The organism is Cohnella rhizoplanae (genome assembly GCF_948329515.1).
GTDB lineage: Bacteria > Bacillota > Bacilli > Paenibacillales > Paenibacillaceae > Cohnella > Cohnella rhizoplanae.
Genome location: NZ_CAOJCN010000007.1, coordinates 1 through 57,671, shown reverse-complemented (window position 1 = coordinate 57,671; position 57,671 = coordinate 1). Strand labels below are relative to the sequence as shown.

The window sequence follows — 57,671 nt, the reverse complement described above, 5'->3', positions numbered from 1 at the left end:
CTACATGGACCAAGAGGAGGTCATGAAGCTCGCCAGGAATTTCCGCAGCAAGAACATTCCGTGCGACGTGATTTACTTGGATATTCACTATATGGATGAATACCGCGTGTTCACCTTCGATCCGGTTCGGTTCCCGAATCCGAAGCAGATGATCGACGAGCTGGGCGAGATGGGAATCAAGATTGTGCCGATCGTGGATCCCGGCGTCAAGAAGGACCCGGAGTACGCGCCTTACCGGGAAGGCACGAAAAACGATTACTTCTGCCGCAAACTGGAAGGCGAGGTCTTCATCGGCAACGTGTGGCCGGGAGCGAGCGCGTTCCCCGACTTCACCGAAGCGCAAGTGCGCGACTGGTGGGGCGAGCAGCATCGTTATTATACGGATCTCGGCATTCACGGCATCTGGAATGACATGAACGAGCCTGCCGTATTCAACGCTTCGAAAACGATGGATCTCGATGTCGTTCACGGCAACGACGGCGACATGAAGACGCACCGCGAGCTTCATAATCTATACGGAATGCTGATGTCGATGGCGACCCAGCAGGGCTTGAAGAAGCAGCTGGACGGGGAGCGGCCCTTCGTATTGACGCGCGCCGGCTATGCGGGCGTACAGAAATATGCGGCCACCTGGACCGGGGATAACCGCAGCTTCTGGGAGCACCTGGCGATGGCGATTCCGATGGTGCTTAACCTTGGCTTATCCGGACAGCCCTTCTCGGGACCGGATATCGGCGGCTTTGCCCACAACGCCTCGCCGGAGCTGCTGGCGCGTTGGACGCAAGCGGGCGTGTTCTTCCCTTACTGCCGCAACCATAGCGTACTGGAGTCGATCCGCCAGGAGCCGTGGTCGTTCGGTCCGCAGATCGAAGACATCTGCCGTAAATTCATTCGTTTGCGCTACAAGCTTCTTCCTTATCTGTATACGCAGTTCCATGAAGCGCATAAGACCGGTCTGCCGATCATGCGCCCGCTCATACTGGAGTACCCGGACGACCGCAGCGCATTCAATCTATGCGATCAGTTCCTGGTCGGCACGAGCCTGCTCGTAGCGCCGATTCTTCGTCCCGGTACGGAATTCCGCTCGGTTTATTTGCCGGCTGGAGAATGGATCGATTATTGGACGGGCGAGCGCCACGCAGGCGGGCGCACGATATTGGCTCATGCGCCTATGGACGTATTGCCGCTGTACGCCAAGGCGGGAAGCCTCCTGCCGGAGCTTGCGGAGGAGGAGTGGAAGCCGGTAATGAACGAGCAGGCCGACGTGACGCTGAGCGTGTATGCCGGAGCGCCGGGGACCGGGTCAGACGGTCAATGGTATGAGGACGATGCGCGTACCTACGACTATGAGAAGGGCGTCTACAACCTATTACAGTCGACGGCCGTATTCCATGAAGATAAGGTCTCCTTAAAGCTTGCTTACCTGACCAAAGGGATGAACGGCGAGCGCAAGCGGCTTCAAATTCAGCTGAAAGCGATGAACTTCGCGCCTAAATCAATTAGCGCGGGATCTGTAGGACTGGAGGAAGCCGGCGGCAGCTGGTCTTATGATGAAGCGCTGCAGGTGCTCAGCTTACAAGTGCCAAATACATTTGAAGAGATGGAATTCGTTATACAAGGATAATTATAATAGGATTCATTGAGCATTGAACGGTTCATACAAAAACGTTCTCATCAGGCGTTGTACAACTCATATATCGCCCTGAGCACAACTGATAAACAGCGGCAGGTATAAGACTTTATTTTCTGGTCTTCGCCCGCCGCTAATTGTCTTACGATAAGGCCTCCAGTTCGTCAACGAGGCCGCCGACGAATGACGCAGCGTCGTGAACGGGACGCGCGTCCGAGAAGTCGATGCCGGCCGATCGGAGCAATTCAAACGGCTTCATGGATCCTCCCGCCTTCAGTACGCGAAGCCAGCGCTCCACAGCGTCGCTCCCCTCATCCCGAATTTGAGCCATCATGGCAGTCGATACGGTCAAGCCGGCCCCGTATGTATATGGATATAAGCCCATGTAATAATGAGGCTGCCGCATCCATGTCAAACGGGCGCCTGCATCGATCTCCACCGCGTCTCCCCAAAATTCGGACAACACGCTGCCTTTCATCGCGGATAACGACGCCGCCGTAAGCGTCGCGCCTTCGTCGGCCGCCGCATATACGCGTCTTTGCATTTCGGCTTCGAGCAGATGCGTCACGAAATTGTGGTAATAAGTGTGGTTCAACTGATTCATCAAGACCGAGCGCTTCGTCTCCCGACTGTCGGACTGATAACGTAGATATTCCGCAAGAAGAAGCTCGCTTAGCGTAGACGGAGCCTCGATGAAGAATAGCGATGGGCGGTAGTTCACGAAGCGCTGATGCCGCGCGGCCAGCATGAAGTGACCCGCATGGCCGAGCTCGTGTGCCAGAAGGAAAGCATTGCTCATATGGCCGGCCCAAGTCAGTAGGATTCGCGCGTGTTTTCCGTACGGCGTGTTGCAAAAAGCCCCGGTGGATTTGCCTTTGTTGTCAGCGTAATCGATCCACCGTCGGGAAACCCCCTGCTTCATCAGCTCCGTATACGCCGGTCCCATCACTCGGGTGGCTTCTACGATGATTTGACCGGCTTCTTTAAAGGATATCGTCTCCGTGCCGGAGGAGTCGTCGAACGGAACCTTCAAGTCGCAGTACGAAAGCTTCTCCAATCCAAGTATTCTCTGCTTGAGACGGACGAAACGGCGCATATGCGGCGCCAATTCACTGAAGAGGGTTCCGATGATGCGATGGTATATATCCACGCCGACTTGCTGAGAATGAAGCAGCATATGTGTCGCGGATGCATACCCTCTGAGCCGGGCGATAACCGTCTGCCGCTGTACTTCCCCGGCATAGGCGGAGGCGATGCCATGCTTGTAGGCCTCGAGCGTGTCCGTAAACGATTGATAAGCTGCCCGCCTCAGAACCGGATCGGGGTTCAACTCGTAATCGTTTTCGAATAACGAAAACGAAACCGGGCGAACGGCGCCCTCACCGTCGCGTACGGAGGAGAAGGTCATATCGGAAAGCTTGCTGCGCTGATAAAAGGTATACGGTAAATGCAGCACTTCCTGCAGCGAAGCCAGCACGAATTCGCTCTCTTCCGACAGGCGGTAGGGCTTTGCCTCCCGCATATCGCGCAGATACTTGCGGAAAGGCGCCAGCGCCTCTTCCTCCTGTATCGCTTGCTCGATGCTGCCGTCCTCCATCCGGAGAACTTTGGATTTTAGATCGGATGAATTGGCCTGAAACTTTGCTGTAACTTCTCCGATCTTCCCGGCCATATTTTGCGATTCGGCGTCGCTGCTGTCTTCTGAGAGCCGAAGCCGGGAATACGCCGTCAAGTGATTGACCCGCAGGCTCAACGCCTCGAATGACGTCAGGGCAGCCAGAAGCGCTTGCGCATCCAAGGTTCCCTGCTTTTTCCACAGAGGCGACTCGTCCAGTAGGTTCAATATCTCGATCCGCTCCTGCTCCCATGCTTCAGGATTCGGATACAAGTCGCTCAGATCCCATGTGCTCGACGCCGGAACTTCGTTTCGTCTCATTCGTTCCCGCATAACAGACCTCCGATGTCCAAGTATCGCTGAAAGTGCAGTCTTTACACAGTGTATTAGAAATATCCCGTTTGGGAAATATGTCTTCCTTTAAGTATTACGGGACATTCCAGTCCATAAGCGACCGTCGTGCAATGAAGGACGATAAGTCGTTCCGATAAAGCGAATAGAAATACAAAACAATGAAGAACCTAATCTCGAGGTGATTTTCATGGGAAGCAAAAAAAATGAAAAGAAATTCTTATACGGGATCCTTATGATTACGCTTGGAGTATTGCTCTTCATTATGAAACGTCAACCTAGAAAGGACTGGTTCTTCGCATATGGTTTTAACGCCATTACCAATATTGCAATTGATAAATGGGTTACGGGAAAATATATTTCCTATCCTACACGACTATTTTCGAAAATATTTAAAATTCACGTTCTATATGATACAGTCCTTTATCCAACGGCGACCGTTATATACAATCAAATGACAAGCAAAGATAGACTACCGGCTATCGTGTACAAAGTATTCTTATTTACGGTTCCACTTACCCTTTTTGAATTTTGGGCTGAACGAAAAACCGGATTAATCAAATGGCTTAACGGTTGGACATGGTATCATACGTTTCTAAGCGTGAGTCTGAAATCCCTCATCACAAGAGGTTCAGTTACGATTTATAGAAAAATCATTTAAGAAGACGCCAGGCGCACGAATTCCAAACCCAATATGTCCTTGAGGTGATCCTCACAGATGGCTTTATTCGACAGTCAAGGCGAGAAACTTCTGACCGAGTTCTGGGCCAAAGTATATAATCTTCCGCAGGACCTCGACGCGATCGACCGTCTTTGCACCGATGATTTCATCCTTTCGAACCCGGACGGCGACGTCGTGGGGCGCGCCGTCTTCAAGGAATGGGTTCGCGCCTTCACCTCGAGGATCCGCGACATGAGGCTGAAGAGCCTCGACATGTTCAGCAGCGCCGACGGTACGCGCGTCGTCTCGCGCTGGGTCGTCACGGGGTACAACCAGGGCGTACTGGGTTCTCCGCCCGACGATCGCCCTATTCAGCTCTCCGGCATCGCAGTCATGCAGGTTCGCGACGGCAAGCTCGCCCACAACTGGGTAGAGCGAAGCGCATATGAGCTCTCACAGCAGCTCGCGAACCGTTTAGTATAGTTTTCCGCCGATTATCATAATCCTGCATCATTTATTTAAGAAATCCCGCATTGTACGATGTTCATATGAACAGATGTACAATTGAGAGGGAGGACAGAATCATGTTTAAGGCAGTAAAGTGGTTGCTAGCCTTTATCGTTACAGTGAGTATATTTCCTGTAATGCCTGTACCGGCTGCCGATGCTTCGACGCCGGTGACGATTGCCAATCCAGGTTTTGAAAGCGGTCTCACGAGCTGGCAGCAGCTCTGGCCCACGAATCCGGCACAGATTAACTCATCGACGGTCCATTCGGGAGCCAATAGTCTTTTGCTCGACGATACGAAGGCCGACGGGTATTTTGGCGTAAATTCGGCGGCCATCCCAGCGGTGGCGGGAGAGGTATACAAAGCCACCGTTAGCGCGTTTTATGAAACGAATGCATACGGCGTTCTCGTGCTTGCTTTTGACAATTCGCTAGGTCAGTCGATCAAGGATACGCGAATAGCGGTAGCCGGAGGCGCGGGCAAATGGAGCGAGATGACCGTCTCCATGCAGGCGCCCGCAAATACGGCTTCCATCCGGATACGCCTCATCACCGGTTTAACGCAAACGGGAAAAGTATATTTCGATGATGTCAGGCTGAAAAAACTGACGATGTTGAAGGGAACGGTAACGCAACAAGGCACGGGAACCCCCGTACCTTCGGTAAAATTGAACCTGCACCTTGCATCGGATACGGCATTCGCCCATCCGATCGCAAGCGCGACCAGCGGGGATGACGGCTCGTACGTCTTGTCGAATATGGATCCGGGCGCATACGTCATTCGAGCCGTGCGGTCCGGGTTCGTCACGCAAGTCGCCCAGGTTCAAGTGACCGAGGGATCGAATACGTCCAACATTCAGATGGTTCAGGACCCTGCATATATCCCGCATCCGATCTCCGGCACGGTCACGGAGCTAGCGGACGGTGGGCCGCTCCCAGGCGCGACGGTCCGCTTGTTTAAGGAGACCGATCACGCCGCAAGCACGGCGGTAACGAGCAGTGTCACGACCGACATGAATGGAAGCTATTCATTCCCTGCGGTCGCGCTGCCCGATCGTTATTTTGTCATGGTAGAAAAACCCGGTTATGTAAAGACGCGTGAGCCGGTCTATGTCTACAATGATGCGGTCGTAGACGCCGATGTACAGGTTCCGGTCGAGCCTCCTGTATATACGGCTGCCACCATACCCGCGCCAAGCAGCGGGCATCCCAGACTTTTTGTCCGGAGCGAGGATATTCCAGGGATTCTGGCCAAGCAGACGATGCCGTTCTTTCAACCTATTTTTGCCAACCTGGAAGAGCAGCGAAGCGCGAAAGGCTACACGTCTCGAAGCAATCTAACGTCGACGGCGAACGAAATGCAAACGTTCACATTTCCTGCCGTAGAGGACGCCCGCTATGTACGCCTTGTTAGCCGCGGAAGCACAGGCTCGAACGCGTTGGCCATCAGAGAACTGGAAGTCTTCAAGAACGGTGCAGGGGGAGGCCGGGAAGAGGTTCCCGTACAAGGCGCGACCAGCAGCGCCGTATGCTCGAATTCAAGCGAATTTGCACCGGAAAAGGCGATTGATAAAGACGTAAATACGTTATACTGCAACTTTGACCTGATGGGGACGATTACCTTTGACCTGGGATCGAATACGCCCGTTCAATCGCTGGACATCATCTTTAACTATGACACGAGCCGCGTCTATTTGTTCGATATTCTCGTATCCGAGGACAATACGAATTGGGAGCTCGTCGATCTGGGCATGAACACGGGAGGGGCGCTGCCGCCTGCCGCTCCAGGCCAGAGCAATATTATACTCAGCTTGCTGTCGCAGGTGAACGCCAACGCTTTTGCCTACATGCTGGATCCGGAGCAAAGTCTCGCGAAAGGCCAGAAGGCCGTGGAAACGGCGATTAACATTGTGGATACCGTCCAATATAAAGTACGTGATTACAACAATAATACCGGACAGCTCCTGGAGATGGTCGCGCTTGTCTACGACTGGTGTTATCCTTTGCTCACGGCTGAGCAGAAGACTAAGTTTAAGGATGCCATCGTGCGATTCGCGGGGGATATGGAGATGCGTTATTACGACTCCGGCACAAAAGTGTTTGAATACCCGCTCGGTACGGGGCACGGCGCCGAAGACCAGCTGTTCCGTCATCTGCTCAGCGCGGCGATCGCCGTTTACGATGAATACCCGAATATCTATAATCGCGTCGTTCCCGAGTTTCTGAACAAGGCCGTACCGGTGCGCGATTACTTCTACGGTTCTGATTCCCATCATCAGGGCGCAGCTTATGGAGCGGCCCGCTACGCCACAGAGCTGTGGGCGACGACGATTTTCACCAAGATGGGACTGCCGAGCCCGTTCTCCATCGAGCAGAGCAAGGTCCTTTACAAGCAGATGTACACGCGCAGACCGGATGGACAACTGTTGCGGGACGGCGATGAATTCAATTCCGTATATACCCCGCTGAACGTGGAGTGGCGCACCCCGGCGCTCGCGATGCTTGCCGCCTCGCAATTCGACGATCCCTATATTAAGAATGAATTCATGGAGACGTATAAGCCGAATGAGATGCCGATCTATGAAATTCTACTGCTGGACGAAGACACGGCTGCCGAGGCGCAGCCGCCGAACGCGCTTCCGCTCACGCACTATTTTAACGATCCCGAAGCATCCATGGTCGCGCGGACGGGCTGGGACGACGTGTCCACGACGACGCACCAATCGCCAAGCGTGATCGCCGAGATGAAGATCGGCAACCGCCGCTTCGGCAATCATGAGCATATGGACTTCGGCAGCTTCCAGATTTATTACAAGGGAGGCCTGGCGATCGACTCGGGCATTTATTCCGGCAAGACGCCAAGCGGCGGCGCGAGCGACTACTATAGTCCGCACGATCAATATTACAACAAGCGTACGATCGCGCATAATTCGATGCTCGTGTACGACCCGAGCGAAGGCACGACGGGGAACGACGGCGGGCAGCGCTGGCGGGATACCGGTCCGGACCGCACCGGGAGCGATGCGCAGACGCTGCAGGATTTATTCGGCAGCAACTACGAATTCGGAGAGGTGCAGGGACACGAGTTCGGACCCGATCCGCTCACGCCGGACTACAGTTACATCAAGGGCGATCTGACAGCCGGTTACACGGCCAAGATGGAACAGTACCAGCGTTCGATGATGTTCCTCAACCTGAAGGATTCCGACAATCCGGCAGCGATGATCGTCTTTGACCGGGTGGTCTCCTCGGATCCCAACTTCAAGAAATATTGGCTGCTGCACAGCATGGAGGAGCCCGTCATCGACCAAGCGACGAAAACGTCGACGATAACCCGTACGGAGAACGGCGACAGCGGAAAGCTTGTCCATCAAACGTTGCTGCCCGAAGCCTCCAACGCCGTCATCGAAAAAGTCGGCGGTCCCGGGCACGACTTCGACGTGTTCGGAACGAACTATCCGGTCGTCCCTTCCAATCCGGCGACCAACACCGAGGAACCGGGCGCTTGGCGCATTCAGCTCTCGCCGGGTACGCCGGCGAAGGAAGATTTGTTCCTGAACGTGCTGCAGGTCATGGACGGCGACAAACAGCCGTTGCCCGTGCAGAAGCTGGATGCCCCTGCGCTTGTCGGCGTACAGCTTGCCGATAAAGCGGTCCTGTTCAGTAAGACTGGCAAGCGGCTGTCGGGATCGGTCACATTCGCCGTCTATGGCGGCTCCAACGACACGCAATTCATCGTGACCGATCTGGCGCCGGGCAAGTGGAGAATCGAACATGGCGACGAGGTACAATTTGGAACCGTCACGAAGGAAGGCAACGTACTTGTCTTTGGCGGTTCTGCAGGAACGACTTACACGCTGACTTCCGTCGCGAGCGATTCGGGGCCGGCGGATGCGACCCTTTCCGCCGATATCACGGAGCCGACGAACGCGGATGTCACGGTAACGATCGACTACCCGAGCGAAGCGGTGGTAAAGGAATATAAATTGGGCGCTAGCGGCACCTGGACCACATATACGGCACCGATTGTCGTTGCCGACAATAACACCGTGTACGCAAGAGGAAAAAATGCCGAAGGAAATGCGTCCCATGTGACAAGCTATACGGTAAGCAACATCGATAGAGTCGCGCCGGTAAGTACGGGAACTTTAAGTCCGGCGTCGCCCGACGGGGACGACGGATGGTATGAATCGGAAGTGACGGTAAGCTTGGCCGCGACCGATAACGCATCCGGCGTCGCCAAAACGGAGTATCGCGTAAACGACGGACCATGGGCTCCTTATACGGGTTCCATTCCGGCCTATGGCGAAGGAAGCTATGATTTTGCGTATCGCAGCATCGATAACGCCGGGAATATCGAGTCGACCAAGTCATTGAACTTTAAGGTGGCCGCCGCAGCATCGATAACGAGCACGTTGACCGGGACCTCAAGCGTCGTCGCGGGTCAGCCGTTCGATGTCACTTACGGCTTAAGCAGCGTGACGCAAGCGGTTTATGCGCAGGAGCAGACTTTTAACTACGACGCTACGAAGGTTGAATTTCTTTCCGCAGCGTCTTTAAAGAGCGGGCTCTCGATCTTGGCGCTAACGGAATCGCCGGGTCAGGTACGAATCATTACGGCAAGCACCGGCGCGGGAAATGAAGTGATGGGAACGACGCCGCTGTTGATCCTGCACTTCAAGGCGAAAGCGACTGCTTCAACGGGATTAAGCACCCTTTCGATGAGCGACGTCGTTATCGCCGACGAGAACGGGGTTGAAACGACGTTGAGCGACGAAACCGTCTACAGCATTCAAATTATGGCGATTGCGGGCGACGTGAACGGAGATGGTAAAGTCAGCGTCGGCGATCTGGCCATGGCGGCCGCTTCCTATGGAAGAACATCCGCCGATACGAATTGGAGCGTCTATCGAATGGCGGATCTGAGCGGCGACAATAAGATAGACGTCGTTGATTTAGCGGCAATTGCCAGATTCATCATTGGCTAAATACTTGTTTGGGGGCGGGTGCAAGACACCCTCCCCCTATCTCTTTCCGAAAGGATGAACCTAGGTGCAACGTAAACGGCTTGTATTTAACTTGTCTTTGTTCCTATGTCTGTTCAGCGTCTGGAGCTTGTCTCCCATAGCTGCGTTCGCCGATAGCGCGCCCGGCTTTTCCCTGTCTCTTACCAACGCTTCCCCAGCCGTGGACGATACTTTTCAAGTCAAAGTCAATGGCGCGAATCTGATCGATTTGTATGCTTACGAAGTCAATTTAACTTACGACGCCAGCCGTTTGCAGTTTGTGCGCGCGGACAGCGGCAATACCGGATTCGCAATAGCCCCTATACTCAAAGACAACGCCATTCAAGTCGCGCATACCCAAATAGGCGGAACGGCGGGGCGGAACGGCAGCGCGACATTGGCTACCCTCACCTTTAAGGCGATTGGAGGCGGAAATGCCGAAGTTAAACTTTCGAGCCTAAAGCTCGTGAATTCGCAGTTAGCCGCTACCGTCGTTTCGAGCAGCGCTTACGTGATCGCCGCTGTAGGGAGCGGTCAACAGAGTCCGACGCCAGAAGCTACGCCGACGACAATACCTACGCCGACGGCAACATCTACACCAACTCCAACACCGACGCCTACGGCTGCGCCGGCATCAACGCCTGCGGCAACGCCGGCATCCACGCCTGCGGCATCTCCGGGAACAACGCCTACAGCTACGCCGTCAGCCCCGCCGTTTTTCAATGGAAAAATAAGTTTGGATGCGATTAAGGCGATCGCCCAAAAATCGGATTCGGTGCAGGCGGTCGCGTTTAAGGATGTGCCTGACCATTCGAGGTATGCCAAAAGCATTGCGCTGGCAACCAAGTTTGGCATCGTCAAGGGTTACGCGGACGGTTTATTCCGTGCGGATGCTTCTGTTACTCGAGCGGAATTTGCCAGTATGTTCGTGAAGGCGCTTGGTTTAGAGCCCACGGGAAGTTCTAATTTTAAGGATGTCGGCGGACACTGGGCCGAGAAGGATATCAAGGCATTAAAATCAAACGGGATTATTAACGGATACCTGGACGGGTCCTTCAAGCCCAATCAGATCATCACAAGAGCTGAGATTGCATCTATGCTCTCCAGTATTATCAACGCGACTTCAAGCTCCACTCCGATCAAGTTCAACGACGTTTCAGGCGGTTGGGCGGAGCGTGCGATCGGTGCTTTAGCCGATTCGGGGATCATCAAAGGCAATGGGGACGGGGCATTCAGGCCGCAAGCCCATGCGACCAGATTAGAATCGCTGCTCATGATCATGCGGATGCTTAACATGAGTTTGGGTCTAACGCTGGACATCGATGTGTAAGGGTGGACACCCTCCGGACCAAGCCAGACCGCTTTTACAACATCAAGGTCTAGGCTGACGCGCTGCGAATTAAGGCGGCCTCATTAAAAGGAGCCAAATAAAAGGGAGCCCTTCGCATGGGGATGACAGATCATCCGCAGCGGGTCGGGCTCCTTTTCTATCCGTTACGGCGCGACTCGAATGGAGTCCAGCAGCATGTAAGCGCCGGACTTCTTGACGGCCTTGAGCGTATGGCTTCCGCCGGTCAAGCCCGTCGCCTGATAGACGACTTGATTGACTTGCCGCGCGGCGCTCGAGGTGTTGACCGTCGTCTGGAATACGTTGTCGATGTAGATGTCGACATTGCCCTGGGACGCGTCCTTCTCCGTGATGAGCTCGACGCCCGTTCCCGTGAAGGCGAACTGGAAGGCATCGTTGTTCGTCTGGGTGAAATGCACGTCGTTGTTGTAATCGCCGTAGCCGCGGTTGGCGTTGAGCGACCAGGAGCCCGTGTAGACGATGCCGGAGTCGGTGTCGTTGTACTGGATGCGCGAGCTTTTCATTTTTAACTGGTCGATGAGCATGTAAGTACCGGATTTTTTGACGGCTTTAATCGTATGCGCGCCGCTCGGCAGTCCGCCTATGCTGTATACGGTTTGCTGGGCGAGGCGCGAAGGGCTGTACGTATTCACGGTTTTCTTGAAGACGTTGTCGATGTAAATGTCGATGTCGCCTTGAGACGCGTCCTTCTCCGTGACGAGGTCGACGCCTGTTCCGTTGAACGTATATTGCGCGTAATCGTTGTTCGTCTGCGTGTAGTGGACGTCGTCCTGATAGTCGCCGGAGCCTCTGGCGCTGCTGAGCGACCAGGCGCCCGAATACGAGATACCCGAATCCGTATCGTTCGCCGCGAGCGGCGACGCCACGAAGAAACGCAGCTTGTCAAGCAGCATGTAGGCGCCGGATTTCTTGACGACCTTCAGCGTATGCGAGCCGTTCGTCAGTCCGCTGGCGCTGTACACGGTCTGCTGCGTCTGCCGCGTGGCGTTATACGTACTGACCGTTCCTTTGAAGACGTTATCGAGATAGACGTCGACATTGCCTTGGTCGGCGGATTTCTCCGTAATCAGATCGATGCCGGTGCCCTGGAAGGTATATTCGAAGGCATCGTTGTTCGTCTGGGTGAAATGCACGTCGTCCTGATAATCGCCGAGTCCGCGGTTGAAGCTGCGCTGCCAGGCGCCCGTATACTTAATGCCGGTATCGTCGTCGTTGGCGGTCACGGCGCCTCCGGCGGCCGTCACCTTGAGCAGCCTCGAACCGTGCGCCGGCAAATTGACGGAGCTGTAACCCGCGTTGAACGACCCGAGGTCGCTGCGGCTCCACAGATCGCGGACCGACGCGGCGCCGTTCAGGCCGATATCGTTCCAATTCACCGTCACCGTCGCGGCGGAGGCGCCGAGGTTGAACAGACCGACGGTATAACTGCCGTCCCCGTTGTTGGCGTACCAAACCTGTTGGTTGGTCGAGGTCGATACGGGATGGGCGGGCCGACCCGCTTGGTTGACGGCGATCACTTCATCGTTCGTTAACAGCGACAGGCCATAAGCGTCCAGGTTGGTCAAGTCATTGCCCGTATATAGCTGGGCCGAGGACATCGCCCATAGCGACATCGCCGTCTGCCGCTCGTCCTGCGTCAGGCCGTCCATGGCGCCGTTGCCTACGTCGAGTGAGTCGAAGTCGTTCCAGCCGCCCGGACCGGCGTCCCGCCACCAGACGGCGGCATCCGGGAACAGCCGGGCGATGTTCGGCCAGCTCGTCAGCGCCGTATTGACGCAATAGCATTCGACGTCCCAGTCCACGCGCCAGCCGTTGGCGTACTGCTTCCACGTGTCGACGTAGTTGTGGTCGAGCGCCCACGAGATCTCGAACCAGATGCCGCGGGCGCTCAGCGCCTGGGACCATGCGGCCACGTCGCCGCGGGCGTCGATCGACGTATCGTTATGTCCGGAGCCCGGGGTGACGCTGTCGAACTTCACGAAGTCGACGCCCCAGGAATCGAGCAGATCCGCGATTGAATTAATGTAGCTTTGTGCGCATGGGTTCGCAAAATTAATCTTATAATCCAACCCCCAATAATCCGCGGTAGTAAGCGGTTGGACGGCGATGTCCTGCATGGAGCAGCCCGGCGCGCCGTAGATCGGCAGATCGGCGTCGTAGGCTTGCGGGGAGAGGCCCGGGATCAGATACAAGCCGAACTTCTGCCCGTTGGCATGCACGTAATTAATGACGTCCGTCAGTCCATTCGGATAAAGCGTCGCGCTCGGCACGGGCCGTCCATAGCCGTCCAGGCCGCCGTTCCAGCCCGCGTCCACGTTAATGTACTCGTACCCGTGCGACTGCAGCTTCAGGTGCATCGCGTCCGACTGCGCTTTGATCTGCGCCGCCGTGATCCATGCGCCGCTGCCGGAATACACCTGCATGCTGTAGCTGCTCCAGCCCATAAGCGGCTTCAAGGCCAATCCGTTGTTCGCGGCCTCCGCGACGCGGGGCGGCGGGAAGCCGAAGCCGCCGAATACGGCGGTCAGCAGCAGGGCGAGTCCCAGGACGACCGCGCCTGCCGGTTTGATCGATGCTTGCAATTTTACAGCAATCCTTGCTTTGGACCATACCTTCATGAATTCCTCTCCTTTACACGATTAGAGTGTCGTCAAGAACGCGCTGCCTGCGGATTGGATGAACGCCAATCAAGACAGCGCTTTCTTCGCTCTGATCATAGTGTTAGGGAGGAGAGACGAACAAGGTACAGTTAAGCGCTTTCAGGTACAATTTTCCTGAAGCGCCGGAGGGGCCATCGGATCGACTAAGATTAGGGGGACCGAGAGGTTAAAAATCGATCGGAAGCAGCTAAAGGCTGCGGGGACGTTAAAGCTGAATGGCTTGATCATTTAAGGGTTCATTAATTTATCAATCGCCATCAGCGTATTGGCTAGATACTTTTCGTATTGCTTTAATCGATAGTCTTCATGCGTTTTTTGATAAAACGAAATCCATTTGCGCAAATCCTCGGCATGCGTTTGTAATTGTTGGAGCATCGCGCCGTCGTCTGGGTGCAAGGAAATTCTCCCCTCAAAAAAATGACTATGCTTATTGTTGATACCCACATTTGGCCGGGGTGCTTCGGCTCTCCACTACGACAAGGAAGCGCCATCCTGAAAACTATCTATTTTCCTATTCGTATAATACAATATATTTATAACAAAAACATCGGGGGAACTTATACGCATACAACCATTAGCCAATTGACGTCCGCCATGAACGATGCCCGCAAGCGATCGGAAGAGATTAACGATCGAGCATTCCAAGCCAGGCAGCATGCGACGCGATTGCAATATACTGCGAATAGCGCATCTGAAATGGCGGCTTTGGCTGCTGAAATGCTTACTTCCAACGGCGATCTGTTAATGAACAGGAACTTAACGCAAGCCAGCCGTGAAGCGATTAAGCAGGCGATCGATAGCGCGGATATCGCATCTAAGGCTGTACTGGAAGCGAACGAGCTCGATTTCCAAGTCACGCAAGCCTTCAATAGCTGCAACGAAGTCGCGACTCAATTGGCAGAAGCGATTAATAGGGTCGAAGCGACGCTGTAAATAGATGATTGGCGGCCCGGGAGCCTAGCCTCCCGGGCCTTTATATTATAGCTGGCAGCTAAAGGAGCGTATATGAAATTGAATATTAAAGTAAATGAATGGCCTGCCGCCGTCTTCGTGGAGACCGAGCGGGGCTGGCAGAGCTTGCAGAATAACGGCAACGGCATATGGGCCGCAGAGCAAATGGAAGCGCGCACGTCGATACAAACGATATCGCGCGAAGGGCGGTCCGGCGGTCGGCTTGCGAGCAATCAGCCTCAGGTTAAGATTACTTTATCCGCCCCCAATCAAGCGGTTCTTAATGTGCGCCTTCGTTGGAATCATGCCTTTAATCAGCCGGTGCAGATCCTGGGCGACCATTGGGAGCGCGGATATGGCGATCTGGGCTGGCAGGGGCTTCAACCGGACCGCGCGCTTCCTTGGTACGCCGTCGTTCATGACGGTCATGAGACGACCGGATTTGGCGTAAAAACAGGCCCTGCTGCCATGTGTTACTGGCTGGTGGATGCCGAAGGCATCTCGCTGAACGCCGACGTCTGCAGCGGTAATGTCGGCGTCGAGCTGGGCGATCGGGTATTGGACGTTGCCGTCGTCGTACAGGTCAACAGTACCGGCGGGCAGTCGGCCTATGAGACGACGCGAGAATTGTGCCGGGAGATGTGCGATGCGCCCGTGATGCCGTCTTTCCCCGTGTATGGAGGCAACAACTGGTATTACGCATACGGGAAAAGCTCGCACGAGCAAATTCTGGAGGATTCGCGGTTTATCAGCCAATTGGCTGGGAATCAACCGAACCGTCCGTTTATGGTCATTGACGATTGCTGGCAGCTCGGAGCGGGCGTTACCGGGAACGGCGGTCCCTGGATCGGCAATCGGGCATTCCCGGATATGCGCAAGCTTGCGGGCCAAATGAAGGAAGAAGGCGTCCGGCCCGGCATTTGGTGCCGTCCGCTGCTCACGCATGAGTATGTGCCGGCGTCTTGGATCCTGCATACGAAGCAAGGGCATTTCCTCGATCCCAGCCATCCGGAAGTGCTCGCGTATGTTAAAGAATTTATCGGGCGCATCCATGACTGGGGCTACGAGCTGATCAAGCATGATTTCTCGACCTACGATCTGTTCGGCCAGTGGGGGATGAGCATGCGCAGCCGCCCTCAAGCGCTGCCATACGCCTTCTCGGATCGGTCGAGAACGAGCGCGGAGATCGTGCTCGACCTGTACCGGACCATTGCGGAAGCGGCCGGCGACAGCCTGGTGATCGGATGCAATACGATCGGGCATTTGGCGGCAGGCATTTTTGCCATTCAGCGGACGGGCGACGATACCAGCGGCAGGTCGTGGGAGCGAACCCGGCGCATGGGCATCAACACGCTGGCATTCCGGATGCCTCAGCATGGCACCTTTTTCAGCCATGATGCGGATTGCGTAGGGATCACCTCCGAGGTGCCGTGGGAGCTTAACAGCCGTTGGCTGGACATCCTGGCGAATAGCGGTACGCCGTTATTCGTGTCCGTAGCCCCCGGGGAAGCGACGCCCGAGCAGATCGAAGCGCTGACGACAGCTTTTGCCGTAGCGTCCCGGCCGAACCCGACTGCCGAACCGCTGGACTGGCTGTACAATGCCTGTCCGGCCCATTGGCGGATCGGCGGGGATCGGGAAGTGCGTTATGACTGGAACGGCCGTTCTGCGCTGCCGCTTACGGATAACGAAACGGACAATTGGTGGGTCTGAGGGCGACTGTGCGAATCGACGGTAAATGAATCGCAGCGTGAGAGACCTGTCATCAAATAACGCAACCGGCCTGCGACCATCGTCCAGCCGGTTTTTTGCTTGTTCATTTTTAAAACGTAAAGAAGAGGCGGAAACAAGACCTTCAAAAAATAATTCTTTACCGATCGTTCTCAAATGTGATATGATTCGAACTGCAACAAGAATACTGACAGTTGGAATCGATACTCACATTCGAAGGAGAGATCATGCATGTCTACGCTATATAAAGGCAAGGTCGCGTTTATCACCGGAGGCAACGGGGGAATAGGGCTGCAAACCGCGCTTGATCTGGGCAAGCTCGGCCTTCGGGTCGTCATTGGCTCGCGCGATGCGGAGCGGGGACAGGCGGCGCTCGATAAGCTGCTCGCAGCGAAGGTGGAAGCCGAGGTTCTGACGTTTGACGTCAATCAAGCGGCGGATCATCAGGCTGCTTATGATTACTTCGAGCAACGCTACGGCAAGCTCGACGTTCTCGTCAACAATGCAGGGGTTCAGCTCGAAGTAGAAGACCTCGTCCCGATGAACAACAGCTCGACCGTTACGCCGGACGTCCTGCGCGAGACGTTCGACGCCAACTTTTTTGGTCCGATCGCGTTGACGCAGCGCTTGCTGCCGCTGCTCCTCGAATCGCCTGAAGGCCGCATCGTCAACGTATCGAGCGTCCTCGGCTCGCTGACCGTGCATGCCAACCCGGAGTCGTCGATATACGACGTGAAGCTGCTGGCGTACGATGCATCCAAGACAGCCATCAATACGTTCACCAATCACCTGGCGCATGAGCTGAGACATACCCGCGTTAAGGTCAATTCCGCGCATCCAGGCTGGGTCAAGACCAAATTGGGCGGAAAATATGCCGATATGGAAATTGAAGAAAGCAGTAAAACAAGCGTAATGCTCGCAACGCTGCCGGCCGACGGACCGTCGGGCAAGTTCTTCTTCCAAGAGAGCGAACTGCCGTGGTAATCGTACAGGCCTAAGAGAACTTTGGGGAAGTCGCCTCGATCCATTGGGATCGGGGCTTTTTTGTCTTCCTCATGTATTCTTCTATTGCCGTTAAGCCGCGTGCAGGCTGTTAGCGCTTATCCCTAACATGAACTAGCCAATACAGGAGCACACTAGATGAACGCGTTTTTAAGCAAATGGCAGAGGCTGTCCACTGCGGCATGAGGGGCAGCGATGAGCTCGGCCCGGTTCGGCATAGTCGGCGGCGGATGGCGACTTAGAAGCCGATGTTATCCAGCAGATGAATCGTGCCGTTCTTGAACGTCGTGTTGGCGCCCTTGTCGTTGATCAGCGTATTGCCGGTAAAGTAGATGTCCTTGATCTGGCCGTCGCCCCATACTCCGATTCCGCGGTGCGCGGCGTTCTTGATCGTGTTGCCCGTAAAGGCGACGTTGTCGATCATGCCCGTCGAGGCGTAGACGAGCACGTTCGGATGGTTCTGAGGTTCTTGGATGCCCGTATGGTCGATCGTATTGCCTTTTACCGTCACATTGCTGACATTTGCCGTGTTGTACGAGCCTTCGCAAGCGATATAGATGCCCGCCATCATCGTCTCCTTGACGGAGTTGGCTTCGATCAGCACGTCAGTGCCGCCGACGACGGAGATGCCGCGCGCCAGGGAGCCGTATCCGACATCGTTGTTGCGAATGGTGACATGGTTGACGGCGGGCCGGTCCTGTCCGTAGCTGACGACCGCGATCGTATCGTCGCCTACGCCCTTCACGAGGTTGCCTTCGATCGTAATATCGCTGCTGCCGTTCGTGATATGAATGCCGTCCGCGCCCGTCGAGTCGACCACGTTGTTGGTGATCCGGCCGCCCTTGGCGTCATAGGTTACCAGAATGCCTGCCGTGCTGGATTTGTAGACGTAGACGCGGTCGATGACGAAGTTCGTCGCGCTGCGGACGGTGATGCTGTTCTTCTCGTTGGCGCCGTTGCCGCGCGGGACGGTCGTCGCGTACGCATGCTTGATGCCGCTGAGCGTGACGCCGTTGCCTTTGATGTCGATGGAGCCGTTCAGCGGGTCCGTGGAGGTTAGCGTGGTCTTGTCCATGCCCGCTCCGCTCAGGCTTACGCCGTCAAGCGTCAATATTTTGCCGAGGGTGAAGTTGCCGGCCGGTACGGTCACCGGCTTGCCCTGCGTCTTGGCCTTGCTCAGGCAGGAGACGAAGGCGGCATAGTCGTCCTTGCCGTCGTCAGCCGTCGCGCCGCAGCTCGTCACGTCGATGCCTGCGGCAGCCGGCGTAGCCGTGGGAGCCGGCGTTGCAGCCGGAGCCGCGGTCGGAGCGGGAGTTGCGGATGGAGCAGGCGTGGCAATAGGGGCGGGAGTTGCCGATGGAGCCGAAGTGATAATAGGAGCTGGAGTGGCAGTGGGAGAAGGCGTAGCCGAAGGAGCAGGCGTAGGCGTAGCTGTAGCCGTCGGGGCGGCCGTTTGTACCGGCGCGTCGGACTTGAGTTCGATGGTCGGGCTCCACAGCGCTTCATCGCTGACGGCAGTTTTATTGCGGCTTACGATAAAGTAGATTGCCGTTCCCTTCTCGACCGGGACGCTTCCGACGCTTTTCGGCGCGTACCCCTTAACGAACGTCAGCGTGTTTTTCCACAGCATCTTGCTGTCCTTCAAGACCGTAACCACGATGCCGTCACCTTCGCTGAAGGCTCTGGTTACTTCTCCGGTGATCGCGATCGTGCCTTTGGCAGGCGATACCCACTTGAGGACGGAATCGGCATTCCCGTCCGGATGCTGCTTGTCCTTCGATACCCACGGATAATCGCTGTTCGCCGGCTGCCAGCGCTTGTTCGCTGCACTGTAGGCGAGGTCCGTGTATGCGGTGCCTACGAGCTTCTGATAGAACCATTGATGCTCGCCTTGCACGGTTCCGAAGTCGGCGGCGGCGGAGAAGACTTGCGTGGTCGTGCTGCTCGCCGCGTATGCCGGCTTGTCCGTCAAGGAAGAGTAACCGTAAACGACACCAAGAGCCAAAACAAGCGCCGAAGCCATCGAACTAAACTTTTTCAAGAAAAAACCTCCATCAGATGTTTGAATGTGTGATTGTGCGGGTAAAGACGGAGTGACGGGTAGATAGAAGAGAATATCGGTCCGGCCAATCAAGGCATGAATACTTTGGCAGCATTCAGCGTGTTGCCAAAATATGACTGCTCTTTTTTGGGTTGAACGTCGCCGGCGATTGAAGCGCGGGGCGAACAACCTTTCTGCATAAATGAATATACCATCGCTTCCATCATCAGGAATATCCCCTGTCCTTCTCATCCTTGCATAGGGACCTCAATCCCCCGTTCTTCCTATTGGTCAAAGTTACTCCTACTTAAGTGGGAGCGTTAAAAGCGAAGGTTCATCCGGCAAAAGGGATACCTTCGCTTCTTTCATATGTAGAGAGAGGCATGGCGGAATCTAACTGGCGGTGACTGCGCCAAAACGTAAACATCGGATAACGAAGTAAAGACTTGCGCATTGTACTCGGCTCCGCAATTCTTAATAATTAAATGTAAGCGCAACCAACAACATTCCGGAAGGCGGCATGATCCATGATCGAAGGCTCGGGCTCGGACGGCGAGAGGCTCTGGTACGCGCAGCCCGCCAAGGATTGGAACGAAGCGCTGCCGATCGGCAACGGTCGCCTGGGCGCCATGGTGTTCGGTGCCGTGAGCGACGAGCGTCTTCAACTGAACGAGGATTCGCTGTGGCACGGCGGCCCGCGGGATCGCAACAATCCTGACGCGCTGCCGAATTTGCCCCGGATCAGGGAGCTGATCTTGGCCGGGAGGCTCCGCGAGGCGGAGGATCTGGCCTTAATGGCGCTGACCGGGGTCCCGGAATCCCAGCGGCATTATGTGTCATTAGCAGATCTGGAGCTTCGATTCGCGCCTTCCGGCGGCGCCGCCGGGGAGTATAGGCGCGTACTGGATCTGAGACGCGGCGTGACGACAGTATCTTACGTTCAGGACGGGGTTCAGTATAACCGCGAGGCCTTCGCCAGCTATCCGGATCAAGTCATCGCGGTTCGTGTTACGGCCGACCGGCCTGGGCGGCTGAGCTTCCGGGTGCGATGGAACCGCGGGCAGCAGAGATATATGGACGTCGTCCGTACATGGGGAACGGACGGTCTGGCGATGGCCGGCCATGCCGGCGGCGAAGACGGAGTCGCCTACAGCGCGGCGGTGAAGGCCGTCGTCAAAGGAGGCACAAGCCGTACGATCGGGGAATATCTGCTGGTCGAACAAGCGGACGAGGCGATCTTGTACGTCGCGGCCGCTACGACGTTCCGCTCGGCGGATCCGGAGCTAGCGTGCAAAGAGGCGGCAGGCGAGGCTGCCAGACGTTCGTACGAGGAGCTGCTCAAGCGTCATGTGACGGACTACAGCGCACTCTTCGATCGCGTGCGGCTGGAGATCGCATGCCCGGCCGGCGGAAAAGAAGAACGTCCTACGGACGAGAGACTGGCAGCCGTCGAACAAGGCGAAGACGATCCGGGACTTGTATCCTTATACTTCCACTACGGCCGTTACTTGCTGATCTCCTCCAGCCGTCCGGGCTCGCTGCCGGCGAATCTGCAGGGGATCTGGAATCCGCACTTTCTGCCGCCCTGGGACAGCAAGTATACGATCAACATCAACGCCCAGATGAATTACTGGCCGGCGGAGAATTGTAACCTGGCGGAGTGTCACTTGCCTCTATTCGAGCTGATCGAGCGGATGCGGGAGCCGGGACGGCGGACAGCGGAGACGATGTACGGATGCCGCGGGTTTGCCGCGCATCACAATACGGACATCTGGGCGGATACGGCGCCGCAGGACGGATGGCCCCCCTCGACCTTCTGGCCGCTCGGCGCGGCTTGGCTCTGCCTCCATCTCTGGGAGCATTATGCGTTCGGCGGGGATGAGGCTTTTTTGGCCCGAGCGTATCCGACCATGCAGGAAGCGGCTCAATTTGTGCTCGACTACTTGATCGAAGGGGAAGACGGGCGGCTCGTCACATGCCCTTCGATCTCCCCGGAGAATACGTACATCCTGCCCGGCGGCGAATCCGGCGTGCTCTGCGCCGGCGCTTCGATGGACTTCCAGATCATTCGCGCGTTGTTCGACGCGTGTCTGAAGAGCGCCCGCATCCTCGGCCTCGACGACCGGTTCGGCCGGGAGCTGTCCGACGCGCTGCTCCGGCTGCCCGAGACGAAGATCGGCAAGCATGGCCAGATCCAGGAGTGGATGGAGGACTACGAAGAAGCGGAGCCCGGCCACAGGCACATCTCGCATCTGTTCGGGTTATATCCCGGAGAGCAGTTCACCCCGGAAGCGACGCCGGCGTTGGCCGGCGCAGCGCGCGTCACCCTGGAGCGGCGTCTCGCGCACGGCGGCGGGCATACCGGCTGGAGCCGCGCGTGGATCATTAACTTCTGGGCGCGACTGAGGGATGCGGACAAGGCCCGCGAGAACGTGCTGGCGCTGCTCGGCCACTCCACGCTGCCGAACCTGCTGGATAACCACCCGCCATTCCAGATCGACGGAAACTTCGGCGGGACGGCAGGCATCGCCGAGATGCTGCTGCAGAGTCACCAGGGCACGCTGCATCTGCTGCCTGCCTGGCCGGCGGCCTGGGGCGACGGGTGCGTGCGCGGACTTCGGGCTCGGGGAGGATATACGGTGGACATGGAGTGGTCGCAAGGTCTGCTAAGACGGGTCGTGATCGCAGCTGCCCGAGCCGGCGTATGTCGCATTCGCGGTCTCGGGCCGGACATCGTCGAACTGAACGTCGAGGCTGGACGGAGCTATGCGTTTGCGGCGCCTTTCGAGCGAGAGTTCGAAGCCAGTCTTTGATCATCGCATCGACCAATCTCAAGGGGGAGGAATACGTCCGTGAAAGGATTGAAGGGGAAAAGCGTCCTCGTGCGCGATGAGGATATCAATCGCAGGGAAGCGGCGAATCGTGCGTATTTAATGAAGCTGACCAGCGACAATCTGCTCTTTAATTACCGGCTGGAGGCGGGCCGATTCACGGGCCGGGAAATACCGCAAGACGCTCACGGAGGCTGGGAGTCTCCGGTCTGTCAACTGCGGGGACACTTCCTGGGCCATTGGCTGTCGGCGGCGGCACTGCAATTCGACGGGACGGGGGATCCGGAGCTCAAGGCGAAAATGGATCTCATCATCGATGAATTGGCGGAGTGCCAGAAGGACAACGGAGGGCGCTGGATCGGTCCCATTCCGGAGAAATATCTGCGCTGGATAGCTAGCGGCAAGAGCGTCTGGGCGCCGCAATACAATCTCCATAAGCTGCTGATGGGTCTAGTCGACGCCTATCTTTATGCTGGAAACGAGAAGGCGCTCGTCATCGCGGATTCGTTCGCGGACTGGTTCGCGGATTGGAGCGGCCTATTCTCCAGGGAGCAATTCGACGATATTCTGGACGTGGAGACCGGCGGGATGCTGGAGGTATGGTCAGATCTGCTGCGCATCACCGGCAAGGAGAAATATAAGGCGCTGCTCGAACGCTATTATCGCAGTCGTCTGTTCCAACCCCTTCTCGAAGGCAAAGACCCGCTGACGAATATGCACGCGAATACGACCATCCCGGAAGCGCTCGGCTGCGCAAGAGCCTTCGAGGTCACGGGCGAAAAACGATGGATGGACATCGTGAAAGCCTACTGGAATTGCGCGGTGACGGAAAGGGGCTATCTGGCGACGGGCGGACAGACGGCCGGCGAGGTGTGGATGCCCAAGCAGAAGATGAAGGCGCGTCTCGGGGACAAAAACCAGGAACACTGCACGGTCTACAATATGAACCGTCTGGCCGAGTTTCTGTTCCGGCATTCGGGAGATCCCTCCTATGCGCAATACATCGAGTACAACCTGTATAACGGCATTATGGCGCAGGCGTACTACCGGGAGTACCCGCTCACCGGCAGCAAGCATGACGAACCTTCGACCGGACTGCTTACGTACTTTCTGCCGATGAAGGCCGGTCTGCGCAAGGACTGGAGCACGGAGACGGACAGCTTCTTCTGCTGTCACGGGACGATGGTCCAGGCGAACGCAGCCTGGAACCGAGGGCTCTACTATCAAGACCGGGACGAAGGCATTTATGTATGCCAATATTTCGATTCGGAGCTGGCAGCGGACATCGGAGGCGATCCCGTACGGATCGTTCAATCCCAGGATCGCATGAGCGGAAGCCTGATGGATTCCTCGATTACGGCCGGCATTCAGGGCATTAATGAAATGACCGCGGTCTACGAGAATGTGCCGTCGTATCGCAAGCACGATTTTGTCGTGCGCACGTCCGCGCCGAAGGAATTCGCGATACACTGCAGGATTCCGGAATGGCTGATGTCGGATGCGACGATTTACGTCAACGGAAGCCTTCAGGGAAGGACTGCGGATAGCGGCCGATTCCACGCCATCCGCCGAACCTGGCAGGACGGGGACAAAGTAAGCGTCATCCTGCCGATCGGGATCCGCTTCGTTCCGCTGCCGGACGACGGGAGCATAGGGGCGTTCCGGTTCGGTCCGGAAGTGCTGGCGGGGATCGGCGAGACCGAACGAATTTTGCATGCGGAAAACGAAGACGTCGCGTCCGAGGTCGAGATGGAAAACGAGCGCGAGTGGGGAAGCTGGCGATACTTTTTCAAGACGGTCAATCAGGATCCTGCGATTCCCATGAGACGTATTCGGGATATCGGGTATGAACCTTTCCAGATTTACTTCAAAGTGAAAGGGCGGTCATCGGCCAACCATCCATAAATACGACAAAGGGAGATCCCTATGCATACCATCGTCACCAATCCGATCCTCTGGGCCGACGTCCCGGACGTAAGCGTCATCCGGGTCGGCTCCGTCTACTATATGGTCAGCACCAGCATGCATGCGATGCCCGGCTGTCCGATCATGAAGTCCGCGAATCTGATGCACTGGGAGCTCGTGAACTATGTGTTCGGGACGCTCGAGGATAACGACGCCCACAATTTGCGAGACGGCAAGGGCATATACGGCAATGGCTCGTGGGCCGCAAGCTTGCGGTATCGCGATGGCGTCTTCTACGTCGCCTTCAGCTGCAACGACATGAACCGGTTTTACGTGTATCGCACCGCGGATATCGAGCAGGGCCCCTGGGAGCGCTCTGTCATCGAGGGTCTGCATCACGATCCGAGCCTGCTGTTCGACGACGGCCGCGTCTACGTAATCTATGGCAACGGCGATATTCGCATCCGAGAGCTGACGGAGGACGCTTCTTCACCCCTGGAGGGCGGCCTAGACCGGCAGCTGTTCGAGACGGATCGCGAGGGGATCGGCTTACGCTGCGAGGGCTGCCATGCCTACAAGCTGAACGGTTACTATTATCTGTTCTTCATCGAATGGCCGAACGTCGGCCACCGGCGCCGTCGGCAGCTGGTCTATCGCGCGCGCTCGCTGCTCGGCCCCTACGAGCGACGCATCGTGCTCGACGACGACCTGGGTTATCGCAACAACGGCGTCGCCCAGGGCGGAATCGTCGATACGCCGGAGGGCGAATGGTACGCGATGCTGTTCCAGGACCGCGACGCCGTCGGCCGGGTACCGTGCATCGTGCCGATGCGCTGGGAGGACGACTGGCCGGCGTTGGGCGAGGATGGCAAAGTGCCAGAGAAGCTCGAGGCGCCGCAGCCGCGCTCGGCGTCCAAGCCGCTCGTGATCAGCGACGAATTCGTCTATGGCAGCAACAAGCTGGCGCTGAACTGGCAGTGGAATCACAACCCGGACGACGAGCTGTGGTCGGTGACGGAGCGGCCGAGCTGGTTGAGGCTGGCGACAGGTGTCATCGCCGACCGGATCGAGCGGGCGCGCAATACGCTGACGCAGCGGACGGAAGGGCCGTCCTGCGTCGGGACGACGCTGCTGGACGCGGCGGGGATGAAGGCGGGGGATCGCGCCGGCATAGTCGCGCTGCAGAGCAGCTTCGGCACCGTCGGCCTATGGACCGGCGAGAACGGCGAGCGAAGCGTCGCGATGTGCGTGCGTGGAGAGGACGGCCGCGAGGAGATCGTCGAGCGTCTGCCGTACGAGAGCGAGCGGATCGGCTTGAGGATTGAATTTGACTTCAGGGACGGCGCGGATATGGCCGTCTTCGCTTTTTCCGCCGACGGAGTCGCATGGAGAACCATCGGCCGGCCGCTCAAGATGAAGTACACGCTGGATCACTTCATGGGGTACCGGATCGGCTTGTTTAACTATGCGACCCGCGAGATCGGCGGCTTCGCGGACTTCGATTATTTTCGCTACGCCAAAGGCGGCGACGTCGGCTAAGCGGGCAGACTTTATTAACAGAATGGAGAGATCTGGCATGAATCAGGCACCGAAGCCGCATCAACCGCTCGTTAAGCATATATACACTGCGGATCCGTCGGCGCACGTATTCGACGGGCGCATCTATATCTACCCGTCCCACGATCTGGATCACGATGGCGAGAGCAACGACAACGGCGACCAATACCGGATGGAGGATTACCATGTGTTATCCTTGGAGAACTTCGATTCTCCGGTCGTCGACCATGGCGAAGCCCTGCATGTACGGGACGTGCCGTGGGCGTCCAAGCAGATGTGGGCGCCGGATGCCGCGTACAAGAACGGCATGTATTATTTGTTCTTTCCGGCACGCGACCATGAAGGGATCTTCCGGATCGGCGTGGCGACAGGCTCATCCCCGGCGGGGCCGTTCAGGGCGCAGCCGAATTATATAGAAGGAAGCTTCAGCATCGATCCCGCGGTGCTTGTGGACGATGACGGCCGCAGTTATATGTACTTCGGCGGGCTCTGGGGCGGCCAGCTGGAAAAATGGCAGACTGGCGAATTCCGGCCGGAGGCGGCCGAGCCCGCGCCGGGCGCGCCTGCGCTCGGCCCTCGCGTCGCGCTGCTGAGCGACGATATGCTGTCGCTTCAGACCGCTCCGCAGGAGATCGAGATCGTCGACGAGGCCGGCGATCCGATCCTCGCGGGGGACGAGGACCGGCGCTACTTCGAAGGACCGTGGGTGCATAAGCACGAGGGCTTATATTATCTATCTTATTCGACCGGGACGACGCACAAGCTCGTCTACGCCGTCAGCCGCGACCCGCTCGGGCCCTATACCTTCAAGGGGACGATTCTGACGCCAGTGGTCGGCTGGACCACCCACCATTCCATCGTCCGATTCCAGCACAAGTGGTACCTCTTCTACCACGACAGTTCCCTGTCGGGCGGCGTCAATCACAAGCGCTGCGTCAAGTATACGGAGCTGCATTACGACGAGGAGGGGGCGATCCGGACGATCGATCCGTATCCGGGAGACGAGAATAGCGTTTGACTGAAGGATGAAGCAGCGTTTGCCTGCTTCATCTTTTTTTGTTGGAGCGCCGTGATGGTCAAGCGTTCCTGACCGAGAACATCTGGGCGTCCGGCGCGGCACAAAGACCGAATTTGTTCCTAACCGAGAACACCTAGGAGCCCGGCGCGGCACAAAGACCGATTTTGTTCCTGACCGAGAACAACTCGACGCCCGGCGCGTCTCATGGGGCTTGCGCATCGGCTCACCCCTGTCATCGACGCGAGCGTCTTCCAATGAGCGCACTTCCTGGAATATATAACGCTTTCATTTACGTAAACGAACGTTAAGCAAGTAAAAAGTTGCACGTAGTTCCGGGCTCGGCAGGGTGCCTATAATGTAAACATGAAAGCGCAAACAACACGGAAGATGATGAACGGAGGGGGATGGCGATGATAACAGGGAAGGCCCATCTGATTCGAAGAGGAGAGACGAAGCACGCATGCTAAAATACAACACGCGAAGCACGTCGATAAGAAAGTTTCTATATATAGCTCCTTTTATGGCGCTGCTTTTCATCTTCGCTTACTACCCGCTGTACGGCTGGGTCTATGCCTTCTTCGACTATACGCCGCCGATTCCGTTGTCCGATTCGCCGTTCGTCGGGTTGCAGTGGTTCCGGTCCTTGGTCGAAAACCAAGTGAAGGTCGATCAGCTGCTGCAGGTCATCAAGAACACGTTCGGCATGAGCGGCCTGACGCTCCTCTTCTCCTGGCTCCCCATGGTGTTCGCCATCTTCCTGACCGAGATCAAAGCCGTCCGCTTCCGGAAGTTCATCCAGACGGTCACCACCCTTCCGAACTTCATCAGCTGGGTATTGGTGTATTCGCTCGCCTTCTCCATGTTCTCCAGCGAAGGCATCGTCAACGGCATGCTGCGGCAGCTGGGATTGACGGATGCGCCGATCCTGTTCCTCCAGAGCGCCGACCATGTATGGCTGACGATGTGGATGTGGACGACCTGGAAGGCCTTGGGCTGGTCCGCCATCCTGTACATCGCCGCGATCATGGGGATCGACGATTCGCTCTACGAGGCGGCCCATGTGGACGGCGCGACCCGCATGCAGGTGATTCGCCATGTCGTTCTGCCGAGCATGCTGCCGACGTATTTCGTGCTCCTCATGCTGCAGATCGCCAGCTTCCTGAACAACGGCCTGGAGCAATACTTCGTCTTTCAGAACGCGTTCAACAAGGACAGCATTCAGGTTCTGGACTTGTACGTGTACAACCTGGCCATGGGAGGCGGCAGCTATTCCGTGTCCGTCGCGATCAGCATGCTGAAGAGCTTGATCAGCGTCGTTCTTCTCTTTTCGGTGAACGGACTGTCCAAAATGTTAAGAGGTGAGAGCATCGTATGAGCGACAACCTGGCGGAGCTGGTACCCGATATGGCGCATCAGAGCCGATTGGATAAAAAAACGAGCTATAAAATGAGCGCGACGGACAAATTCATCTCCGTCGTCATCTATACGCTGTTCTCCCTGTTCGCGCTGATCTGCGTTTATCCCTTTTACTCGATCATCATTAACACGATCAGCGCCAACGATATCAGCGCCAGAGGCGATGTCGTGTTTTTCCCGAAGCACATTCACTTCCAGAACTACATCGACGTGTTCAAAATACCCGGGCTGGGCAACGCGGCGCTCGTCTCCTTGGGAAGAACGGTGATCGGAACGAGTCTGACGGTGGGCGCGTCCGCCTTCCTGGGCTTCATGTTCTCCCAGGAGGATATGTGGGCGCGGAAGTTCTGGTACCGGTTCACGGTCATCACGATGTTCTTTAACGCCGGGATTATTCCCTGGTACTTGACGATGAGATCGCTGCACCTGACCAATAACTTCCTGGCCTACGTATTGCCGACGATCGTCGCTCCGTTCTTTATCATTCTAGTCAAGACGTTCGTAGAATCGACGCCCAAGGAGCTGCAGCAAGCGGCCGCCATCGACGGGGCAGGGGTCATGACCATCTTTTTCAGGATCATGCTGCCTATTTGCAAGCCCATTTTGGCGACGGTCGCGATATTCGCGGCGGTGGATCAGTGGAATTCCTTCCAGGATACGCTGCTCTTGGTGACGGACAACAATCTCTACAGCCTGCAGTTTATTCTATATAACTACATCAATCAGGCGAGCTCTTTATCCACGATGGTTAACCTGCAGAACGCCGGCTCGACCGCGATGTCCAGCCTGTCGACCAAGCAGACGACCACGTCCATCCGCATGACGGTGACCATCATCGTCGTAGCGCCCATTTTGCTGATCTATCCGATATTCCAGAGGTTTTTCGTAAAAGGGATTATGATCGGCGCGGTGAAAGGCTGAGTCGCGCTTGCGCCATTATAATAATTTGATCAAACGGGGGTTTCCAATGAGTAAAAACATGAAAGTCGTCCGAAAATCGATGGCCGTATCGTTGACGGGCCTGTTCCTCGCATCGGCAGCGTTGACCGGGTGCAGCGACGGGTCCAAGAATGCCTCCTCATCCGCTGCGCCGTCCGGCGCGAGCGCCGGCGCATCCCAAGCCGCGGGTTCGATCGATCACAGCAAGCCGCTCACCATCACCGTGTTCGACAATGCCGCCAACTATCAAGGCGAGCAGACGGGGTGGTACGGCAAGCTCGTCAAGGATAAGTTCAATATTACCCTGAACATTCTCGCGCCGCAGGTCGCCGGCGATCAGCTGTACAAGACCCGCACGGCTGCGGGCGATCTGGGAGATCTCCTGATCGTCGACAACAGTCAGCTGGAAGAGCTGATCCCGGCCGGTCTCGTACTGGATTTGACCGATAAGCTTAAGTCTACGAAGTACCTGTCCCAATACGTGGACAACCATTTCAAGCCGTTTAACGCAGGCTTCGACAAGGTCAATCCGGAAGGCAAGATCTACGGCTTGCCGACGTTCGAAGCGGACACGTCGCCGACGACGTTCTCGGAAGAGATCCCCTACTCCAGCCCGATCATGCCCTGGGATTACTACAAGGGCGTCGGAGCGCCCAAGCTGAACAATCTGGACGATCTGCTGAACGTGCTGAAGCAAATGCAGGAGAAATATCCGAAGACGCCGGACGGCAAGCCGATCGTGCCGATCTCCCTATGGAAGGACTGGGACGGCGGCAGCATGGAGAACGTACGGTGGGTCAGCGGCTGGTACGGCTTCGAGCAGCCGGACGGAACGTCGACGATCCAGCTTAATGCCAAAGGCGACATCGTTCCGCTCGTCGACGACAACAGCATGTACAAGAAGATTCTGCAATTCTATTTTAAAGCCAATCAAATGGGACTGATCGACCCCGACTCGCCGACGCAGGATTGGAACAAAGTGTCGGAGAAGCTGACCAACAAGCAGGTGCTCCTCCTGTGGTACTCCTGGCAGCGAGGCTTCTACAATTCCATCGAGCGCGGCAAAAACGGAGACGGCAACGTCGCGATCCCGATCGCCGACACCCATATCATTCAGAGCAGCGACGCCTATTACGGCAACGGAAGAGTGTTCGCGATCGGCAAGAAGGCCAAAGATCCCGAACGCATCATGGAATTCATGGATTGGCTCGTCTCCCCGGAAGGTCTGCGCTACTACGTAAACGGCTTCGAGGGCTTCAACTACGAGAAGACGGCCGACGGCAAGTTCCAGCTGACCGAAGTGGGACAGACAGCCTTCCAGAAAAATACGCCCGTGCCGGACGAGTACGGCGGCGGCGGCTACCAGGACGGGCAGAGCAAGCTCAACACGATGATCATGAGCGATTTTACCTTTGATCCGGACACCAAGGAGTTCTATAACAGCAACTACTGGAGCGCGACGATCGAAGCGAACAAGACGGCGCTGACGACGGACTGGCAGAAGACGTACAATGCCGAGAACGCGACGGACTACTACCTGAAGAACAATATGATCGACATCGTGCCGAATATCAACACAAGTCTCGGAACCGATTCCTCGGACATTAAGAACAAGCGCAGCCAGATCTCGGACTACGTGAAGAACACCTCCTGGAAGATGGTCTTCGCGAAAAACCAAGCGGAGTTCGACCAGCTGTGGACGAAGCTGCAGAAGGATGTAGTCGGCCTGGGCTGGAAGGACGTCTTGGCCGCGGATACCGTCAAGGCGCAGAAGATCGTAAAAATGCGTGCCGACGCGTCGGCCGGCAAGTAATGAAGTAAGGTACGCCAAATAATTCCGAGAGGGGGGATATGTATGGTTCATCATATATATCCCTTCTTTTCCGTGTAATCTTCGGTGTCCAACAAGGAGGGGGAGCGTGCATGCTTCGAGTCGTAAACGTAGAGAACGGCGCGGTACAGGGCCTGCCGGCGGCGGATCCCCGGATCGCGAGCTTCAAAGGGATTCCGTTCGCCGCGCCGCCCGTAGGCGACAACCGCTGGCGCGCACCGCAGCCAGCCCAAGATTGGGAAGGCGTACGCCAGGCGTACGCGTTCGCTCCGGTCCCGATGCAGGTGCGCCAAGAAATCGACGAGAACAACATCTACACCCGGGAATGGGCCGTGGAGCCGGATATCGCCATGAGCGAGGATTGCCTTTATCTGAATGTATGGACGCCGGCCAAGCATGCCGACGAGAAGCTGCCTGTGTTCGTTTGGTATTTCGGCGGAGGGCTGCAGGTCGGGCATACGGCCGAAATGGAGTTCGACGGCGAACGCATCGCGCGCAGGGGGATCGTGGTCGTCACGGTCAGCTATCGGCTGAACGCGTTCGGATTCCTGTGCCATCCCGAGATTACGGCGGAAGCGCCGGAAGCGCCCGCCAACTTCGGCCATCTCGACCAACAAGCCGCTACGCGATGGGTGAAGCGCAATATTGCGGCGTTCGGCGGCGATCCCGACAACCTGACCATCGGCGGGCAATCGGCCGGGGGCGGGAGCGTCATGAATCAGCTCGCCTCGCCGCAGAACGAGGGGCTTTTCCAGCGAGCGATCGTGCAGAGCGGCGTATTCACGCAGCTGTACCCGGGGAGCGGTACGCCCAAGTTTCTGCGCGATCTGGCGTCGGCCGAGCAGGACGGCGTCCGATTCTTCGAAGCGCTCGGCGCGTCCTCGCTTGCCGAAGCACGCAAGCTCGATGCGGCGTATGTGCGCGACAAGTACCTGGCGTCCCATGCATTCTGGGGCACCGTCATCGATGGCCGGTTTAACGTTGGCGACGCATTCGACTTGTTCCTGCAGAACAAGCGCAGGCCGGTGCCGGTACTGTTCGGCCATACCTCCTCGGAATTTTTCAGCGTTCCGGAGGTCGATACGCTAGACGAATTAAAGGCGCTGGCTGCCGATTTGTTCGGAGACGATGCCGGAACGTTTCTGTCGCTTTGCGGCGCGCATTCGGACGGCTTGGACGACGCCGTGAAGAAGGCTTCGGCGAGCGGCATCGAATACGCGATCCGTGTTGCCGGCCGTGCCAATGCCGAGACCGGCGCCCATCTCCCGCTCTATTACTACAACTTCGACGCGGACATCCCCGGTTGGGACAATCCGGGAACTTTCCATTCGGTGGATCTTTGGTTTTTCTTCGAAACCCTCGCCAAGTGCTGGCGTCCGTTCGTCGGCAAGCATTACGACCTCGCCCGGCAGATGTGCCAGTACTGGGCGAACTTTATCCGCAGCGGTGATCCGAACGGCCAGGACTTGACGGGAGAGGACCTGCCGCGTTGGGAGACTTATACGCCGGAGGCGCCGTTCGGCATGCGCTTCGCGGACAAGGCCGAGTTGGCCAGCGAGCGGCCAGACGAGCTCATGGCGTTCCTCGTGCGGCAATACTTCAAGAAAAATCCGCTGCATTCGTATTCGAACGAATAGTTGTACAAAGGGGGGGATGTCATGAGACTGGCATGCGGCAATTACAACTTGCTATTCGAAAAGGGCGGCGTCGAGGTTCGTAAAAACGGCCGGCTTCTCTATGCCAACAAGCGGCCGATGTACGTGACGGTAAAGACCGCGTTTGCCGTCAGCGAGTTTTACGACTGCGCTTACGCCGACATCTCCGCTTCCGGCGGGAAGATCGTAGCCCGGGGCACGTTAACCGTGCCTTCGGGCTCGGCTTTTGCCTTCACGGATGTGTACGAAACCGCAGGCGCAGGGTTCAAGGCGAGCCGGAACGTCAAGGTGCTGAAGGCGGGAGACGACCTTGGATTTTCCACGAAGGTGTCTTTGACGATGGCAGAATCGGATGACGTCCGCGACTACAACTGCTTCGCGCCCGGCGTCTGGTACAAGCAGAACGAATTCGCGCCCGATTCCGCGATGGGAAAAGATTGGGACAACGAATACTTCTGGCGAATGGAGACCCGGTACGCCCTGCCGCTGTTCGCCATGCAGCACATCGCGTCGGGAGAGGCTGCGGCGCTGTCCCGCTGGGCCGCGGACGCCACCTTGCCGACGACGGATATCGTGAGGTCGGAGAATATCACGGACCCGAAATGTACCGTCGGCGCCATCGGCATGAGCAGGCCGAAGAGCGAGACGCTGAACTATATGTATTACGGATATGGCATACGCAAGGAACTCGAGACGGAGACGGCCGGCCTGTCGATCGATTACGTGTATCCAGGCTGCGACGGCCAACTGCCCGTCAACAATCCGTATGCAGGCCTGGATTACCGGGAAAAGCCGAAAGCGTTCCAGCGCATGAACCATCCCGTAGCGGCCGGCTTCGAGCAAAATTATGCCGTCGCCATCCATTTAGACCATTACGTCGGCGGCTTCCAGCCGATGATGAGGGAAATGTGGCGCGTCACGTACGACCGGCTGCGCGACAAGCTGTTCGAAGTGGATAACGAGCGTCACTACCGCAACGGCATGAACATCCTGAACCGGTATACGCGCGCCTACGGCGATTCGTACGGATTGCCCTTTGCCTGCCAACTGCCCGACATGGATATCTCGAGCGTCTCCTTCCAGTTCGGCTTTGTAGGCCAGCAGCCGGGCATCGGCTATCAGCTGCTCCGATACGGCGACAAAGAGAACGTGCCCGAAGCCTACGAGAAAGGCGTGGGCGTGATCGATTTCTGGGCGAGGACGGCCATGACCGAATCCGGCCTGCCGCGGATGTGCTACAATCCGACGCTCCAGGGGTTCGAGCCATATCCGCACTATATCCGAATGCTGGCCGACGGCGTCGAGGCCATCTTGGACGCCTATCTTTATATGCGCGGCAAAGGCGACGAACGGCCGGCATGGCTGGCGTTCTGCCAACGGACGGCCGATTGGCTCGTAGGCGTACAGAACGAAGACGGCAGCTACTATAGGGCGTACCACGCGGACAGCTCGATCCGCATGGACTCGAGATCCAATACGCCCAGCGTGATCCGGTTTCTCGTCCAATTCTATCTCGTGTCCGGAGATGAACGCTATAAAACCGCCGCGCTCCGGGCCGGCCAGTGGTCCTACGACCATAATTACCGGAACCTGGAGTACCGGGGCGGCACCTGCGACAACGCGGATATCCAGGATAAAGAGGCCGGCATCTACGCGCTGTTCGGGTTCCTTGCCCTGTACGATCTGACCGGCGAGGCGCGGTGGCTCGAAGGCGCGATCGGCGCCGCCGACTATACCGAGACGTGGACCTACGCCTGGACGTTTCCCGTTCGCGCCCCCTGGCCGAAGCATCCGTTCAACCACTTTTCCATTAGCGGTCAGAGCATCATCACGATCGGCGGCGGCGCCGACGTGTATATGGCGGCCTGCTCGTACACGTACTACAGGCTGTATGTCATTACGGGCGACGAGCACTATCTCGACTTCGCCGAGTTTATCCATAACAACACCAGACAGTCCACCGACGCCGACGGCAGCATCGGATACGCGATGCCGGGCCTGGGGCACGAGAGCGGCAACTTCGCGAGCCAAACGCTGCAGAGCCACTACCACTGGCTGCCCTGGTGCACCTATGTGGAAGTCGACCCTTCGTCCAGATTGTACGACACGTTCGGCGGCTATGAGATCTCGGACGCGCAGAAGCTACTTCCGGAGGAGCGGGCGAAGCGAAACCGCATCTACGACGCATTCATGAAGAAGGCTTGATAAACAGATCGGTTAGGAGCGAGCAATAAGATGAAGAAACAAGGCTTGAACCCTTATCTGCCGTCCTGGGAATACATTCCCGACGGCGAACCTTATGTTTTTAACGGCCGAGTATACGTATACGGCTCGCATGACCGGTACAACGGACATGCGTATTGCTTGAACGATTATGTATGCTGGTCCGCGCCGGAGGATGATCTGGCCGACTGGCGGTATGAAGGCGTGATCTACGAGAAAACGGACGATCCGCTGAATCCGGACGGCGCCATGTGTCTGTACGCGCCGGACGTCACGGTCGGCCCGGACGGGCGATATTATCTGTACTACGTGCTGGATAAAGTATCCGTCGTATCGGTCGCGGTCTGCGATACGCCGGCGGGCAAGTACTCGTTCTACGGCTATGTCCGGTATGCCGACGGCACGCGCCTGGGCGAGAGAACGGGCGACGAGCCGCAATTCGATCCGGCGGTGTTGACGGAGGGGGACAAGGTCTATCTGTACACGGGCTTCTGCGCGCCCGGCGATCGTTCCCGGCACGGCGCCATGGCGACGGTGCTGGGTTCGGATATGCTCACCATTATGGAAGCGCCTGTATTCGTCGCGCCAAGCGAGCCCTACAGCGGCGGAAGCGGCTTCGAAGGCCATGCCTTTTTCGAGGCGCCCTCCATCAGAAAAATAGGCGATACGTATTACTTGATCTACTCTTCGGTCGTCATGCATGAGCTGTGCTACGCGACGAGTCGATCCCCGACCCGCGATTTCGTCTATCAGGGCGTCATCGTCAGCAATAACGATCTTCATATCGATACCTACAAGCCGGCGGATAAGCCCATGTATTATGGAGGCAATAACCACGGCGGCATCGTTGAAATGGGCGGGAAACGGTACATTTTCTATCACCGGCATACGAACGGAACGAACTTCAGCAGGCAGGGCTGCATGGAGCCGATCGAGTTCCGGGAGGACGGCACGATCGTCCAGGCGGAGATGACCTCCTGCGGTCCGAACGGAGGACCGCTCGATGGACGGGGCGAATATCCCGCATACCTGGCCTGCAACCTGTTCTGCCAAGACGAAGCGCCGTATACGGGCGCTCCCGGCGAATGGATGGACAGCCGCTTCCCGAAGATCGCCCAAGACGGGAAGGACGGGGACGAGGAAGCCGGCTATATCGCCAACATGAGGGAGACAGCGACGGCAGGCTTCAAGTACTTCCGCTGCGAGGGAATCCGGACGGTCCGGATTAAGGTGCGGGGCTACTGCCGCGGCGCTTTCGAGGTGAAGACGTCATGGGACGGCCCTTCGCTCGGCAGCATTCCGGTCGACTTTACGAACGTATGGAAAGAGTACGCGGCGGAGATCGACATTCCGGACGGCGTTCAGGCGCTTTACTTTACGTATACGGGCATAGGCGGCGCAAGCTTGGCTTCGTTTACGCTGGAATAACCTTGCCGGTTGTCCGGTTCTGACCGCTCGCCTATAATGAGAGCGTAACCATGGCGGCAGCAAAGCTCATGAAGAGGGGACGGCTATGAAAAGAGGCAAGGCTCATTCCATGCTGGCTTTGGGTTCGGCCGCGCTGCTCATGGCCGCGTTAGCAGCATGCGACGGCAACGGCAGCAACGAGGGCAAAGGCGGCGGCAGCGCGGGCGCGAGCCCTGCCGGCCCCCGCTCATCGGGCGCGTCCCCGGCAGCGGCGGCGGGTCCGCTCGGCATGTACGACCCGCCGATCGAGATCACGACCGTGCGCAATCTGAGCGACATCGTCGAGAACAACGTCCTGGGCGTCCTGAAGGACGAGAACTTCGCGGATAACCGGTGGACCCGGCTCTACCTGGACCGGCTGGGCATTAAGATCAAGTACAACTGGGTCGTCAAAGGAAACGATACATCGGAACCCTATATACAGAAAGTGAACGTGATGCTGTCTTCGGGCGACCTTCCCGACATTATCCCGGTCAACGCCACCCAACTCAAGCAGCTCGCGGACTCGGGGCAGATCGAGGACATGACGGATCTATACGAGAAGTACGCCTCTCCTGATCTCAAGGAGATCCTCGCCGAGGAGGGCTCGGGACCGTTCGACTCCGCGACGTTCGGCGGTAGGCTGATGGCCATTCCGCAGACCGGCTCCTCGATCGAGCAGGCGCAGTTCGTCTGGATCCGCACGGACTGGCTGGACAAGTTAGGCCTCCGGCCGCCCACAACGACGCAAGACGTCCTGGCCATCTCCAAAGCGTTCGCGGAGCGGGATCCGGACGGCAATCGCAAGAAGGACACGTACGGCCTCGCCGTCACGAAGGATCTGTGGGGAGGATCGATGGGGCTGGAGGGCTTTGCGGCCGGCTACGGCGCTTTTCCGAATATATGGCTGGAGGACTCGGCGGGCAAGCTGGCGTACGGCAGCGTACAGCCGGAAATGAAGAAGGCGCTGCTCGCCCTGCAAGCCATGTACAAAAACGGCGAGCTGGACGAAGAGTTCGGCGTCAAAGAAGGCACCAAGGTATCGGAAGTCATCGCAAGCGGTAAAATCGGGATGGAGTACGGCCAGCAATGGAATTCGATCTGGCCGCTGCAATTGAATAAAAACGAGGAACCGAACGCGCAGTGGCGCGCTTTCCCGATCGTGTCGGAATCCGGCGATCCCCCGAAGGTGCCGCTCAAGTTCAGCACGACGAAGTTTTTTGCCGTACGCAAGGGCGCCCCGCATCCCGAGGCCGTCATCAAGCTGTTCAACATGCACGTCGAGAAGAACTGGGGGGAGACCCAGGATAGCGCGTACTATTATGCGCCGGCGGATGCGGAGAGCGTATGGCAGCTGTCCTTGGTCCAACCCGCGCCGACGAAGAAAAACCTGGAGCTGTTCCGGACGTTGGACGAAGTGCGCAGGACCGGGGACAAGCCCAAGCTGACGGGCGAAGCGAAGGCGATCCAGCAGAAGCTTGACGCCTATGCGACCGGCTCCAAGGAAGGATTCGCGCTCTGGGGCTGGGAGCGCATCTACGGACCCGAAGGCGCGGAGGGCGTCGTCGATCAATACGACAAAAGCCATCAGTTTTTATTCGATAAATTCGAAGGCGCGCCGACGGCGACGATGGTGGAACGGCAAACGACGCTGGAGAAAATGCAAAACGAAGTATTCGTCAGAATCATCCTCGGCGCGCCGATCCAGGAATTCGACAAGTTCGTTCAGGATTGGAACAAGCTTGGCGGCGAGCAGATTACGAAGGAAGTCAACGACTATTACGCAAGCGTAAAGGGATAAGTTCGAATCGACCGGGACAAGTTCGAATCGACTAGACAGAGTAGGGGCTGAATACGCATCATGTTCAAATCGCCGATGTTCTCGATTCGCAACACCCTGTTTCTTCGCTTGATCTTTACGTTTCTGCTTATTCTGACGCCTCTGATCATCCTGGGCGTCTATCTCTATCAATGGTCGATTCACACGGCGAGAGAGGATATCGCCAAGACGGCGGCCTCCCAGACCGCCTTCTACCTGACCGATCTAGAGAACGAGATCGAGAGAATCAAGCTGCTGCAGTTCGGCTTGCTCGAAGACGAGGACCTGAACAAGCTGACGCTTCTCTGGAACCGGATGGGGGTCATCGAGAAGACCGACAAGGTCAACTCGCTGCGCAACCGGCTCTATCTCGTGCAGAACAGCAGCAAGTATATCAAAGAGGTCAGCGTCTATATTAATCCCATCGGGCGGATCATATCGTCCGTCGACGGCGTCAGTCCGCTCGACGAGACGCTTTATGAAGCCGTTCTCACCGTTTACGGCAGCCGGAACACCCGGATCAACGCGTGGCGGAACGGGCTGTACCTCAGCGCGGCGAAGCCGAGCGGGAGCCCGAAGGGGCAGCCTCTATTCATCGTCGAGATCGAGCTGGACCAGCAGAAGCTGACGGAGGCATTGGCCCAGTTCAACACCTATGCCGGCAGCGGCACGCTGCTCCTATCGGCGAACGGCGGGATTCGGCTGGCGAGCGGTTCCGTCGCGTCGTTCCTGGACGAAGCTTCCGCCTACGTCATGCAGCGGCAGGCTTCCGACGATTATGGCAAGGCCAGAGCGTTCGGAGGGCAATCGTACTATACCATCTACGCAGCTTCGGACAAGCTGGATACGGCGATCTACCGTTTTATTCCGTCCCAGGTCATCCGCAAGCCGCTGGACAAGTTTTACAGATGGGCCTGGCTTTTTGCGGCTGCGGCGCTCGTGATCGTCGCCATCTATGCGATGTCGACCTACAAGTTCATTCACAAACCGCTGCTGCGGCTCGTCAAGAGCTTCCGCCGCGTCGAGAACGGCGATCTGGAGCAGATGATCACGCACACGTCCAAGGATGAATTCGGCTATCTGTACAGCCGGTTCAATCAGATGGTGGCCAACCTGCGGTCCTTGATCGACCAGGCTTACCGGCAGAAGCTAATGGCGCAGCGCTCAGAGCTGAAGCAGCTTCAATCGCAGATCAATCCGCATTTTCTGTTCAACAGCTTGTTTATCCTGAACACCATGGCCCGTACGGGAGACGTGGAACGGGTCGAGCAATTTACGATCCAGCTCGGCGAATATTTTCGCTTCGTGACCCGCAGCGCTTCCGACGAGATCTCGCTCGCGCAGGAGATTCATCATGCGCGCACGTATACCGACATCCAGCTTCTCCGCTTCTCCCGGCGTATCCGGGCGCGGTTCGAGGATCTGCCGGCGGCAGCCTCGGCGGCGGTAGTGCCGCGGCTGATCGTGCAGCCGATCATCGAGAACGCCTTCGAGCACAGCCTCGAGCGCAAAGAGGAGGGCGGGCTGATCGTCGTTCGCTTCGAGCGCGAGGACGGCGAGTTCCGGATCGTCGTCGAAGATAACGGTGGAGAGCTGTCCGAAGAGAAGCTGGGCGAACTGACGAGGGCGCTGGCCATCCGGGACGACGGCGCGGAGACGACCGGAATGGTCAATATTCATCGCCGATTGGCGATTACGTTCGGAGAGCGGGGCGGCGTCCGCGTCGCCCGAAGCGCGCTCGGCGGACTTCAAGCGACGCTATACTTTCCATGGGAGGGGCTAGCCGATGTACCGATTGCTGATCGTCGATGACGAAGAGATGATTACCGACGGCCTGTACGAGACATTGAACGGTTGCGACCTGGGTCTGGATCTGTGCAAAGCCTACTCCGGCAGGGAGGCGCTCCAGTGGCTGCAGCGTACGCGGGTGGACATCGTGCTGTCGGATATCCGGATGCCGGGGATCGACGGGATGCAGCTCCTGTCCATGATCGGACGGAACTGGCCGCACTGCCGCGTCATATTCCTGACCGGCTACAGCGACTTCGACGCCGTATATCAGGCGATTCAAACGCCCGGCGTTCAATACCTGCTCAAAAGCGAAGGGTACCCCAAGGTCATTCAAGCCGTCGGCGCGGCGGTGGCGGAACTCGACGACAGCTTGCGGCGCAACGAGCTGGTCCGCCAGGCGCAGGAGAAACTGAACACGCTGGAGATTCTGGCGCGCGGCGAGTACTTCCGCCATCTGCTGCACGGGGCGAAAACGGCGCAGAATCTCAACGAGGATTTTCGCAAGCTGAACCTTCCGCTCGATAGCGAACGGCCGGTTTATATGGCGCAGGCGGATCTATCCCTTATCGATCTCTCTCCAGCCTCGACTGCAATGCCGTCTTATGCCGTTCGGCAGGAATCGGCGCTGGCCGTGACGCTGCTCGCCGAGAGCCTTCTGTCCCCGCAGGCCCGCAGCCTTGGCATCATCGACCGCTTCGGCGATCCGGTCTGGCTCATCCAGCCGTTCGCCGAACGGGAGGAAGGGAGCGGCATATCGGCAGGTACGCCTGAAGGGACCTACTTGGAGGGCCAATTCGAACTCATCCAGCAAGCATGCCTGGAAAGCCTCGGCCTCTCCGTCGCCATCACGCTGGGAGACCGGCCTTGCGACTTGAAGAAGCTGTCCTCGTTCTACGATAAGATCAAGCGGCAACGGCAAAGAAGGACCGGGGACGGCGCCCTGATGGTGCAGACGGCGATCCTGGATGCGATGGACGGCTCGTGTTCGCCGGAGCGTTCGCCGCGGGACAAATCGGACGCGCTCGCCGCTCACCTGGATGCGGGAAGACGCGACGAATACCTCTTGCTTTATAACGAGCTGACCGATCACGCGCGGGACAGCTCCGCCCCGTACTTGCTGGAGCTGTACTACACGACGTCGCTTGTCTTGTTATCCTACATCAACCGCTGGGAGCTGGAGGACCAGGTCGCGGGCGCCTCCGCTCTCATGCGCCGCGACGAATTCTCATCGTGGGAGGAGGCGTTCTCTTTTCTTCGCGCGACCGCGGAGACGCTATTCGAACTGAGACGATCCGGCGAGCGGAATCGCGCGGCCGAAGCGATCTCGAAGGTTCGGGCTTATATCGAAGAGCATCTGGACGAGGACTTGTCGTTGGTCCGGCTCGCGGGCTACATCCATTTTAATCCTTCTTATCTTTCGAGGCTCTTTAAGCAAGAGAGCGGCATCAATCTATCCGAGTATATCGAAGCCGCCCGCATCGAGCGGGCCAAGCGGCTGCTGCGGAACGACGAACTCAAGGTGCTGGAGATCGGCATTCGGGTCGGCTACGAGGCTTCCCAGTCGTTCACCCGGTTTTTCAAAAAAGCGACCGGAGTGACGCCGCAGGAATACCGGGAGGCGGCGAGAACATAACGAGCCCGTCCGCCGCGAGCAAGAGTTCAATTCCCGGTCCCCCGCCTATAAGCCGCCGGCGTCCGGCCGACGATGCGCTTGAACAGCCGGTGAAAGTGCGGCAGGCTCTCGAAGCCGCATTCGGCCGCGATCAGCGCGACGTTGTGACCGGTCTCGAGCAGCATCCGCTTGGCCTTGACGATGCGCTTGGCCGCGATGAAGCCGGTGACGTTCATGCCTGTCAGCTGCTTGAATACCCGGCTGAAGTGCGCCGGGCTGACGGACGCCCGCTTGCACAGCTCATGCAGCCCGATCTCCTCCGCGTAGCGCTCGTCGATGTACAGCAGCGCGTCCCGCATCCAGACCGGTCCGACCGCCGGCGGCGGGACCGTCTCCGCAAGTCCCCCCGTACCCAGTTCCCGGTTGATAGACAGCAGGATCCGTTGCACGAGCAAGGCCACGGCATGCCGGTAGCCGTGCGCCGCGGCGCTCAGCTCCGCATCGACCTCGCGCAAGCACCGCTCGATCGTATCCTGCAGCGCCGCGCTGCTATGAATATGATGCGTCCGGTTCATCCGACTCCAGTCGAAGCACTGCATATAGGAGAACGCCTCGCCCAGCGAAGGCTGCGGCAGCAGGGCGGGATTGAAAAAGACGGCGGTCGACGTGACGGGATCCTGCGCGTCGGGCAAGGCCCGGTGGATCGTATTGCCCGGTATGACGAACAAGCTGCCCGCTCGCATGTCGTAGAAGGTTCTGTCGATAAAAAAAGTGCCCTGGCCGCCGTGAACGTAGACGATCTCGTGCCAGTCGTGCAGATGATCGGGCAGCTCGCGTTGCTTGGTCTTGGTGTCCCTGTATACGAACGAAAAAGGAAACGCGGGCGGAACGTTAAATTGCTTGTGAATCGGCTTCATCCGCACGGCCCCCGTATTCGGCGATTTGTATTCAAAATATCAAAAAAAGCTATAAATACGCAAGCCGAAGCAATTTAAGGTTTCATTTCGGATGCTAATATAGAGAGATAACGTTTACAACCACTCATGCAAAGGAAGATGCCAGATGAGAATCGACGCCCATCAGCATTACTGGCGGATCGACAGGGGCGATTACGGCTGGATCACGCCGGAGCTTCCCGTCCTATACCGGGATTTCCTGCCGCCCGACCTGCAGCCTCACTTGGAGGCGCACGGCCTGGACGGTTCCATTGTCGTTCAGGCGGCGCCGACGCCCGAGGAGACGGACTTTCTATTGTCGCTGGCCGACCGGTACGATTCGATCAAGGGCGTCGTCGGCTTCCTCGATCTCGCGGATGAACGGCATGCGGCGCATTTCGAGCGGTTCGCCCGGCATCCCAAGTTCGTCGGCTTCCGCATCATGATCCAGGACATGCCGGACGCCGGCGCGATCCTCGCCGACTCTTATATCGAGGCGCTGCGGGGCTACGCGGCACGCGGCGCGGCCGTCGATCTGCTCGTGAAGTCCGACCAGCTGGGGCCGCTGATCGAGCTGCTGAAGCAGGTGCCGGGTCTGCGGGGCGTGATCGATCATATCGCCAAGCCGCGCATCGCCGAGAGCGCGATGGAGCCGTGGGCGAGCCGGATCGAGGAGCTGGCCGCCGCCCATCCGGGCTTGTATTGCAAGCTGTCGGGCATGGTTACCGAAGCGGATCACGCGAACTGGAAGGCGGAGCAGTTCGTGCCCTATGTTCGCCATGTGCTGGCGTGCTTCGGTCCGGACCGGGTCCTGTTCGGCAGCGACTGGCCGGTCAGCTTGCTCGCGGCCGGCTATGACGAGCTCGTCGACATCGTCGAGCGCGCGCTGCCGGACACTTGGGGAGACGCGGAGAGAGTTAAGCTGTTCGGCGACAACGCCAAGGCGTTCTACCGGCTATGAATCCGTTGAGCGGAAAAGTGTTGATGAGCGGAGAGCGGGCTTCCTTCGAAGCCGCGCGGCAGAGCCCGGTCACGGTGCTGCAGGTGGGGGAAGGCAACTTCCTTCGCGGCTTCTTCGACTGGATGATCCACCGCTGCCGGGAGCAGAACCTGTTCAGCGGCGGGATCGCGGTCACCCAGCCTCGCCCGTCCGGCAAGGCGAAGATGGAGACGCTGGCTGCGCAGGAAGGACTCTATACTTTGGTCACGCGCGGGCTGGATCAGGGGGAGATCGTGCAGCGCAAAGAGATCGTATCGGTATTCTCCGAAGTCGTCGATCCGTATTCGGAGTGGCCGCGCTTCGGCGAGCTCGCCCGGAGCCCTTCGCTGCGCTTCGTCGTCTCCAACACGACGGAGGCCGGACTGGCCTACCGGCCGGAACCGCTGGCTGAAGGCCGGCCGATCCAGTCGTTTCCCGGCAAGATGACCTGGCTGCTCTACCAACGATACCTGGCGCTGGGCGCCCGGGCGGACAGCGGCCTCATCTTCCTGCCCTGCGAGCTCGTGGCGCGCAACGGAGACGAATTGAAGCGCTGCGTCCTGCGATATGCCGAGGATTGGAGCCTGCCGGCACCGTTCCTGTCATGGGTGACCGGGCACAATCGCTTTCTCAATTCGCTCGTCGACCGGATCGTAACGGGGCATCCCGGGGAGGCGGCAGCTGGCGCCTGGTTCGCGGAGTGGGGCTATACGGATGCGATGCTGAACACCGCGGAGCCCTATCATCTGTGGGCGATCGAGGCCGAGCCAGGGCTGGACCGCGAGCTGCCGCTGCGGCAGGCGGGCCTGAACGTGCACTGGGTCGACGATCTGGAGCCATACCAGCTCCGCAAGGTGCGGATTCTGAACGGCGCGCATACGCTCATGGCGCCGCTCGCCCTGCTGAGCGGCGTGACGTACGTTCGCGAAGCGATGGAGCACGCGCGGTTCGGTCCGTTCGTCCGCGAAGCGGTGGAGCAGGAGATCATCCCGGCCGTCGGCCTGCCGCCGGAAGCGCTGCTGACCTATGCGGCCACGGTGTACGAGCGGTTTATGAATCCATTTATCGACCACCGATTGTCCGATATCGCAATGAACAGCCTGAGCAAGTTCAAGACGCGGCTACTGCCGACGCTTCTCTATTATGCATCGGGCGGCATGCCGCTGCCGTCTCGGATCGTCGAGGCGCTGGCGGGGCTGCTTCGCTACTATCGGGTGCGGCGCGACGAGGAAGGCTTCGTCGGCCGGACGCTCGCGGGCATGCCTTGCCGCGTGCGCGACGACGAGGCTTCGCTGGCATCCATCGCGGCTGCATGGGACGGCGAGAAGCCGCTTCATGCGAAGATTGCGGACTTGCTCGGACTGGATGGGATCTGGGGACAGGACTTGTCCGGCATCGAGGGATTGGCGTCCTCCATAGCGGCGCTGATATCGGTATGGGAAGCGGGGGAGAGCGATGAATAGCTGGGTGCGGCTCCATGCGGAAGATCCCGTCGCGATCGCGCTGCGCCCGCTGGCCAAGGGCGAGACGATCTCGCTCGAGGACGGGACGCGGCTCGAGGTGCAAGACGACGTGCCGCAAGGCCACAAGGTATTGACCCGGCCGGTGCGGGAGGGCGAGCATGTCCTGAAGTTCGGCTATTCGATCGGCCGCGCCAAGGCGGACATCGCCGCCGGCGCCTGGGTGCATACGCACAATCTCGGCACGGGACTCGGCGGCCTGCTCGAATACGACTACCGTCCCGCAGCCGCGGCCGAGCCGGATACGTCGGCGTCCGCGCGAACGTTTCAGGGCTATATCCGGGAGAACGGCGAAGCGGGCATACGCAACGAGATCTGGATCATCAACACGGTCGGCTGCATCAACAAAACCTGCGAGGCGATCGCGAGACGCGCCGACTCGCTGTACGGCAGCCAGGTCGACGGGATCCACCACTTCGCCCATCCGTTCGGCTGCTCCCAGCTCGGCGACGATCTGCTGCATACGCAGAAGCTGCTGGCTTCGCTCGTCCGGCATCCGAACGCGGCCGGCGTGCTGGTCGTGGGGCTGGGCTGCGAGAACAACCAGATCGACAGCTTCAAGGCGGCGATCGGCGACTACGATCCGGCCCGCGTCAAGTTCATGCGGTCCCAGGACGTGGAGGACGAGCTGGAGCTTGGCGTCGAACTGGTCGGCGAGCTCGCGGCATACGCGCAGACGTTCGCGCGTGTGCCCGTGCCGGTATCACGGTTGAAGCTGGGTCTCAAATGCGGCGGCTCGGACGGCTTGTCCGGCATCACCGCCAATCCGCTCGTCGGCCGGATCGCCGACCGCCTGACGGGTGCCGGGGGCACGGCGATCCTGACCGAGGTGCCGGAGATGTTCGGCGCGGAAACGATCCTCATGAACCGGGCCTCGGACGCTCGCGTATTCGGGCGGATCGTCGACCTGATCAACGATTTTAAGGCTTACTTCATTCGCCACGGGCAGGAGATTTACGAGAATCCGTCGCCGGGCAACAAGGCGGGCGGCATCACCACGCTGGAGGAAAAGTCGCTGGGCTGCACGCAAAAGGGCGGGCAGGCCATCGTTGCCGACGTCATTCCGTACGGCGCCGTCGCGACCGCGCCAGGGCTTAGCCTGCTAGAGGCGCCGGGCAACGATCTGGTGTCGGTGACGGCTCTCTCGGCGGCTGGCGCGCATATCGTCCTGTTCACGACGGGAAGGGGCACGCCGTTCGGCGGACCGGTGCCGACGGTCAAGATCGCGACCAACCGCGAGCTGGCGGCGCGCAAGAGGGGCTGGATCGACTTTGACGCCGGCCGGCTGCTCGAGGACCGGACGATGGAGGAACTGACGGACGAGCTCTGGGATCAGATCGTCAGCATTGCCTCGGGCGAAGCGCGGACGAACAACGAACGCAACGGATTTCGAGAGATCGCCATTTTTAAGGACGGGGTGATTCTGTAAAGTGAAATACCGCAAATTAGGAAAGACGGGGCTCGACGTCTCCGCGCTCAGCTTTGGCGCCTCATCGCTCGGCTCCGTATTCCGCGATACCGACGAATCGGAGAGCATTCGCACCGTTCACGCGGCGATCGACGCCGGGATCAATTACATCGACGTCTCGCCGTATTACGGCTTAACCAAGGCCGAGGCGGTGCTGGGCAAGGCATTGAAGGAAATCCCGCGCGACAAGTACCTGCTGTCGACCAAGGCGGGCCGCTACGGCGACGACGCGTTCGACTTTTCCCGCGAGCGGATCGTCGCCAGCGTGGACGAGAGCCTCGCGCGGTTGAACGTGGACGGGATCGACATCCTGTATCTGCACGATATCGAGTTCGTGCCCGAGGCGATCATCCTCGAAGAAGCGATACCCGCGCTGCAGCGGCTGAAGGACGCAGGCAAGATCCGGTTCGCGGGCATCTGCGGCCTGCCCTTGGCGCTGTTCGAGCACTTCGTTCCGCGCGTCGACGTCGACTGCATCATCTCGTATTGCCACTATGCGTTGAACGACACGAGCCTGCTCGGCCTGCTGCCGCTGCTCGAAGCGAACGGCGTCGGATTGGTCAATGCCTCGCCGCTCTCAATGGGTCTGCTGGGGACGCGCGGCACGCCGGCTTGGCATCCCGCCGGGCCCGACATCAAGGCGGCGTGCCTCCGGGCCGCGCAGCATTGCGCGGATCAGGGCGCGGACATCGCGAAGCTGGCCGTTCAGTTCTCGACGGCGAACCCGCGGATCCCGACGACGCTCGTCAGCACGGCCAATCCGGCCAACATCGCGAAGAACGCGGCATGGACCGACGAGCCGATCGACGAGCGGCTGCTGGCCGAGGTGCTCGCGATCCTGGCGCCGGTGCACGGCCGGACCTGGGCGAGCGGACGCGCCGAATACAACGAGGAGATCGGAGTCGAGCGAGCATGAGAGGAATCGTCTGCGAGGAGATCGAACGCTTCAGGCTGGTCGACGATCTGCCGGAGCCCGCGCGCGCGCCGTGGGAAGCCGTCATCGCGATCAAGCGAATCGGCATCTGCGGGACCGATCTGCATGCCTTTAAGGGCAGGCAGCCCTTTTTCGCCTATCCGCGCGTTCTGGGGCACGAGCTGGCCGGCGTCGTCGAAGAGATCGATCCGAATGAAGCCGGTCTGCAGGTCGGCGATCGGGTCAGCGTGATCCCGTACATGCACTGCGGGACGTGCATCGCCTGCCGGGGCGGCAAGACGAACTGCTGCACGGCTATGAAGGTGCTGGGCGTCCATATCGACGGCGGCATGCGGGAGCGCATCGCGGTACCGGTCACCCACCTGATCGCGACGAACGATCTGACGCTCGACCAGGCGGCGGCGCTGGAGCCGCTGGCGATCGGCGCGCACGCGGTGCGGCGGTCGGGCCTTGCGTCAGGCGAGACGGCGCTCGTCATCGGGGGCGGTCCGATCGGACTCGGCGTCATGGCGTTGGCCAAGGCGCGGGGCGCCAGAGTCGTCGCCATGGACGTCAACGCGTCCCGCCTGGCGTTCTGCCGCGACTGGGCGCGCGCCGATGCGACGGTGAACGCGCTGGAGGACCCGCTCGGCGGCGTCCTCGCCGCGAACGGCGGCGAGCTGCCTAGCGTCGTCTTCGACGCGACGGGCAACGCGCGGTCGATGACCGATGCCTTCGGGTATGCGGCGCACGGCGGCAGATTGGTCTACGTCGGGCTGGTCGGCGCCGATATCAGCTTCCACGACCCTGAATTCCACAAGAGAGAGCTGACGCTCATGGGGAGCCGCAACGCGACCCGCGAGGACTTCGAGCGCGTGCTCGAAGCGCTGGCCGCCGGCGGCATCGACGTCGGGCGCTACGTCACGCACCGCGCCGCGCTGGACGACATGATCGGGCGGTTCGAGACATGGCTGAAGCCCGAGGCGCAGGTGATCAAAGCGATGGTCGAGATATAACATCAACAGTTCAAGAAAGGCGGGAGACGACTTCATGCATTTGCATTACGACAAGCCGGCCCGGAGGTGGACGGAAGCGCTGCCCGTCGGCAACGGGCGCCTGGGGGCGATGGTCTTCGGCGGGATCGAGGCGGACAGCCTGCTGCTGAACGAGGAGACGCTCTGGTCCGGCATGCCGCGGGACTGGCATAATCCCGAGGCGCTCGCCGCGCTGCCGGACGTTCGCGCGCTGATCGCGGATGGCCGGTACGCAGAAGCAGACCTGCGCGCGCGCGATATGATGGGGCCGTATACGCAGTCCTACCTGCCGCTCGGCGAGCTGCGTCTGCAGTTCGAGCACGGCGATCTGGCGGAGGACTACAAGCGCTCGCTGTCGCTGGAAGAGGCGATCGTCACGACGGAATACCGGATCGGCGAGACGCGTTATACGCGCGAAGTCTACGCCTCGCATCCCGACAAGGCGATCGTGGTCCGCCTTGCGGCAAGCGCGCCGGGCGCGATCAGCCTGCGCGCAGGCTTGAGCAGCCCGCTTCGCAGCCGGGTTGCCGTCCGTGACGGCCAGCTGGAGCTGCTCGGCCAGGCCCCGGAGCATGTCACGCCGAGCTACTATGCGGCGGACAAACCGATCCGCTACGGGGATGCCGATACGTCGCCGGCGATGCGGTTCGCCGGCCGGTTGGCCGCGCGGCACGAGGGAGGGACGTTGTCGTTAGAGCCGGACGGCCTGCACATCGTGGGCGCGACCTCGGTCACGCTCGCGTTCGCCGCGTCGACGACGTTCCGCGATTCGTTCAGCTTGCCGGACGGCGACGCGCAGGCGGCCGCTGCCGCAGCCGGCGCCGCGGCGGACGAGGCGCTCGCGCGCGGCGACGGCGAGCTCCGGGCGCGGCATGTCGCCGATCACGGCGCCTTGTTCGGACGCGTCCGCCTGAATCTGGGCGAGAGCGGCCAAGGGGACGCCGCCGGCCTGCCGACCGACCGGCGCATCGCCCGGGCGAGCGGGGACGATCCCGGCCTCGTAGAGCTGCTGTTCCAGTACGGCCGGTATCTCATGATCGCGAGCTCCCGACCGGGCACGCTGCCGGCCAATTTGCAGGGCATCTGGAACGCGGACACCCGGCCGCCTTGGAGCAGCAACTGGACGCTCAACATCAACGCGGAGATGAACTATTGGCCCGCCGAGACCGCCAATCTGGCGGAATGCCATGAGCCGCTGCTGCGTTACGTCGGCGTCCTGGCGCAGAACGGAGCGGAGACCGCCAGGCGGCAATACGGCGCCGAGGGATGGGTCGCGCACCACAACGCCGACATCTGGGGGCAGACGACGCCGGTCGGGGATTACGGCCGCCACGGCGAGGCGGTATGGTCGATCTGGCCGATGGGCGGCGTCTGGCTCTGCCAGCATCTGTGGGAGCACTATGCCTTCGGCGGGGACGAGGCCTACCTGCGCGACACCGCTTATCCGACGATGAAGGATGCGGCCAGGTTCTGCCTGGATTGGCTGATTGAGAACGAATCGGGCAGGCTCGTGACATCGCCGTCGACGTCGCCGGAGCACAAGTTCAGGACGCCGGACGGCCTCGCGGGGGTGAGCGCGGCGGCGACGATGGATCTGTCGCTCATCTGGGACCTCTTCACGAACGTAGCGGAGGCTTCGGCGATTCTGGGCGAGGACGAGGCGTTCCGCGATACGATGCTGCGGCAGCGCGACCGTCTCCTGCCGCTGCAGATCGGCCGGCAGGGCAGGCTGCAGGAATGGTCCGTCGACTTCGAGGACGAGGATCCGCATCATCGTCACGTCTCGCACCTGTTCGGCGTATATCCCGGCCGGCAGCTGACGACGCGCGATACGCCCGAGCTCGCCTCCGCGGCCAGGCGGTCCCTCGAGATCCGGGGAGACGACGGCACGGGCTGGAGCCTGGGGTGGAAGATCTCGCTGTGGGCGCGGCTCGGAGCCGGCAATCGCGCGCAGGCGCTCATCGACTGCATGCTTCGTCTGGTCGAGGACGGCGCGCCCGAGAATGACCATCACGGCGGCGTCTATGCCAGCATGCTCTGCGCCCATCCGCCCTTCCAGATCGACGGCAACTTCGCCGCCACGGCGGGCGTCGCGGAGATGCTCCTGCAGTCGCATCAGGGTTATATCGACTTGCTGCCCGCGCTGCCGGACGCCTGGCCTGCCGGCTCCGTCAGCGGCCTGCGGGCGAGAGGCGGCATCGAGGTCTCGCTCTCGTGGACGGACGGCAAGCTGGCGGCGGCGGAGCTGCTTGCTTCGCTGGACCGGGAATGCGCGATCCGGCTTCCGGCAGGACGCAAGCTGGCGAACGAGGACGGACCCGTCGAGACGTATCCCGCGGGCGAGGGCGTCGTACGGTTTTTGGCCAGGAAGGGCACGCGCTATCGAGTGGCGTAGAACGAGATCGTTTATTTGCCCATGAAAAGAAGCCCTTCGCACGAGAGGATGCGCGCCTCCGCTGCGAATGGCTTCTTTTATCAGGGTTCAAGGTCAGTAGACCTTCCTCATCATCTCGACGATTTCGTCGAGCGTCAGGCCGAAAGACTTGTAATACGATGCGTCGCCGGCCATCTGCTTCAGGATCAGGTCGTTCCGCATTTGCCGAATCTCGTCGGGGGTGAACGGGGCGACGAAGCAGCCTTTGCCGGTAACGGTGTGGATGAGGCCGCTTCGTTCGAGCTCCTCCCATGCCTTTTTGACGGTGATGATGCTGATGCGCAGCTCCTGCGCCGCCTGTCGGATCGGGGGCAAGCTATAGCCGCTTGCCAGCTCGCCTCTCAGAATCTGCGCGCTGATTTGCTCGAAGATTTGCTGATAGATCGGTTTTTCGGACGTGCTGGAGATCGCGACGTTCATATTTCCACTTGAAGGAACCGCTTGACCGCCGCCCGGTAAGCGATCAGCGTACATCCGGCGAATAAGGCGATTCCTGCGATCAGAATGAGGATATGCTGCGCGAGATGTCCGTCGCCGTTGAACAGGTCGAACAAGACGGGGCTCTGCACGCCCGCCCACTGCGCGCAACCCGCGAACAGCATCGCGAAGCCGATGGACGTGTACGCGGCCCGGCCGAAGTGATAGGCGGTCTTGTAATACATCGGGATGAATATCGCGTTAAAAATGGCAAGCATCGCGAAGCACAATCCCAAGAAGCCGATGGATGGCGCGAAGAAATAGTATTCCAGATTCGGATAGAGGAACCGGTTGACGATGCCGAAAAGGACGGCGAGCGCGATGTGCAGCAACTCCAGGCTTACGATCACGGTCACGCGCGCTTTGACCATGTCCGGCTTGGTTACCGGCAGCATCGTCGTGAACATGAGGTCGTTCTGGGCCCGGAATCCGCCGAACATATTCGGGATCGTGATCCAGCAGAAATACAGGAGCACGAGGAAGTAGATCCATCCGGGAACGAGCATCAAGGCGCCCGTCAGCACCGGCATGAGCAAATACATGGGATGCACGCCTAATTTAAAATCCTTTTTCACCAGGTTATACACGGATATCCTCCTTTTTCGCATAGTAGACCATGATCTCCTCGAGCGTCGGCGCGGCCGATAAGATGCCGGAAGAGGCATCGTAGTCCTCGGTACGGATAAGTCCGGTGAAGCCGAAGGAATTCACTTTGCAGGAAATCAAGCGTTCGCGCACTTGGGCCAGCTGGCTCTCTTTGCCGTTCAGCAGCCGGTACGACGCGATGAACTGTTCCTTGTCCGCGCTGCCGACGATCCGTCCGTTATCGATGAACGTGATATAGTCTGCGCATTTTTCCAGATCGGTCGTGATATGGGTCGAGAAAAGAATGCTGATCTCGCCGCCCAGGACGAGCTCCTGGAAAATATCCAGCAGATCGTCCCTAGCGACCGGATCGAGTCCGCTGGTGGGCTCGTCGAGGACGAGAAGCTTGGCGCCATGGGACAAGGCGAGCGCCAGGCCGTACTTTACCTTCATGCCCGTAGACAGCTCGGCGATTTTTTTGTTTTCGTCCAGCTTGAATCTCTTCAGGTAGCGGCGGTAGGTATCGTCGTCCCAATGCGTATAGAACGTCTTGATCACGTCGGTCAACGTCTTGATCCTGCTTCGCATATAAAAGTCGATGCCGCCGAATGCCGAGCCTATTTCTTGCTTCAATTCGAGCTCGTGATCTGCCATGCGCTTGCCCAGAACATGAACCTCGCCGCCGTCCGGCTGGATCATATTCAGGATGGATTTGATCGTCGTGGTCTTCCCCGCCCCGTTCGCGCCGATGAATCCCATGATATAGCCTTGCTCCAGCTGGAACGAGACATTGTCCAGCCGAAAGCCCGGATAGTTCTTCGTTATGTTGCGCACGTCGAGTGCCAGCACTCAATACCACCTCTTTTAAATTGTGTATGTTGTGTATACACAATATTACGTTGAGCGGGAAGGGATGTCAAATAAAAAACCAAGCCGCAAGGGCTTGGTTGGAGATTTAGATATAGATAGACGTCATACGCCCTGCGCGATCATGGCGTCGGCGACCTTGACGAAGCCCGCGATGTTGGCGCCGATGACGAGGTTACCGGGGACGCCGTAGCGATCGGCGGCCTGGAGGCATTCGCGATAGATGTTATGCATGATGGTCTGGAGCCTGGCGTCGACCTCTTCCATCGTCCAGGCCAGTCTGGCGCTGTTCTGGGCCATCTCCAGCGCGGAGACGGCTACGCCGCCGGCATTGGCGGCTTTGGCTGGGGCGAAGAGAACGCCATTGTCGAGGAAAACGTCGATCGCTTCGAGCGTGGACGGCATGTTGGCGCCTTCGCCGACGGCACGGACGCCGTTCTGGACGAGCAGCCTGGCTGCGGAATGATCGATCTCGTTCTGCGTGGCGCACGGCAGCGCGATATCGCAAGGGATCGACCAGATGCCGGAGCAGCCCTCGACGTAGACCGCATCCGGATGCGCGAGGACGTAGTCCCGGACGCGCTTGTTCTCGACTTCCTTCAGCCGCTTGATCGTAGCTAGGTCGATGCCTTCCGGATGATAGACATAACCGGCGGAATCGCTGCAGGCCACGACCGTGGCGCCTAGCTGCATCGCTTTCTCCATGGCGTAGATCGATACGTTGCCGGAGCCGGAGACGACGACTTTGCTGCCTTTGAAGCCGGCGCCCGCGCTCTGCAGCATTTGTTCCACGAAGTAGACCGCGCCGTATCCCGTCGCTTCCTTGCGGCCCAGACTGCCTCCGTACCCGATGCCTTTGCCGGTCAATACGCCTGCTTCGTGCGCGCCGACCATCTTTTTGTACTGCCCGAACATATAGCCGATCTCTCTGGCGCCGACGCCGATGTCGCCCGCGGGGACGTCCGTGTCCGGACCGATATGCTTGCCGAGCTCGCTCATGAAGCTCTGGCAGAAGCGCATGATCTCGAGGTCCGACTTTCCTTTCGGATCGAAGTCGGAGCCCCCTTTGCCGCCGCCGATCGGCTGCCCCGTCAGCGCGTTTTTCAGAATCTGCTCGAAGCCCAGAAACTTGATGATGCTGGCGTTGACGGAGGGATGGAACCGCAGGCCGCCCTTGTACGGGCCGATCGCGTTGCTGAATTGGACGCGGAATCCGCGGTTGACGCGAACCTTGCCCTGATCGTCGATCCAGGGCACGCGGAACGTGAGGACGCGGTCGGGCTCTACGAGCCGGTCGAGTACGGCATGGGCGATGTATGCCGGATTCTGAGCGAGCGCGGGAACGAGGGAGAGGAAGACTTCTTGGACGGCCTGATGGAATTCGGGCTCGTTCGGATTGCGCTTCTTGACGGTTTCGTACAAGTCGTTGACGTAGTCGTGCGCGTGCGTCGCGTGCGTTTGTTCGATTTCCCCGAGTATGCTCATGCGTTCCGGACTCCTTTAGATGCAATGGCGGACAGCCATTTCGCTTTTTAATCGATCGTAGTTTAATATTATGATCGAACGCATTGATCGCTCCAATATTCAGTTTAGATGAAGTTGATGCGTTAAACGCATAAGGGAGGGGCGGGAATGCTCGATACCCGGCAAATGAAGTACTTCATCGAGGTGGCGAAGCGCGAGCATGTGACGGAGGCTGCGGACGCCCTGCATGTCGCGCAGTCTTCGGTGAGCAGGCAGCTCCAGCAGCTGGAGAGCGAGCTCGGGGTGGATCTCTTCGTCCGCGAGGGACGCCGCGTGAGGCTCACGCCGACCGGCCGGCTGTTGCTGGCGCGGGTGGAGCAGATCATGCATATGATCGGCGAGGCGGAGCGCGAGGTGCAGGAATGCTTGGCGCCCGAGCGGGGGACGGTCCGCGTGGCGTTTCCGATCAGCTTGGCCGCCCATGTGCTGCCGACGGCGATTTATGCCTTTCGCCAGCGGTACCCGGAGGCCAAGTTCCAGATGAGGCAAGCGCTCTACCGCGACTTGACCGACGGCGTCGTACAAGGAGAATTTAATCTGGCCTTGATCGCGCCCTTGCCGCCGGAGGACAAGAAGATCCGGTCCAAGCTCCTGTTTACCGAGCAGATCGTCGCCCTGCTGCCGATCCATCATCCGCTCGCGCGCGAGTCCGGCATCAAGCTGTCGGCGCTCGAGGGCGATCCGTTCGTCACCCTGCCGGAGGGGACCATTTTCCGCGAGATCGTGCTGAACGCCTGCCGCGAGATCGGCATGACGCCGAATATCGCCTTCGAGGGCGACGATATCGACGCCTTGAAGGGGCTGGTGTCCGCGGGACTGGGCGTGGCGCTCATGCCCGAAGTAACGCTGGTCGACAACCTGCCGCCGTCGACGGTCAAGATCCCGCTCGTCGATCCGAACGTGACGCGCACGGTGGGCGTCATCTGCCCGACGCAGCGCAAGTTGCTGCCGACGGAGCAGCTGTTTTTTCAGTTTTTATCCGAATTTTTCGCGCGTTAAAAAAGGACCGGCTTCAAGGCTAAGCGCCTCGAAGCCGGTCCAATATATGGCTGTCAATTAAGCTTGAGCGACCCCGCGGGCCAGCTCCTTGCGGACGATCGGCGCGACCTTCGTGCCGAGCAGCTCGATCGTGCGCAGCAGCTCCCGGTGCGGCAGCGTGCTGACGTCTACGTGCAGGAGGAACCGGGTGAGGCCGAGATTCTGGTGCAGGAGCACGATCTTCTCCGCGACATACTCGGGATCGCCGACGTAGAGCGCGCCGCGCAGGCTGCGAGCGGCGTCGAACGAGTCGCGCGTATACGGCGGCCAGCCGCGCTCGCGCCCGATCGTGTTCATCTGTGCGGCCGTCGACGGATAGAACAGATCGGCGGCCTGCTCGGTCGTATCCGCGATGAAGCCGTGCGAATGCGTGGCGATCTGCAGCTTGCTGACGTCGTGACCGGCCTTGGCGGCGGCGTCCTTATAGAGCTTCACCAGCGGTGCGAACCGCTCCGGCATGCCGCCGATGATCGCGAAGACGACCGGCAGGCCCAGCGTGCCCGCGCGGACCGCGGACTCGGGATTGCCGCCGGTGCCGATCCATACGGGCAGCGGCTCCTGCACGGCGCGCGGGTAGACGCCCCGTTTGTCGATCGCGGGACGATGGCCGCCCCGCCAGGTCACCTTCTCCGATTCGCGGACCTTGAGCAGCAGCTCCAGGTGTTCATCGAACAGACTGTCGTAATGGTCGAGCTCGTATCCGAACAGCGGGAAGGATTCGATAAACGAGCCGCGGCCCGCCATGATCTCGGCCCGTCCGTCGGACAAGCCGTCCAAGGTGGCGAAGGCTTGATAGACGCGCACCGGGTCGTCGGAGGACAACACGGTCACGGCGCTCGAGAGCCGGATGCGCTTGGTCGTGGCGGCCGCCGCGGCCAGGATGACGGCCGGCGCCGAGCTCGCATAATCGGCGCGGTGATGCTCGCCGATGGCGTAGACGTCCAGCCCGACCTGCTCGGCCAGATTAATCTCCTCGACCGCCTGCCGCAGCCGCTGGGCATGCGTCACGCCGCCGGGCCGGGGGGCCGCCTCGAGGAACGTGCTCAGTCCTATTTCCATGGAAGTCGTCGTAAGATCGGACATATGGGTTCGCTCCCTTCAAGATAGTTTCATTATACTTTATATTTTATTGTAACTCAACTAAAGTTAGAAAATAGTGCTTTTCCGCTCATGCAAAAGGGACACCTGGGCGGTGTCCCTCTTTATTATGGCTCATTAGCGTCGCGTTCAGCCTGCGTCTTCCCAGTCGGCCGCGTCCTCCGCTACATCGAACAGCGGTCCGCTCGTGATCCACAGATCTTGCAGCTCGTCGTCGGTAATCGCGCCGTTCAGGAAGCGGGCGTAGTCGGACGTCTTGATCTCGATGACGTTCTCTTCGTCCTCGTCGATATACACGACCCGCATGTAGACTGCATCTAGCGGTACCAGCTTCTTGAAGATCTGATCGATGTCCGTCCAGTCGTCGTCCAGGCCGTAGATGGCCGGGAAGTAGACCACGGAGGTGATGTCCCCCTCGATATCCGTCAACGAGACGCCGTCGCCGCCGAGCGCGATGATGTCCTTCGTCGCCTGCAGGAGGTTGCCGCCGCCGGTTGGTTTGCCGATATTGATCGTCTGTTTCTTGAGGTCCACGGTATAAGGCACGCCTGCGCTCTTCAGCGCGGCCAGCGGCAGCATCGTGGAGCCCTGGAAGTTGATGGCGGGCACGCCCGAGGTCAATATTTGCTTCCCGTCCAGCATGACTTTCACCTTCGCGTAGCCTTTGTAATTTCCCCATAGTCCCGCCGCGCTCACGACGCCGGCTACGGCCAGCAGGCCGATCAGGGTTAGCAGCAACACTTTCTTTTTCATCCGAGTCACGCTCCATCGCTTCGAGTATCGTACCTACGTGTGTCCATGGAAGAATAGCAGACTTGCATCGTTAATTCTGTAACGAGCGTCACATTTTGAAAATTTATTGCGCGCGGGTCGCGGGCTCTGGATGTGCTGTATTAGCAAAGCACTTGGGCTCGCTAGTCGTGCCAGGCGCCGGATGTGCTGTCGTACGACAGCACTTAAGCCGCGAGCCGCGCCTGGTGCCGGATGTGCTGTCGTACGACAGCACCTGGGCCCGCGGACCGCGCCAGGCGCCGGATGTGCTGTCGTACGACAGCACTTGAGCCGCGAGCCGCGCACAGGCGCCGGTTGTGCTGTCGTACGACGGCACTTGAGCCCGCGGGCCGCCACCTGGCGCCGGATGTGCTGTCGTACGACAGCACCTGGGCCCGCGGACCGCGCCAGGCGCCGGATGTGCTGTCGTACGACAGCACTTGAGCCGCGAGCCGCGCACA

The 57,671-nt window shown here is 59.0% G+C and carries 39 protein-coding genes (1 of these 39 running past the window's edge); 28 read left to right on the top strand and 11 right to left on the bottom strand.

The window, feature by feature from the left end; translation table 11 throughout:
• On the top strand, positions 1 to 1,624 hold the 3' portion of the coding sequence (locus PQG80_RS12970) for a glycoside hydrolase family 31 protein (protein ID WP_271751790.1). 806 nt of this gene lie to the left of the window's left edge; only the last 1,624 of its 2,430 coding nucleotides appear in the window; the start codon falls outside the window, past its left edge; it ends in the stop codon at positions 1,622 to 1,624.
• A 148-nt stretch (positions 1,625 to 1,772) separates the two neighbouring features.
• Here the strand turns inward: PQG80_RS12970 and pepF are convergent, their stop codons facing one another.
• A complete protein-coding gene (gene pepF / locus PQG80_RS12965) occupies positions 1,773 to 3,578 on the bottom strand; it encodes an oligoendopeptidase F (RefSeq protein ID WP_271751789.1) in 1,806 nt (601 codons plus the stop codon).
• 208 nt (positions 3,579 to 3,786) lie between these two features.
• Between pepF and PQG80_RS12960 the strand changes: the two genes are divergently transcribed.
• From PQG80_RS12960 to PQG80_RS12945, 4 genes are all read left to right on the top strand, one after another.
• Positions 3,787 to 4,257 carry a CBO0543 family protein gene (locus PQG80_RS12960; protein ID WP_271751788.1) on the top strand — a complete coding sequence of 157 codons (471 nt, stop codon included), beginning with the start codon at positions 3,787 to 3,789 and terminating at the stop codon, positions 4,255 to 4,257.
• 57 nt (positions 4,258 to 4,314) lie between these two features.
• Positions 4,315 to 4,740, top strand: a complete 426-nt coding sequence (locus PQG80_RS12955; protein ID WP_271751787.1) for an ester cyclase — start codon at positions 4,315 to 4,317, stop codon at positions 4,738 to 4,740.
• Positions 4,741 to 4,841: 101 nt separating this feature from the next.
• Positions 4,842 to 9,752 carry a heparin/heparin-sulfate lyase HepB gene (hepB, locus tag PQG80_RS12950; protein ID WP_271751786.1) on the top strand — a complete coding sequence of 1,637 codons (4,911 nt, stop codon included), beginning with the start codon at positions 4,842 to 4,844 and terminating at the stop codon, positions 9,750 to 9,752.
• Positions 9,753 to 9,816: 64 nt separating this feature from the next.
• Positions 9,817 to 11,100 (top strand): S-layer homology domain-containing protein, encoded by a 1,284-nt coding sequence (locus PQG80_RS12945; protein WP_271751785.1) that lies wholly within the window; start codon positions 9,817 to 9,819, stop codon positions 11,098 to 11,100.
• Positions 11,101 to 11,264: 164 nt separating this feature from the next.
• On the opposite strand, the gene PQG80_RS12940 is transcribed toward PQG80_RS12945, so the two are convergent.
• Positions 11,265 to 13,757, bottom strand: coding sequence for a glycoside hydrolase family 27 protein (locus PQG80_RS12940; RefSeq protein WP_271751784.1), 2,493 nt, complete (start codon positions 13,755 to 13,757; stop codon positions 11,265 to 11,267).
• A gap of 405 nt (positions 13,758 to 14,162) precedes the next feature.
• Between PQG80_RS12940 and PQG80_RS12935 the strand changes: the two genes are divergently transcribed.
• From PQG80_RS12935 to PQG80_RS12925, 3 genes are all read left to right on the top strand, one after another.
• On the top strand, positions 14,163 to 14,732 hold the full coding sequence (locus tag PQG80_RS12935) for a hypothetical protein (RefSeq protein WP_271751783.1): 570 nt from the start codon (positions 14,163 to 14,165) through the stop codon (positions 14,730 to 14,732).
• 78 nt (positions 14,733 to 14,810) lie between these two features.
• Positions 14,811 to 16,463, top strand: coding sequence for an alpha-amylase family protein (locus tag PQG80_RS12930; RefSeq protein WP_271751782.1), 1,653 nt, complete (start codon positions 14,811 to 14,813; stop codon positions 16,461 to 16,463).
• 249 nt (positions 16,464 to 16,712) lie between these two features.
• Positions 16,713 to 17,465 carry an SDR family NAD(P)-dependent oxidoreductase gene (locus tag PQG80_RS12925; RefSeq protein ID WP_271751781.1) on the top strand — a complete coding sequence of 251 codons (753 nt, stop codon included), beginning with the start codon at positions 16,713 to 16,715 and terminating at the stop codon, positions 17,463 to 17,465.
• A 256-nt stretch (positions 17,466 to 17,721) separates the two neighbouring features.
• Here the strand turns inward: PQG80_RS12925 and PQG80_RS12920 are convergent, their stop codons facing one another.
• Together PQG80_RS12920 and PQG80_RS12915 are read right to left on the bottom strand one after the other, a co-directional pair.
• Complete coding sequence (locus PQG80_RS12920; RefSeq protein ID WP_271751780.1) at positions 17,722 to 19,524, bottom strand: right-handed parallel beta-helix repeat-containing protein; 1,803 nt, start codon at positions 19,522 to 19,524, stop codon at positions 17,722 to 17,724.
• 89 nt (positions 19,525 to 19,613) lie between these two features.
• On the bottom strand, positions 19,614 to 19,751 hold the full coding sequence (locus PQG80_RS12915; protein WP_271751779.1) for a hypothetical protein: 138 nt from the start codon (positions 19,749 to 19,751) through the stop codon (positions 19,614 to 19,616).
• 300 nt (positions 19,752 to 20,051) lie between these two features.
• On the opposite strand from PQG80_RS12915, the gene PQG80_RS12910 reads away from it, so the two are divergent.
• The 13 genes from PQG80_RS12910 (at position 20,052) to PQG80_RS12850 (ending at position 41,588) form a co-directional block, all read left to right on the top strand.
• Positions 20,052 to 22,337, top strand: coding sequence for a glycosyl hydrolase family 95 catalytic domain-containing protein (locus tag PQG80_RS12910; protein ID WP_271751778.1), 2,286 nt, complete (start codon positions 20,052 to 20,054; stop codon positions 22,335 to 22,337).
• Positions 22,338 to 22,376: 39 nt separating this feature from the next.
• On the top strand, positions 22,377 to 24,260 hold the full coding sequence (locus PQG80_RS12905; protein WP_271751777.1) for a beta-L-arabinofuranosidase domain-containing protein: 1,884 nt from the start codon (positions 22,377 to 22,379) through the stop codon (positions 24,258 to 24,260).
• A gap of 21 nt (positions 24,261 to 24,281) precedes the next feature.
• Positions 24,282 to 25,799, top strand: a complete 1,518-nt coding sequence (locus tag PQG80_RS12900; RefSeq protein WP_271751776.1) for a glycoside hydrolase family 43 protein — start codon at positions 24,282 to 24,284, stop codon at positions 25,797 to 25,799.
• A gap of 37 nt (positions 25,800 to 25,836) precedes the next feature.
• Entirely contained in the window at positions 25,837 to 26,835 is a 999-nt protein-coding gene (locus PQG80_RS12895; protein WP_271751775.1) for a glycoside hydrolase family 43 protein, read from the top strand.
• Between the two features lie 460 nt (positions 26,836 to 27,295).
• A complete protein-coding gene (locus PQG80_RS12890) occupies positions 27,296 to 28,210 on the top strand; it encodes an ABC transporter permease subunit (RefSeq protein WP_271751774.1) in 915 nt (304 codons plus the stop codon).
• Positions 28,207 to 29,172 carry a carbohydrate ABC transporter permease gene (locus PQG80_RS12885; RefSeq protein WP_271751773.1) on the top strand — a complete coding sequence of 322 codons (966 nt, stop codon included), beginning with the start codon at positions 28,207 to 28,209 and terminating at the stop codon, positions 29,170 to 29,172. The genes PQG80_RS12890 and PQG80_RS12885 overlap by 4 nt, the downstream gene beginning before the upstream one ends.
• A 46-nt stretch (positions 29,173 to 29,218) precedes the next feature.
• The gene (locus tag PQG80_RS12880) at positions 29,219 to 31,003 is read left to right on the top strand and encodes a type 2 periplasmic-binding domain-containing protein (protein WP_271751772.1); all 1,785 of its coding nucleotides are present in this window, start codon (positions 29,219 to 29,221) and stop codon (positions 31,001 to 31,003) included.
• 110 nt (positions 31,004 to 31,113) lie between these two features.
• A complete protein-coding gene (locus PQG80_RS12875; protein ID WP_271751771.1) occupies positions 31,114 to 32,658 on the top strand; it encodes a carboxylesterase/lipase family protein in 1,545 nt (514 codons plus the stop codon).
• Between the two features lie 21 nt (positions 32,659 to 32,679).
• Entirely contained in the window at positions 32,680 to 34,881 is a 2,202-nt protein-coding gene (locus PQG80_RS12870; RefSeq protein ID WP_271751770.1) for a hypothetical protein, read from the top strand.
• A 30-nt stretch (positions 34,882 to 34,911) separates the two neighbouring features.
• Positions 34,912 to 36,327 carry a family 43 glycosylhydrolase gene (locus tag PQG80_RS12865; RefSeq protein WP_271751769.1) on the top strand — a complete coding sequence of 472 codons (1,416 nt, stop codon included), beginning with the start codon at positions 34,912 to 34,914 and terminating at the stop codon, positions 36,325 to 36,327.
• An 85-nt stretch (positions 36,328 to 36,412) separates the two neighbouring features.
• Positions 36,413 to 38,146 (top strand): extracellular solute-binding protein, encoded by a 1,734-nt coding sequence (locus tag PQG80_RS12860; RefSeq protein ID WP_271751768.1) that lies wholly within the window; start codon positions 36,413 to 36,415, stop codon positions 38,144 to 38,146.
• Between the two features lie 60 nt (positions 38,147 to 38,206).
• A complete protein-coding gene (locus PQG80_RS12855) occupies positions 38,207 to 39,976 on the top strand; it encodes a sensor histidine kinase (protein WP_271751767.1) in 1,770 nt (589 codons plus the stop codon).
• Complete coding sequence (locus PQG80_RS12850) at positions 39,951 to 41,588, top strand: response regulator transcription factor (RefSeq protein WP_271751766.1); 1,638 nt, start codon at positions 39,951 to 39,953, stop codon at positions 41,586 to 41,588. The genes PQG80_RS12855 and PQG80_RS12850 overlap by 26 nt, the downstream gene beginning before the upstream one ends.
• 26 nt (positions 41,589 to 41,614) lie before the next feature.
• Here PQG80_RS12850 and PQG80_RS12845 read toward each other — a convergent pair whose 3' ends face one another.
• Positions 41,615 to 42,484 carry a helix-turn-helix domain-containing protein gene (locus PQG80_RS12845; protein WP_271751765.1) on the bottom strand — a complete coding sequence of 290 codons (870 nt, stop codon included), beginning with the start codon at positions 42,482 to 42,484 and terminating at the stop codon, positions 41,615 to 41,617.
• A gap of 145 nt (positions 42,485 to 42,629) precedes the next feature.
• On the opposite strand from PQG80_RS12845, the gene PQG80_RS12840 reads away from it, so the two are divergent.
• Genes PQG80_RS12840 through PQG80_RS12815 form a run of 6 tightly spaced genes read left to right on the top strand, consistent with a single transcriptional unit; the run spans position 42,630 to position 50,811 of the window.
• Positions 42,630 to 43,463 carry an amidohydrolase family protein gene (locus PQG80_RS12840; RefSeq protein ID WP_271751764.1) on the top strand — a complete coding sequence of 278 codons (834 nt, stop codon included), beginning with the start codon at positions 42,630 to 42,632 and terminating at the stop codon, positions 43,461 to 43,463.
• A complete protein-coding gene (locus PQG80_RS12835; protein WP_271751763.1) occupies positions 43,460 to 44,944 on the top strand; it encodes a tagaturonate reductase in 1,485 nt (494 codons plus the stop codon). The genes PQG80_RS12840 and PQG80_RS12835 overlap by 4 nt, the downstream gene beginning before the upstream one ends.
• Positions 44,937 to 46,430, top strand: coding sequence for a UxaA family hydrolase (locus tag PQG80_RS12830; RefSeq protein WP_271751762.1), 1,494 nt, complete (start codon positions 44,937 to 44,939; stop codon positions 46,428 to 46,430). Before PQG80_RS12835 ends, PQG80_RS12830 begins: the two co-directional genes overlap by 8 nt.
• A gap of 1 nt (position 46,431) precedes the next feature.
• Positions 46,432 to 47,385 (top strand): aldo/keto reductase, encoded by a 954-nt coding sequence (locus tag PQG80_RS12825; protein WP_271751761.1) that lies wholly within the window; start codon positions 46,432 to 46,434, stop codon positions 47,383 to 47,385.
• Positions 47,382 to 48,398 carry a zinc-binding alcohol dehydrogenase family protein gene (locus PQG80_RS12820; RefSeq protein ID WP_271751760.1) on the top strand — a complete coding sequence of 339 codons (1,017 nt, stop codon included), beginning with the start codon at positions 47,382 to 47,384 and terminating at the stop codon, positions 48,396 to 48,398. The genes PQG80_RS12825 and PQG80_RS12820 overlap by 4 nt, the downstream gene beginning before the upstream one ends.
• Before the next feature lie 34 nt (positions 48,399 to 48,432).
• Positions 48,433 to 50,811, top strand: coding sequence for a glycoside hydrolase family 95 protein (locus PQG80_RS12815; RefSeq protein ID WP_271751759.1), 2,379 nt, complete (start codon positions 48,433 to 48,435; stop codon positions 50,809 to 50,811).
• A 93-nt stretch (positions 50,812 to 50,904) separates the two neighbouring features.
• Here the strand turns inward: PQG80_RS12815 and PQG80_RS12810 are convergent, their stop codons facing one another.
• The 4 genes from PQG80_RS12810 to gdhA form a co-directional block, all read right to left on the bottom strand.
• A complete protein-coding gene (locus tag PQG80_RS12810) occupies positions 50,905 to 51,270 on the bottom strand; it encodes a GntR family transcriptional regulator (RefSeq protein ID WP_271751758.1) in 366 nt (121 codons plus the stop codon).
• Positions 51,267 to 51,914: an ABC-2 transporter permease gene (locus PQG80_RS12805; protein WP_271751757.1), complete on the bottom strand. Its 648-nt coding sequence runs from the start codon at positions 51,912 to 51,914 to the stop codon at positions 51,267 to 51,269. The genes PQG80_RS12810 and PQG80_RS12805 overlap by 4 nt, the downstream gene beginning before the upstream one ends.
• Complete coding sequence (locus PQG80_RS12800) at positions 51,907 to 52,761, bottom strand: ABC transporter ATP-binding protein (RefSeq protein WP_271751756.1); 855 nt, start codon at positions 52,759 to 52,761, stop codon at positions 51,907 to 51,909. Before PQG80_RS12800 ends, PQG80_RS12805 begins: the two co-directional genes overlap by 8 nt.
• A gap of 123 nt (positions 52,762 to 52,884) precedes the next feature.
• Positions 52,885 to 54,264, bottom strand: a complete 1,380-nt coding sequence (gdhA, locus tag PQG80_RS12795) for an NADP-specific glutamate dehydrogenase (protein WP_271751755.1) — start codon at positions 54,262 to 54,264, stop codon at positions 52,885 to 52,887.
• Positions 54,265 to 54,411: 147 nt separating this feature from the next.
• Here gdhA and gltC point away from each other — a divergent pair, with 147 nt between their 5' ends.
• On the top strand, positions 54,412 to 55,302 hold the full coding sequence (gene gltC / locus PQG80_RS12790; protein ID WP_271751754.1) for a glutamate biosynthesis transcriptional regulator GltC: 891 nt from the start codon (positions 54,412 to 54,414) through the stop codon (positions 55,300 to 55,302).
• A 57-nt stretch (positions 55,303 to 55,359) separates the two neighbouring features.
• On the opposite strand, the gene PQG80_RS12785 is transcribed toward gltC, so the two are convergent.
• Positions 55,360 to 56,424 carry an LLM class flavin-dependent oxidoreductase gene (locus PQG80_RS12785; protein WP_271751753.1) on the bottom strand — a complete coding sequence of 355 codons (1,065 nt, stop codon included), beginning with the start codon at positions 56,422 to 56,424 and terminating at the stop codon, positions 55,360 to 55,362.
• A gap of 144 nt (positions 56,425 to 56,568) precedes the next feature.
• Positions 56,569 to 57,192, bottom strand: a complete 624-nt coding sequence (locus PQG80_RS12780; RefSeq protein WP_271751752.1) for a hypothetical protein — start codon at positions 57,190 to 57,192, stop codon at positions 56,569 to 56,571.
• Between the last annotated feature and the right edge of the window lie 479 nt (positions 57,193 to 57,671).

What these genes read in the sequence shown, in the direction of transcription:
- pepF (WP_271751789.1), bottom strand. Translation starts at nt 3,578, where the DNA reads ATGCGGGAACGAATGAGACGAAACGAAGTTCCGGCGTCGAGCACATGG.
- PQG80_RS12960 (WP_271751788.1), top strand. Translation starts at nt 3,787, where the DNA reads ATGGGAAGCAAAAAAAATGAAAAGAAATTCTTATACGGGATCCTTATG.
- PQG80_RS12955 (WP_271751787.1), top strand. Translation starts at nt 4,315, where the DNA reads ATGGCTTTATTCGACAGTCAAGGCGAGAAACTTCTGACCGAGTTCTGG.
- hepB (WP_271751786.1), top strand. Translation starts at nt 4,842, where the DNA reads ATGTTTAAGGCAGTAAAGTGGTTGCTAGCCTTTATCGTTACAGTGAGT.
- PQG80_RS12940 (WP_271751784.1), bottom strand. Translation starts at nt 13,757, where the DNA reads ATGAAGGTATGGTCCAAAGCAAGGATTGCTGTAAAATTGCAAGCATCG.
- PQG80_RS12925 (WP_271751781.1), top strand. Translation starts at nt 16,713, where the DNA reads ATGTCTACGCTATATAAAGGCAAGGTCGCGTTTATCACCGGAGGCAAC.
- PQG80_RS12915 (WP_271751779.1), bottom strand. Translation starts at nt 19,751, where the DNA reads ATGATGGAAGCGATGGTATATTCATTTATGCAGAAAGGTTGTTCGCCC.
- PQG80_RS12910 (WP_271751778.1), top strand. Translation starts at nt 20,052, where the DNA reads ATGATCGAAGGCTCGGGCTCGGACGGCGAGAGGCTCTGGTACGCGCAG.
- PQG80_RS12900 (WP_271751776.1), top strand. Translation starts at nt 24,282, where the DNA reads ATGCATACCATCGTCACCAATCCGATCCTCTGGGCCGACGTCCCGGAC.
- PQG80_RS12895 (WP_271751775.1), top strand. Translation starts at nt 25,837, where the DNA reads ATGAATCAGGCACCGAAGCCGCATCAACCGCTCGTTAAGCATATATAC.
- PQG80_RS12890 (WP_271751774.1), top strand. Translation starts at nt 27,296, where the DNA reads ATGCTAAAATACAACACGCGAAGCACGTCGATAAGAAAGTTTCTATAT.
- PQG80_RS12885 (WP_271751773.1), top strand. Translation starts at nt 28,207, where the DNA reads ATGAGCGACAACCTGGCGGAGCTGGTACCCGATATGGCGCATCAGAGC.
- PQG80_RS12880 (WP_271751772.1), top strand. Translation starts at nt 29,219, where the DNA reads ATGAGTAAAAACATGAAAGTCGTCCGAAAATCGATGGCCGTATCGTTG.
- PQG80_RS12875 (WP_271751771.1), top strand. Translation starts at nt 31,114, where the DNA reads ATGCTTCGAGTCGTAAACGTAGAGAACGGCGCGGTACAGGGCCTGCCG.
- PQG80_RS12870 (WP_271751770.1), top strand. Translation starts at nt 32,680, where the DNA reads ATGAGACTGGCATGCGGCAATTACAACTTGCTATTCGAAAAGGGCGGC.
- PQG80_RS12865 (WP_271751769.1), top strand. Translation starts at nt 34,912, where the DNA reads ATGAAGAAACAAGGCTTGAACCCTTATCTGCCGTCCTGGGAATACATT.
- PQG80_RS12860 (WP_271751768.1), top strand. Translation starts at nt 36,413, where the DNA reads ATGAAAAGAGGCAAGGCTCATTCCATGCTGGCTTTGGGTTCGGCCGCG.
- PQG80_RS12855 (WP_271751767.1), top strand. Translation starts at nt 38,207, where the DNA reads ATGTTCAAATCGCCGATGTTCTCGATTCGCAACACCCTGTTTCTTCGC.
- PQG80_RS12850 (WP_271751766.1), top strand. Translation starts at nt 39,951, where the DNA reads ATGTACCGATTGCTGATCGTCGATGACGAAGAGATGATTACCGACGGC.
- PQG80_RS12845 (WP_271751765.1), bottom strand. Translation starts at nt 42,484, where the DNA reads ATGAAGCCGATTCACAAGCAATTTAACGTTCCGCCCGCGTTTCCTTTT.
- PQG80_RS12840 (WP_271751764.1), top strand. Translation starts at nt 42,630, where the DNA reads ATGAGAATCGACGCCCATCAGCATTACTGGCGGATCGACAGGGGCGAT.
- PQG80_RS12835 (WP_271751763.1), top strand. Translation starts at nt 43,460, where the DNA reads ATGAATCCGTTGAGCGGAAAAGTGTTGATGAGCGGAGAGCGGGCTTCC.
- PQG80_RS12830 (WP_271751762.1), top strand. Translation starts at nt 44,937, where the DNA reads ATGAATAGCTGGGTGCGGCTCCATGCGGAAGATCCCGTCGCGATCGCG.
- PQG80_RS12820 (WP_271751760.1), top strand. Translation starts at nt 47,382, where the DNA reads ATGAGAGGAATCGTCTGCGAGGAGATCGAACGCTTCAGGCTGGTCGAC.
- PQG80_RS12815 (WP_271751759.1), top strand. Translation starts at nt 48,433, where the DNA reads ATGCATTTGCATTACGACAAGCCGGCCCGGAGGTGGACGGAAGCGCTG.
- PQG80_RS12810 (WP_271751758.1), bottom strand. Translation starts at nt 51,270, where the DNA reads ATGAACGTCGCGATCTCCAGCACGTCCGAAAAACCGATCTATCAGCAA.
- gdhA (WP_271751755.1), bottom strand. Translation starts at nt 54,264, where the DNA reads ATGAGCATACTCGGGGAAATCGAACAAACGCACGCGACGCACGCGCAC.
- gltC (WP_271751754.1), top strand. Translation starts at nt 54,412, where the DNA reads ATGCTCGATACCCGGCAAATGAAGTACTTCATCGAGGTGGCGAAGCGC.
- PQG80_RS12785 (WP_271751753.1), bottom strand. Translation starts at nt 56,424, where the DNA reads ATGTCCGATCTTACGACGACTTCCATGGAAATAGGACTGAGCACGTTC.
- PQG80_RS12780 (WP_271751752.1), bottom strand. Translation starts at nt 57,192, where the DNA reads ATGAAAAAGAAAGTGTTGCTGCTAACCCTGATCGGCCTGCTGGCCGTA.